53 protein-coding genes (1 of these 53 only partly in view) are annotated in these 57099 nt (G+C 67.7%); 26 read left to right on the forward strand and 27 right to left on the reverse strand.

The features are described from left to right. The first annotated feature begins 7 nt into the window (after nucleotides 1-7). The 10 genes from H0523_RS19580 to H0523_RS19625 all read left to right on the forward strand — a co-directional run bounded on the left by H0523_RS19580 (nucleotide 8) and on the right by H0523_RS19625 (nucleotide 9443). On the forward strand, nucleotides 8-1351 hold the full coding sequence (locus tag H0523_RS19580; RefSeq protein ID WP_257225160.1) for a THUMP domain-containing class I SAM-dependent RNA methyltransferase: 1344 nt from the start codon (nucleotides 8-10) through the stop codon (nucleotides 1349-1351). 263 nt (nucleotides 1352-1614) lie between these two features. Beyond that, nucleotides 1615-1803 carry a hypothetical protein gene (locus H0523_RS19585; protein ID WP_006393542.1) on the forward strand — a complete coding sequence of 63 codons (189 nt, stop codon included), beginning with the start codon at nucleotides 1615-1617 and terminating at the stop codon, nucleotides 1801-1803. 153 nt (nucleotides 1804-1956) lie between these two features. Further along, nucleotides 1957-2472, forward strand: a complete 516-nt coding sequence (locus H0523_RS19590; RefSeq protein ID WP_054429540.1) for an RDD family protein — start codon at nucleotides 1957-1959, stop codon at nucleotides 2470-2472. A 151-nt stretch (nucleotides 2473-2623) separates the two neighbouring features. After that, nucleotides 2624-3532, forward strand: coding sequence for a DUF2167 domain-containing protein (locus H0523_RS19595; protein ID WP_054429541.1), 909 nt, complete (start codon nucleotides 2624-2626; stop codon nucleotides 3530-3532). 3 nt (nucleotides 3533-3535) lie between these two features. Next, a complete protein-coding gene (locus H0523_RS19600; RefSeq protein ID WP_054429542.1) occupies nucleotides 3536-4261 on the forward strand; it encodes a site-2 protease family protein in 726 nt (241 codons plus the stop codon). A gap of 106 nt (nucleotides 4262-4367) precedes the next feature. After that, on the forward strand, nucleotides 4368-5240 hold the full coding sequence (locus H0523_RS19605) for a UDP-2,3-diacylglucosamine diphosphatase (protein ID WP_116522752.1): 873 nt from the start codon (nucleotides 4368-4370) through the stop codon (nucleotides 5238-5240). Between the two features lie 128 nt (nucleotides 5241-5368). Beyond that, the gene (locus H0523_RS19610; RefSeq protein ID WP_054429543.1) at nucleotides 5369-7036 is read left to right on the forward strand and encodes an acetate--CoA ligase; all 1668 of its coding nucleotides are present in this window, start codon (nucleotides 5369-5371) and stop codon (nucleotides 7034-7036) included. Nucleotides 7037-7082: 46 nt separating this feature from the next. Continuing rightward, on the forward strand, nucleotides 7083-7604 hold the full coding sequence (locus H0523_RS19615) for a gamma carbonic anhydrase family protein (protein ID WP_054429544.1): 522 nt from the start codon (nucleotides 7083-7085) through the stop codon (nucleotides 7602-7604). An 86-nt stretch (nucleotides 7605-7690) separates the two neighbouring features. Continuing rightward, entirely contained in the window at nucleotides 7691-8620 is a 930-nt protein-coding gene (hslO, locus tag H0523_RS19620; RefSeq protein WP_054429545.1) for an Hsp33 family molecular chaperone HslO, read from the forward strand. Nucleotides 8621-8693: 73 nt separating this feature from the next. Then, complete coding sequence (locus H0523_RS19625; RefSeq protein WP_054429699.1) at nucleotides 8694-9443, forward strand: TadE/TadG family type IV pilus assembly protein; 750 nt, start codon at nucleotides 8694-8696, stop codon at nucleotides 9441-9443. 81 nt (nucleotides 9444-9524) lie between these two features. On the opposite strand, the gene ftsB is transcribed toward H0523_RS19625, so the two are convergent. The 4 genes from ftsB to pyrG all read right to left on the reverse strand — a co-directional run bounded on the left by ftsB (nucleotide 9525) and on the right by pyrG (nucleotide 13491). Continuing rightward, nucleotides 9525-9971: a cell division protein FtsB gene (gene ftsB / locus H0523_RS19630; RefSeq protein ID WP_006393535.1), complete on the reverse strand. Its 447-nt coding sequence runs from the start codon at nucleotides 9969-9971 to the stop codon at nucleotides 9525-9527. A 64-nt stretch (nucleotides 9972-10035) separates the two neighbouring features. Continuing rightward, nucleotides 10036-11322, reverse strand: coding sequence for a phosphopyruvate hydratase (gene eno / locus H0523_RS19635; protein ID WP_054429546.1), 1287 nt, complete (start codon nucleotides 11320-11322; stop codon nucleotides 10036-10038). 4 nt (nucleotides 11323-11326) lie between these two features. Then, entirely contained in the window at nucleotides 11327-11611 is a 285-nt protein-coding gene (locus H0523_RS19640) for a DUF1330 domain-containing protein (protein ID WP_054429547.1), read from the reverse strand. Between the two features lie 227 nt (nucleotides 11612-11838). Further along, nucleotides 11839-13491 (reverse strand): CTP synthase, encoded by a 1653-nt coding sequence (gene pyrG, locus H0523_RS19645; RefSeq protein WP_054429548.1) that lies wholly within the window; start codon nucleotides 13489-13491, stop codon nucleotides 11839-11841. Nucleotides 13492-13683: 192 nt separating this feature from the next. Between pyrG and H0523_RS19650 the strand changes: the two genes are divergently transcribed. Continuing rightward, on the forward strand, nucleotides 13684-14691 hold the full coding sequence (locus H0523_RS19650) for a hypothetical protein (protein ID WP_054429549.1): 1008 nt from the start codon (nucleotides 13684-13686) through the stop codon (nucleotides 14689-14691). A 77-nt stretch (nucleotides 14692-14768) separates the two neighbouring features. On the opposite strand, the gene H0523_RS19655 is transcribed toward H0523_RS19650, so the two are convergent. The 9 genes from H0523_RS19655 to H0523_RS19695 form a co-directional block, all read right to left on the reverse strand. Beyond that, nucleotides 14769-16559: an aminopeptidase P family protein gene (locus tag H0523_RS19655; RefSeq protein ID WP_054429550.1), complete on the reverse strand. Its 1791-nt coding sequence runs from the start codon at nucleotides 16557-16559 to the stop codon at nucleotides 14769-14771. 8 nt (nucleotides 16560-16567) lie between these two features. Continuing rightward, nucleotides 16568-17470, reverse strand: a complete 903-nt coding sequence (locus H0523_RS19660) for a M55 family metallopeptidase (protein ID WP_054429551.1) — start codon at nucleotides 17468-17470, stop codon at nucleotides 16568-16570. 20 nt (nucleotides 17471-17490) lie between these two features. Next, on the reverse strand, nucleotides 17491-18585 hold the full coding sequence (locus tag H0523_RS19665; RefSeq protein ID WP_082385488.1) for a DmpA family aminopeptidase: 1095 nt from the start codon (nucleotides 18583-18585) through the stop codon (nucleotides 17491-17493). Nucleotides 18586-18754: 169 nt separating this feature from the next. Further along, a complete protein-coding gene (gsiD, locus tag H0523_RS19670) occupies nucleotides 18755-19657 on the reverse strand; it encodes a glutathione ABC transporter permease GsiD (protein ID WP_054429553.1) in 903 nt (300 codons plus the stop codon). Between the two features lie 7 nt (nucleotides 19658-19664). Beyond that, complete coding sequence (gsiC, locus tag H0523_RS19675; RefSeq protein WP_049072229.1) at nucleotides 19665-20585, reverse strand: glutathione ABC transporter permease GsiC; 921 nt, start codon at nucleotides 20583-20585, stop codon at nucleotides 19665-19667. An 88-nt stretch (nucleotides 20586-20673) separates the two neighbouring features. Then, nucleotides 20674-22227 carry a glutathione ABC transporter substrate-binding protein GsiB gene (gsiB, locus tag H0523_RS19680; protein ID WP_054429554.1) on the reverse strand — a complete coding sequence of 518 codons (1554 nt, stop codon included), beginning with the start codon at nucleotides 22225-22227 and terminating at the stop codon, nucleotides 20674-20676. 65 nt (nucleotides 22228-22292) lie between these two features. After that, entirely contained in the window at nucleotides 22293-24179 is a 1887-nt protein-coding gene (locus H0523_RS19685; protein WP_054429555.1) for a dipeptide ABC transporter ATP-binding protein, read from the reverse strand. Nucleotides 24180-24225: 46 nt separating this feature from the next. After that, nucleotides 24226-25206 carry an isoaspartyl peptidase/L-asparaginase family protein gene (locus tag H0523_RS19690; RefSeq protein WP_054429556.1) on the reverse strand — a complete coding sequence of 327 codons (981 nt, stop codon included), beginning with the start codon at nucleotides 25204-25206 and terminating at the stop codon, nucleotides 24226-24228. After that, a complete protein-coding gene (locus H0523_RS19695) occupies nucleotides 25203-26078 on the reverse strand; it encodes a MurR/RpiR family transcriptional regulator (protein ID WP_054429557.1) in 876 nt (291 codons plus the stop codon). The genes H0523_RS19690 and H0523_RS19695 overlap by 4 nt, the downstream gene beginning before the upstream one ends. Before the next feature lie 187 nt (nucleotides 26079-26265). On the opposite strand from H0523_RS19695, the gene H0523_RS19700 reads away from it, so the two are divergent. After that, nucleotides 26266-26724, forward strand: coding sequence for a GNAT family N-acetyltransferase (locus H0523_RS19700; RefSeq protein WP_054429558.1), 459 nt, complete (start codon nucleotides 26266-26268; stop codon nucleotides 26722-26724). Nucleotides 26725-26867: 143 nt separating this feature from the next. Here the strand turns inward: H0523_RS19700 and H0523_RS19705 are convergent, their stop codons facing one another. The 3 genes from H0523_RS19705 to H0523_RS19715 form a co-directional block, all read right to left on the reverse strand. After that, nucleotides 26868-27521: a CoA transferase subunit B gene (locus tag H0523_RS19705; protein ID WP_054429559.1), complete on the reverse strand. Its 654-nt coding sequence runs from the start codon at nucleotides 27519-27521 to the stop codon at nucleotides 26868-26870. 12 nt (nucleotides 27522-27533) lie between these two features. Then, nucleotides 27534-28232, reverse strand: a complete 699-nt coding sequence (locus tag H0523_RS19710; RefSeq protein WP_006393519.1) for a CoA transferase subunit A — start codon at nucleotides 28230-28232, stop codon at nucleotides 27534-27536. 299 nt (nucleotides 28233-28531) lie between these two features. Next, a complete protein-coding gene (locus tag H0523_RS19715) occupies nucleotides 28532-28981 on the reverse strand; it encodes an acyl-CoA thioesterase (protein WP_035361297.1) in 450 nt (149 codons plus the stop codon). A gap of 112 nt (nucleotides 28982-29093) precedes the next feature. Here H0523_RS19715 and H0523_RS19720 point away from each other — a divergent pair, with 112 nt between their 5' ends. From H0523_RS19720 to aptA, 6 genes are all read left to right on the forward strand, one after another. After that, nucleotides 29094-30740 carry an electron transfer flavoprotein-ubiquinone oxidoreductase gene (locus H0523_RS19720; RefSeq protein ID WP_054429560.1) on the forward strand — a complete coding sequence of 549 codons (1647 nt, stop codon included), beginning with the start codon at nucleotides 29094-29096 and terminating at the stop codon, nucleotides 30738-30740. A gap of 14 nt (nucleotides 30741-30754) precedes the next feature. Then, a complete protein-coding gene (locus H0523_RS19725) occupies nucleotides 30755-31603 on the forward strand; it encodes an NAD(P)H-binding protein (protein ID WP_054429561.1) in 849 nt (282 codons plus the stop codon). Nucleotides 31604-31674: 71 nt separating this feature from the next. Further along, entirely contained in the window at nucleotides 31675-32808 is a 1134-nt protein-coding gene (locus tag H0523_RS19730; protein ID WP_054429562.1) for a cytochrome P450 family protein, read from the forward strand. After that, a complete protein-coding gene (locus tag H0523_RS19735; protein ID WP_054429563.1) occupies nucleotides 32805-33149 on the forward strand; it encodes an antibiotic biosynthesis monooxygenase family protein in 345 nt (114 codons plus the stop codon). The genes H0523_RS19730 and H0523_RS19735 overlap by 4 nt, the downstream gene beginning before the upstream one ends. Before the next feature lie 128 nt (nucleotides 33150-33277). Then, on the forward strand, nucleotides 33278-34159 hold the full coding sequence (locus H0523_RS19740; protein ID WP_054429564.1) for a GntR family transcriptional regulator: 882 nt from the start codon (nucleotides 33278-33280) through the stop codon (nucleotides 34157-34159). Nucleotides 34160-34326: 167 nt separating this feature from the next. Next, on the forward strand, nucleotides 34327-35655 hold the full coding sequence (aptA, locus tag H0523_RS19745; RefSeq protein WP_054429565.1) for an omega-aminotransferase AptA: 1329 nt from the start codon (nucleotides 34327-34329) through the stop codon (nucleotides 35653-35655). A gap of 63 nt (nucleotides 35656-35718) precedes the next feature. Here the strand turns inward: aptA and ltaE are convergent, their stop codons facing one another. The 6 genes from ltaE to H0523_RS19775 form a co-directional block, all read right to left on the reverse strand. Then, entirely contained in the window at nucleotides 35719-36729 is a 1011-nt protein-coding gene (ltaE, locus tag H0523_RS19750) for a low-specificity L-threonine aldolase (RefSeq protein WP_054429566.1), read from the reverse strand. Between the two features lie 42 nt (nucleotides 36730-36771). Continuing rightward, the gene (locus tag H0523_RS19755) at nucleotides 36772-37659 is read right to left on the reverse strand and encodes a DMT family transporter (protein WP_156333218.1); all 888 of its coding nucleotides are present in this window, start codon (nucleotides 37657-37659) and stop codon (nucleotides 36772-36774) included. A gap of 137 nt (nucleotides 37660-37796) precedes the next feature. Further along, nucleotides 37797-39776, reverse strand: a complete 1980-nt coding sequence (acs, locus tag H0523_RS19760; protein ID WP_054460638.1) for an acetate--CoA ligase — start codon at nucleotides 39774-39776, stop codon at nucleotides 37797-37799. 264 nt (nucleotides 39777-40040) lie between these two features. Beyond that, a complete protein-coding gene (locus H0523_RS19765) occupies nucleotides 40041-41381 on the reverse strand; it encodes an MFS transporter (protein ID WP_054429569.1) in 1341 nt (446 codons plus the stop codon). After that, nucleotides 41378-41785: a heme-binding protein gene (locus H0523_RS19770; RefSeq protein WP_006393507.1), complete on the reverse strand. Its 408-nt coding sequence runs from the start codon at nucleotides 41783-41785 to the stop codon at nucleotides 41378-41380. Before H0523_RS19770 ends, H0523_RS19765 begins: the two co-directional genes overlap by 4 nt. Then, nucleotides 41782-43671 (reverse strand): propionate--CoA ligase, encoded by a 1890-nt coding sequence (locus H0523_RS19775; RefSeq protein ID WP_054429570.1) that lies wholly within the window; start codon nucleotides 43669-43671, stop codon nucleotides 41782-41784. Before H0523_RS19775 ends, H0523_RS19770 begins: the two co-directional genes overlap by 4 nt. Before the next feature lie 313 nt (nucleotides 43672-43984). Between H0523_RS19775 and H0523_RS19780 the strand changes: the two genes are divergently transcribed. Next, on the forward strand, nucleotides 43985-44644 hold the full coding sequence (locus H0523_RS19780) for a C40 family peptidase (RefSeq protein ID WP_054429571.1): 660 nt from the start codon (nucleotides 43985-43987) through the stop codon (nucleotides 44642-44644). 200 nt (nucleotides 44645-44844) lie between these two features. Here H0523_RS19780 and H0523_RS19785 read toward each other — a convergent pair whose 3' ends face one another. From H0523_RS19785 to H0523_RS19800, 4 genes are all read right to left on the reverse strand, one after another. Next, nucleotides 44845-45168, reverse strand: coding sequence for a DUF2325 domain-containing protein (locus H0523_RS19785; protein WP_035361296.1), 324 nt, complete (start codon nucleotides 45166-45168; stop codon nucleotides 44845-44847). Between the two features lie 232 nt (nucleotides 45169-45400). Then, complete coding sequence (locus H0523_RS19790; protein WP_006389315.1) at nucleotides 45401-46345, reverse strand: CysB family HTH-type transcriptional regulator; 945 nt, start codon at nucleotides 46343-46345, stop codon at nucleotides 45401-45403. A 93-nt stretch (nucleotides 46346-46438) separates the two neighbouring features. Further along, complete coding sequence (locus H0523_RS19795; protein ID WP_054429572.1) at nucleotides 46439-47932, reverse strand: CoA-acylating methylmalonate-semialdehyde dehydrogenase; 1494 nt, start codon at nucleotides 47930-47932, stop codon at nucleotides 46439-46441. Nucleotides 47933-48028: 96 nt separating this feature from the next. Beyond that, nucleotides 48029-49246 (reverse strand): ABC transporter substrate-binding protein, encoded by a 1218-nt coding sequence (locus tag H0523_RS19800; protein WP_054429573.1) that lies wholly within the window; start codon nucleotides 49244-49246, stop codon nucleotides 48029-48031. Nucleotides 49247-49417: 171 nt separating this feature from the next. On the opposite strand from H0523_RS19800, the gene H0523_RS19805 reads away from it, so the two are divergent. Further along, nucleotides 49418-50338, forward strand: coding sequence for a LysR family transcriptional regulator (locus tag H0523_RS19805; protein WP_054429574.1), 921 nt, complete (start codon nucleotides 49418-49420; stop codon nucleotides 50336-50338). A 105-nt stretch (nucleotides 50339-50443) separates the two neighbouring features. Here H0523_RS19805 and lptF read toward each other — a convergent pair whose 3' ends face one another. After that, entirely contained in the window at nucleotides 50444-51544 is a 1101-nt protein-coding gene (gene lptF / locus H0523_RS19810; protein ID WP_054429575.1) for an LPS export ABC transporter permease LptF, read from the reverse strand. Between the two features lie 55 nt (nucleotides 51545-51599). Between lptF and H0523_RS19815 the strand changes: the two genes are divergently transcribed. The 6 genes from H0523_RS19815 to H0523_RS19840 all read left to right on the forward strand — a co-directional run. Next, complete coding sequence (locus tag H0523_RS19815) at nucleotides 51600-53105, forward strand: leucyl aminopeptidase (RefSeq protein ID WP_054429576.1); 1506 nt, start codon at nucleotides 51600-51602, stop codon at nucleotides 53103-53105. 22 nt (nucleotides 53106-53127) lie between these two features. Beyond that, nucleotides 53128-53583: a DNA polymerase III subunit chi gene (locus H0523_RS19820; protein WP_054429577.1), complete on the forward strand. Its 456-nt coding sequence runs from the start codon at nucleotides 53128-53130 to the stop codon at nucleotides 53581-53583. A 60-nt stretch (nucleotides 53584-53643) separates the two neighbouring features. After that, nucleotides 53644-54264 carry a hypothetical protein gene (locus H0523_RS19825; RefSeq protein WP_238924896.1) on the forward strand — a complete coding sequence of 207 codons (621 nt, stop codon included), beginning with the start codon at nucleotides 53644-53646 and terminating at the stop codon, nucleotides 54262-54264. A gap of 150 nt (nucleotides 54265-54414) precedes the next feature. Then, on the forward strand, nucleotides 54415-55125 hold the full coding sequence (locus H0523_RS19830; protein ID WP_006393496.1) for a Bax inhibitor-1/YccA family protein: 711 nt from the start codon (nucleotides 54415-54417) through the stop codon (nucleotides 55123-55125). A gap of 67 nt (nucleotides 55126-55192) precedes the next feature. Next, entirely contained in the window at nucleotides 55193-56110 is a 918-nt protein-coding gene (locus tag H0523_RS19835; protein ID WP_054429579.1) for an aldo/keto reductase, read from the forward strand. A 4-nt stretch (nucleotides 56111-56114) separates the two neighbouring features. Beyond that, nucleotides 56115-57099, forward strand: partial view of an NTP/NDP exchange transporter gene (locus H0523_RS19840; protein WP_054429580.1) — the 5' portion only. The gene runs 302 nt beyond the window's last position; the window shows 985 of its 1287 coding nt (coding positions 1-985); the start codon lies at nucleotides 56115-56117; the stop codon falls past the right edge of the window.

Here is a 57099-nt window from a genome sequence, read left to right on the forward strand (position 1 = left end):
CCAGTACATCGCCCCGGCCACGCCCGCCGGCCGCTTCTACGATCCGTTCGAGGACGACGGCCCCGCGCCCGAATTCGCGCCGGAACCCGATTACGACGACGACGCGCCGATCGACGCCGGCGCGGCCCGCGACGCCGACGCGCCGCGCGACCACGCGCCCGCCGTCGAGATCCGCGAACGCCGCCCGCGCGAGCCGCGCCAGGCCGAGCGTTTCAAGGTCTTCGCCCCCTGCCCGCAGGGCCTGGAGGAAGCCCTGACCGCCGAAATGCAGGCCCTGGGCTACGACGACGCCGAAGCCGGCCGCGCCGGCTGCTCCTTCACCGCCGACTGGGCCGGCGTGCAGCGCGCCAACCTGTATTCGCGCCTGGCCACCCGCATCCTGGTGCAGGTCGCCCACGCCGAGATCTCGCACGAAGACGACATCCTCGACCTGGCCCGCGACACGCCCTGGGAACGCTGGTTCGGCGCCGAGCAGACGCTGCGCGTCGACACCTCGGCGATCAAGAGCCCGGTGCAGAGCCTGCAGTACTGCAACCTGCGCGCCAAGGACGGCATCTGCGACCGCCTGCGCGAGCTGGAAGGCGAACGCCCCAGCATCGACACGGTCCGCCCCGACGCGCGCGTGCACCTGTTCCTGACCGGCCACACCGCCACGCTGTACCTGGACACCTCGGGTGAATCGCTGTTCAAGCGCGGCTGGCGCCTGGACAAGGGCGACGCGCCGCTGCGCGAGAACCTGGCCGCCGGCATGCTGGCGCTGGCGGGCTGGGACCCGGCCGCGCCGCTGCTGGACCCGTTCTGCGGTTCGGGCACCATCCTGATCGAGGCCGCCTGGATCGCGCTGGGCGTGCCTCCCGGCATCTCGCGTCCGTTCGGCTTCGAGCGCCTGCGCGGCCACGACGCCTACCGCTGGCGCGACCTGAAGGACGACGCCCGCTTACGCATCCTGCCGCAGCTGGACGCGCCGCTGGTTGGCTACGACCTGGACCCGCAGGCGGTCGAATTCGCCCGCAACAACGCCGAGCGCGCCTGGCTCACCGCCGACTCCATCCGTTTCGAGGTGGGCGACGCCCGCGAAGTGCAGGCGCCGGCCGACCATGGCTGGATCGTCACCAACCCGCCCTACGGCGAGCGCATGGCGACCGAGCAGGACGCCGACCTGTGGCGCGACTGGGCCGCCTGCCTGAAGCGCAATTTCGCCGGCTGGCAGCTGCATATCATCACCAGCGACCTGACTTTGCCCAACCAGATGCGCCTCAAGCCCAAGCGCCGTGTGCCCCTGCACAACGGCGCCCTGGACTGCCGCCTGTTCGGCTTCGAACTGGTCGCCGCCGGCTACCGCGACGCCTGACGCCCTGCCACCCGCGCCCGGGGCGGTTCTCCCCCGGGCGCCTCCCTCTTTTCACCCTGCTTCCCCGCTGCCCGCGCGTTGTAAAAGCGCCGCAACATCGCGCCCGTATCTTTGCTTATGGTGCCCCGCAGCGCCGATTTGGGGCATCATCAGCACCAAGGTGTTGCCGATACGCACCAGGTGCTTGCACAGTTTCAGGGTTAACCCTATAATTCGGGTTATCCCTAGTAGCTAAACAACAGTGCAAGCCCGTGGAGGCTATTGTGATCAACCCGAACAACACCATCCGCCTGACCGACGAACTCGAGCGTCAACTGATGCTCCAGGCCATTGAAGAACAGTTCCGCCCGCACCCGATGCGTGCGTTGGCCGCGGGCCTGCGTAAGCTGGCCCACGGCGTCCGTGCCCTGGCTGGCAAGACGAGCGCCAAGAACGCGCACTCCGCCGCCTGAAGCAGGACCCAGGCCTTCGGGCCTGAACGATTTCCCCTTGGGGGCTGCATAGCCCCTTTTATAGACCCGCCCTTACCGGCGGGTTTTTTTTATGGTCGGCACCGGGAAAGCGTCAACCCAACGGGCGGCGGCTTTGTCGGATAATACCGGCCCATGACCGACGCCTCCCTCGACCAGACCCCCAACCGGCTGCGCCGGTTCGCCTGCATGATGTACGAAGCCGTGCTGCTGTTCGGCGTGGTTTTCCTGGCGGGCTACCTGATGGACACCCTGACCCAGAGCCGCAACGCGCTGGAACTGCGGCCGCTGCGCCAGGCCTGGCTGTTCGTGGCGATCGGCGCCTATTTCGTGCTGTGCTGGCGCCGCCGCGGCCAGACGCTGCCGATGAAGACCTGGAACATCCGCCTGGTCGACCGCGATGGCCAGACGCCGTCCACGCCCCGCCTGATCCTGCGTTACGTGCTGGCCTGGCCCCTGGTGCTGGCCGGCGCCGCCCTGGTGTGGGCCGGCGCCATCGCCACCGGCTGGCCGTCGATGGACATGTTCATCGTCGCCGCGCCCTTCGCGATCTTCCTCTGGTCATGGGTCGACCCGGACGGCCAGTTCCTGCACGACCGCCTGCTCGGCACCCGCCTGCGCAATGCGCCGCAGCGCAAGAAGGCGCGTTGAACCGGGCAGTGGCGCACGGCTGACCGCGCGCTGAACATACCTGCTTACAACTGGCAAAATCGTGCGGCGAATTTGGTGCAGGCTTTCAGAAAGTTGAAAGTCGCGCGCAAAGACAATGGGGCCCCTTTCATAGACGCTCCAATAACTAATCATGCGCGCACTCCTTTCCCGCCTGTCGCTGGCCGCCGCCAGCGCCCTCCTGTTCCTGCCGTTCGGCGCCTCGGCCCAGAACGCCGCCGCGCAACAGGAGATCGAAGCCGCGATGAAAGCGGCCTACGCGGCCGCCCAGGAAGGCCCGGCCGACGTGAAGCTGGGCGACCAGGCCGTGGTGCACCTGCCCGAATCGATGTTCTTCGTGCCGCGCATCCAGGCCGACCGCCTGATGGCCGCCTACGGCAACGGCAAGGACCCGTCGCTGCTGGGCGTGGTCATGCCCAAGGGCGACGATGACGACTGGGTCATCACCGTCAACTTCGACAAGGCCGGCTACATCAAGGACGACGACGCCAAGAACTGGAACGTCAACGAACTGCTGGACAGCCTGCGCGACGGCACCGAAGAGTCCAACGTCGAGCGCAAGAAGCGCGGCTTCCCCGAACTGGTCATGGACGGCTGGGTCGAGGCGCCCAAGTACGACAGCAACACCCAGCGCCTGGTCTGGTCGGTCGCCGTCAAGCACAAGGGCGAAGCGGCCAACGACAACCCCACAGTCAACTACAACACCTACGCGCTGGGCCGCGACGGCTACATCACGCTGGACCTGATCACGCAGAAGAACCTGGTGCCGAAGGACAAGACCGCGGTGCTGACCCTGCTGGACAACCTGAAGTACGTCGAGGGCAAGCGCTACGCCGACTTCAACTCGTCCACCGACAAGGTCGCCGAATACGGCCTGGCCGCGCTGGTCGCGGGCGTCGCCGCCAAGAAGCTGGGCCTGTTCGCCGTGATCGCCGCGTTCCTGGCCAAGTTCGCCAAGGTCGGCATCCTGGCCGCCGCGGCGCTGGGCGGCGGGCTGTGGAAGCGCTTTCGCGGCAAGAAGGCCGAACAGCAACAGCCCTGAGCGATGAAGCTGCTGCTACTGCTGTTCTCAGGGCTGAAATACCTGAAGTTCGGCAAGCTGTTCGCCACCGGCGGCACCATGCTGCTGTCGGTGGCGGTCTATGCCTTCGTCTTCGGCTGGCGCTACGCGGCCGGCTTCGTGCTGTTGCTGCTGGTGCATGAGCTGGGCCACTACGTGGCCGCGCGCCAGCGCGGCCTGGATGTGGGCGCGCCGGTCTTCATCCCGTTCGTCGGCGCCTGGATCCAGCTCAAGGACATGCCGCACGACGCCGACACCGAGGCCTACGTGGGCCTGGGCGGCCCGCTGGCGGGCACGGTGGCGTCGCTGGCCTGCTATTTCGCGGCGCGCAGCACCGGCAGCGACCTGCTGCTGGCGCTGTCCTACGCGGGCTTCTTCATCAACCTGTTCAACCTGATCCCGCTGTCGCCCTTCGACGGCGGCCGCATCACCGCGGTGCTGTCGCCGCGCATCTGGCTGGTGGGCGTGCCGGTGCTGGTGGCCCTGTTCTTTTGGCGTCCCAGCCCGATCCTGATCCTGGTGGCCGTGCTGGCCTTTCCCAACGTGCTGCGGGCCTTCAAGTACGACCCGTCGCTGCCCGAGAACCAGGCCTATTACGGCACCACGCTGGAAAGCAAGCTGACCTATACCTGCGCCTACCTGGGCCTGGTCTGCGTGCTGGCGATCATGGCGCACGACGTGCACGACATGCTGGGGCACCTGCGCGGCTGAACCTCCCCTGTTTGACGGCCGCCAGCGCCGAAGCGGGCGCGGCCGTCACAACAGCGTCACTTTTTTTTCATGTCACGGTCATCGCGGGATGGTTTCATTCCCAGGCATGACGACAGCCCCCATGGATAGCACCGTGAACGAAATCCGCCCCACGCACTGGCGCGCTCTCTGGATTTCCGACATTCACCTGGGCACCGCCGGGTGCAAGGCGGAGTTCCTGCTGGATTTCCTCGAGCACAACGATTCCGACACCCTGTACCTGGTCGGCGACATCGTCGACGGCTGGCAACTGCGCAAGCACTGGCACTGGCCGCGGGCCCACAACGACGTGATCCAGCGCATCCTGCGCAAGGCCCGCAACGGTACCCGGGTGGTGTTCATCCCCGGCAACCATGACGAATTCGCGCGCGAGTTCGCCGGCTACGCCTTCGGCGACATCGAGATCCTGGACGAAGACGTGCACGTCACCGCCAAGGGCCTGCGCCTGCTGGTGCTGCACGGCGACCAGTTCGACGGCGTGATCCAGCACAGCCGCTGGCTGGCGCACCTGGGCGATGGCCTCTATCAGCTGGCGCTGTGGATCAACCACCATTTCAACCGCCTGCGCCACCGCATGGGGCTGCATTACTGGTCGCTGTCGCAGTACCTCAAGCACAAGGTCAAGAACGCGGTGTCGTTCATCACCGACTTCGAGGAAGCGCTGGCCGGCGAGGCTCGCCGCCGCGGCCTGGACGGGGTGGTCTGCGGCCACATCCACAAGGCCGAGCTGCGCGACGTCGGCGGCATCCTGTACTGCAACGACGGCGACTGGGTGGAAAGCCTGTCGGCCCTGGCCGAGACCCATGACGGCCAGCTGCAGTTGCTGGACTGGGCCGCGATCCAGGCCGAGCGCCAGGCCGACCCGGCGCAGCGCAAACCCCGCTCGCTGTCCCTGCCGGCGCTGCCGTCGGCGCTACGCCGCCAGGGCAAACACCCGTGATAACCCTTATACGTCCCCGTTACGCAACGGGGATATTGCAGTTCACGGCCCTCTAGGTCATGCTTGCAATTGGGGCAACGGGCAAAAACTGACCCGTTCACGCTGCAACATGCTTACAACATAGGGCCATGAACGACCAATATCAGGTGCTCTACCAAACATTCCGCTGGCTGGTTCCCACCCAGTTCAACATAGCGGAAGCGTGCTGCCACCGCTGGGCATCCAGTAGTCCGGATGCGCGGCGCATCGCCATCTACTACGAAGATGAAGCCGGCAACCGCGAGGTCTGGACCTATGCGCGGCTGGCCGAGGCCGCCAATCAGCTGGCCAATGGCCTGGTGAAGATGGGCGTGGGCCGGGGCGACCGGGTCGGTGTGGTTTTGGGGCAACGCCCGGAGACCGTGGTCGCCCACATGGCCATCTACAGCGTGGGCGCGGTGGTGTTGCCGCTGTCGGCGCTGTTCGGCCCCGAAGCCCTGCAGAGCCGCCTGTGCGATTCGGAAACCCGCGTCGCCATCGTCGATCATGCCTCCAGCGCCAACCTGCTGGCCGTCAGCGACCACTGCCCCAACCTGCAACAGATCATCGGCATCGGCTTCGCCGACGAGCGCGTCCTGCCCTGGCGCAGCCTGCTGGCGCGCCAACCCAGCGAATTCAAGCCGGTGCCGACGCGTTCGTCGGACCCCGCCATCCTGCTCTATACCTCCGGCACCACCGGCGCGCCCAAGGGCGCCCTGCTGCCGCACAGCGCGCTGATCGGCAACCTGCCGGGCTTCGTGGCCTCGCAGGACTGGTTCCCGCGGCCCGCCGACGTGTTCTGGTCGCCCGCCGACTGGGCCTGGACCGGCGGCATGATGGACGCGCTGCTGCCGACGCTGTATTTCGGCCACCCCATCGTCGGCACCCGCGGCCGCTTCTCGGTCGAGCGCGCCTTCGAGCTGATGGAGCGTTACCAGGTCACCAACACCTTCCTGTTCCCGACCGCGCTGAAGATGATGATGAAGGCCGTGCCCGAGCCTCGCAATCAGTACCAGCTGGCCCTGCGGTCGATCATGAGCGCCGGCGAAAGCGTCGGCGAGACCGTCTTCGAATGGTGCCGCTCGGCGCTGGGCGTGACGCCCAACGAGATGTTCGGCCAGACCGAGATGAACTACGTGGTCGGCAACAGCCAGAAGCGCTGGCCGGCCAAGGCGGGCAGCATGGGCCGGCCCTACCCCGGCCATCGCGTGGCGGTGCTGGACGACGCCGGCCAGCCGGTGGCGGCCGGAGAAACCGGCGAGATAGCCGTGAATCGCTATGACATCCACGGATTTCCCGACCCGATCCTGTTCCTGGGCTACTGGCGCAACGACGCCGCCACCCAGACCAAGTTCAAGGGCGACTGGTGCCTGACGGGCGACCTGGCCCGGATCGACGCCGACGGCTACCTCTGGTACGCCGGCCGCGCCGACGACGTATTCAAGTCGTCGGGCTACCGCATCGGCCCCGGCGAGATCGAAAGCTGCCTGATCGGACACCCGGCCGTGGCCAATGCCGCGGTGGTGCCCAAGCCGGACGCCGAGCGCGGCGCGGTGGTCAAGGCGTATGTCGTGCTGACGCCCGAATTCGCCCAGCGCGACCGCAGCGACATCATCGAGAACCTGCAGGAACACGTGCGCGAGCGCCTGGCGCCCTATGAGTACCCGAAGGAAATCGAATTCGTCGACGAATTGCCCATGACCACCACCGGTAAAATCCAGCGTCGCATCCTGCGCCAGCGCGAAGAAGAACGCGCCCAGGCGTCCAGGCCCCAATGACGCGGGCGGGTCCGCAGAGACCCGCCGCCGTACCCGGAGACAGGGCATGCCCATTTACCAGCTCGACGACCTCATTCCCCGCATCGATCCCGCCGCCTACGTGGCCGACAGCGCCGACATCATCGGCAACGTCACGCTGGAGGCCGGCGTCAGCATCTGGTCGCACGTCTCGATCCGCGGCGACAACGACGCCATCCTGATTCGCCACGGCTCCAATATCCAGGAAGGCAGCGTGCTGCACGTGGATACCGGCTGTCCCATGACCATCGGCCCGAACGTCACCGTGGGCCACCAGGCCATGCTGCATGGCTGCACCATCCACGAAGGCGCGCTGGTGGGCATGCAGGCGATCGTGCTGAACAACGCCGTGATCGGCCGCAACTGCCTGATCGGCGCTGGCGCCATCATCCCGGAAGACCGGGTGATTCCGGACAATTCCCTGGTCATCGGCATCGGCAAGATCGTGCGCGAGCTGTCGGCCGAGGAAATCGCCAATCTGCACAAGAACACCGCCCATTACGTGGCGCGCGGCCAACACTACAAGACGGCCCTGAAACGGCTGGCCTGAGCCTGCCGCCGGGGACACCCCGGCAACCGCCTACACCCCTGCCGCCGGCAGGGGGAATCGGCCGCCCGATCGGCTAACATTCCGCCATGACCGATCAGCTCAAGAAATACCTCCTCGAAGACCGCAGCGTCCGCGTCCAAGCGGTGCGCCTCACGGATACCTGGAAGGCCGTCCAGGCCAACCACGACTACCCGCCCGCCATCACCCACCTGCTGGGCGAACTGGTGGCGGCCTCCACCCTGCTGGCCGCCAACATCAAGTTCGACGGCTCGCTGGTGCTGCAGATCCAGGGCGACGGCCCGATCGCCCTGCTGGTGGTGGAATGCCGTTCCGACCTCAGCCTGCGCGCCACCGTCAAGGTGCGCGAGGGCCACGACGTGCCGGCCGATGGCGACATGCAGAGCCTGCTGAACCCCGGCGGCAACGGCCGTTTCATCGTGGTACTGGATCCCCAGCACAAGGTGCCCGGCCAGCAGGCCTACCAGGGCATCGTGCCGCTGGAAGGCGAAACCGTCGCCGAGGCCCTGCAGCACTACATGAAGGCCTCCGAACAGCTCGACACCCGCCTGTGGCTGGGCGCCGACGCCGACCATGCCGCCGGCATGCTGATCCAGCGCCTGCCCCACCACGGCGGCTCGGATGCGACGACGCTCAGTGAGCAGGCCGCCACCGAGACCTGGGACCGCGCCACGGCGCTGGCCACCACGCTCAAGCGCGATGAACTGCTGACCACCGAGATCGACACCCTGATCCACCGCCTGTTCTGGGAAGAAACGCTGGTGGCGTTCGATCCGCTGCCGGTGCGCTGGCACTGTCCGTGCACCCGCGAGCGCGTGGCCAACATGCTGCGCTCGCTGGGCCAGGTCGAGGTCGACGACATCCTGGCCGAACGCGGCCAAGTCGACGTGGCCTGCGACTTCTGCGGCAAGCCCTACGTCTTCGACGCGGTCGATTGCGCCGCGCTGTTCACCGCCAGCCAGCCGGCCAACGACGACGCGCCGCCTACCGTCCATTGAACCCGCGCCGGGGGCCCGCCCCTCGGCTTGTACGAATCGACAGGCGGTCATGCCCGCGCCAGACTGGCCGGCCATGACCGCCTTTTTTGTCGCCTCGCGCTTTTCCGCCACGCGCCCGTCCCAGCGCGGCGCCGCCGCCCTCGAATTCACCCTGGCCGCCGTCCTGGTGCTGCTGCTGGCGCTGGGCACGGTCGAGGCCGTCCGCTGGCAGCTGACCCGCCAGATCGTCCACCTGGCCCTGTTGCAGGCGGCCCGCGCTGGCGCCACCGCCCACGCCGATCCGGTCCGCATCCGCGCGGCGTTCCAGCAGGCCCTGCTGCCGCTGCACGCAGGCGGCGGCGGCCAAGCCGGCGCCCGCCGCCGCCAGGCCAACGCCCAGGCGCGCATCGCCGCGCGGGTGGGCGCGCCCGCCTGGCGCATCGAGATCCTGCGGCCCGACGCCCAGGCCTTCCGCGATCATGCGCGGCCGGGGCTGCGCACCGACGCGCCCGCCGGCCTGCCGGCCATCGACAACGCCTACCAGGCGCTGCAATACGCGCGCCGGCCCGATCTGCCGGACAGCCGCAGCATCTTCCTGGCCAATACGCTCAGGCTGCGGCTGACCTATCTGTACCGTCCCCTGTTGCCGCCGCTGCGCGCGCTGCTGGCGGGGCTGGCCGGCGCCGACGGCAGCTACGCGAACGCAGCCAGGGCGAGCGGCCTGGCGCCGATCGGCATGGAACTCGACATGGAAATGCACAGCCATCCCGTGGACTGGCGCGGCGGCCAACCGTATCCGCCCGGCATGGTGGCCGGGGCGTGCCGCGGCCTCCACTGCCCGTGAACGGACGAGGTGGCGCGGACATCAGCGCTGGAATATGACGGGACCGTTGGCGGGTCCGGGCATGGCCCGGACGCGTGGCGATCAGCGTTGGGGCGTGGCGGCGCCGTTGGCGGGCCGGGCATTGGCCGGCCGCGTGGCGGAAGTCGCGGCCGGAGCCGGCCTGGCGGGCGTGGCCGGCGCGCTGGCGCGCACCGGGGTGGCCGGACGGGTGGCGGCCTCGGTGGCCAGCGATGCGCCGCCCGCGGGCGGCTGGGTGTTCTGCGGCAGGATGTGCACGAAGACTTCGCCGTCGCGCATCATGCCCAGTTCGCCGCGGGCCCGTTCCTCGATGGCGCCGGAGCCGTTTTCCAGGTCGCGGACTTCGGCTTCCAGGGCCGCGTTGCGCGCGCGCAGGCCTTCGTTGGTCTCGCGCTGCGCCGCCACCTGGCGTTGCAGGTCCCAGACCTTGAACCAGCCACCCTTACCCAGCCAGAGCGGGTATTGGATCAGCCCTACCAGCACGAACAGCACCAGGAACAACAGGCGCATACGCAGGAACCCTCAGCAGTCGTGGCGCGAAGAAGGCCGCGGCGCGCGCCGCGGCCCGCTTACATTAACGCAAGTTGTAGAAGGCTTCCAGACCGGGGTACGACGCGACTTCGGCCAGCTCTTCCTCGATGCGCAGCAGCTGGTTGTACTTGGCCATGCGATCCGAACGCGACAGCGAGCCGGTCTTGATCTGCATGGCGTTGGTGGCCACGGCGATGTCGGCGATGGTCGAATCCTCGGTTTCGCCCGAACGGTGCGAGACGACGGCGGTGTAGCCGGCGCGCTTGGCCATTTCGATGGCGGCGAAGGTTTCGGTCAGGGTGCCGATCTGGTTGATCTTGATGAGGATCGAGTTGGCGACGCCCTTCTGGATGCCTTCGCGCAGGATCTTGGTGTTGGTGACGAACAGGTCGTCGCCCACCAGCTGCACCTTCTTGCCGAGCTGGTCGGTCAGCAGCTTCCAGCCTTCCCAGTCGTTTTCGGCCATGCCGTCTTCGATCGAGATGATCGGGTACTTGTCGCACCAGGTGGCCAGCAGATTGGTGAATTCCTGCGAGGACAGCGAGATGCCGCCTTCGCCGGCCAGGGTGTACTTGCCGTCGCGGTAGAACTCGGAGCTGGCGCAGTCCAGGCCCAGGGCGATCTGCGTGCCCGGCTCGTAGCCGGCTTCGGTGATGGCCTTCAGGATCAGCTGGATCGCGGCTTCGTGGCTGGGGACGTTGGGGGCGAAACCGCCTTCGTCGCCCACCGCGGTGGACATGCCCTGGCCGTGGATCAGCTTCTTGAGCATGTGGAAGACTTCGGCGCCCCAGCGCAGGGCTTCACGGAAGCTGCCCGCGCCCACCGGCAGGATCATCAGTTCCTGCAGGTCGAGGGTGTTGTTGGCGTGCGCGCCGCCGTTGATGACGTTCATCATCGGCACGGGCATGCTCATGGGGCCGCTGCCGCCGAAGTAGCGGTACAGCGACAGGCCGGATTCGTCGGCGGCGGCGCGGGCCACGGCCATCGAGGCGGCCAGGATGGCGTTGGCGCCCAGGCGTTCCTTGGACTCGGTGCCGTCCAGCTCGATCAGGGTGCGATCGACGAAGGTCTGCTCCTGGGCGTCCAGGCCCATCAGGGCTTCCGAGATCTCGGTATTGAGGTTCTCGACGGCGCGCAGCACGCCCTTGCCGAGGTAGCGGCCCTTGTCGCCGTCGCGCAGCTCGATGGCTTCGCGGGCGCCGGTGGACGCGCCCGACGGCACGGCCGCGCGGCCCATGGCGCCGGACTCCAGCAACACGTCACATTCGACGGTCGGGTTGCCGCGCGAATCCAGAATCTCGCGGCCGATGATATCGACGATTGCACTCATGACTTTACATTCCCTGAACGATAAACATATTCATCACGGCCGCGCCTTCGCGGGCATTGCGGGCGCGTCGGTACTGCCAGGAGTCGTAGAAGGCCTGGGCCGCGGCCAGGGAGGGAAACTCCATGACGACGGTGCGGCCGGGCTCACGCCCCTCGAGGTGCCGGGATTCGCCGCCGCGCACCAGGATCTTGGCATCGTACGCGCGCATGGCGAGCGTGGACAGACGCTTGTAATCCTCGTACTGCGCGGGCTTGGTCACTGTGACGTCGGCGATGAGGTAGGCACTCATGGGGTTCCTTCAGAGCAGTTGCGTTGATGGGGTCGCGGCGCCGGACCGCATGACTCGGGCAGTGTCTCGCAACACGGCCAGGCCGTGCCTGTCCGATGCTAAGTGGTTGTATCCGAAAGCAGCGCCGTGGCCCGGGGCCACGGCGCATTGTCCGCCAGGAGCGAAGGCGGGAACAAGACCGGCGGCCCGGGCGGCGCAAAAGCGCGGCTCGGTGCCGCCGACCCCCATTACGCCCCCTGGCCGCGGCGAGCCTTCTGCTCGATGGCGGCGCGGATGTAGCTGGAGAACAGCGGATGGCCGTCACGCGGGGTGGACGTGAACTCCGGGTGGAACTGGACGCCGACGAACCAGGGGTGGTCGGGCAGTTCCATCATTTCCGGCAGGTTCTCGGTCGGCGTGCGCGCGCTGATCACCATGCCAGCCTCTTCCAGGCGCGGCACGTAGACGTTGTTGACTTCGTAGCGGTGGCGATGGCGCTCGTTGACTTCGTCGCCGTAGATCGACTGGGCGCGGGTGCCGGACTTGATCGGCACGCGCTGCGCGCCCTTGCGCATGGTGCCGCCCAGGTCGGACGAGTTGTCGCGCTTCTCGACCTTGCCTTCGCGGTCCATCCATTCGGTGATCAGGGCCACCACGGGATGCGGCGCCGACGGATCGAACTCGGTGCTGTTGGCGCCGCCCAGGCCGGCCACGTGGCGCGCGAATTCGATCACGGCCAGTTGCATGCCCAGGCAGATGCCCAGGTACGGCACGCCGTTTTCACGGGCGTAGCGGATCGCGGCGATCTTGCCCTCGGTGCCGCGCTTGCCGAAGCCGCCCGGAACCAGGATGGCGTCCAGGTGCTTGAGCTGCTCGGTGCCGCGCGTTTCGATGTCTTCGGAATCGATGTACTCGATATTGATCTTCGAGCGCGTGTGGATGCCGGCGTGCACCAGGGCTTCGGTCAGCGACTTGTACGACTCGGTCAGGTCGACGTACTTGCCGACCATGCCGATGGTCAGCTGGTGCTCGGGGTGTTCGAGCGCGTAGACCAGGTTGTCCCACATGGACAGGTCGGCCGGCGGCGGGGTCAGGCCCAGCGCTTCGCAGACGATGTTGTCCACGCCCTGCTTGTGCAGCATGGCCGGGATCTTGTAGATCGAGTCGGCGTCCCACACCGAGATGACGGCATCCAGGGGGACGTTGGAGAACATCGAGATCTTGGCGCGCTCGTCGTCCGGGATGGGACGGTCGGCGCGGCACAGCAGCGCGTTCGGGTAGATGCCGATTTCGCGCAGCTTCTGCACCGAGTGCTGGGTCGGCTTGGTCTTGAGCTCGCCGGCGGACGCGATGAACGGCACCAGCGTCAGGTGCACGAAGGCGGCGTTGTTGCGGCCCATGCGCAGGCTCATCTGACGCGCGGCTTCCAGGAAGGGCAGCGATTCGATGTCGCCCACGGTGCCGCCGATCTCGACGATGGCGACGTCGGTGTTGCCGTTCCAGGCGGCGTCAGCGCCACGGGCGATGAAGTCCTGGATCTCGTTGGTGATGTGCGGAATGACCTGGACGGTCTTGCCCAGGTAGTCGCCCCGGCGCTCCTTGCGCAGCACCGATTCGTAGATCTGCCCGGTGGTGAAGTTGTTCACCTTGTGCATGCGGGCTGAGACGAAACGCTCGTAGTGGCCCAGGTCCAGGTCGGTTTCCGCGCCGTCTTCCGTGACGAACACTTCACCGTGCTGGAACGGGCTCATGGTGCCCGGATCGACGTTGATGTAGGGGTCGAGCTTGAGCATGGTGACTTGCAGACCACGCGACTCGAGGATGGCGGCAAGCGACGCAGCGGCGATGCCCTTGCCCAGGGAAGACACCACTCCGCCGGTGACAAATACGTATTTGGTCATCGTAATAAGCGCCCGGGACGAGCGGGCGCGTGCGGGAAATTTGGATTATAGCCGGGAGGCGGAACTTGTCTGGGTTTTCCCCTAGCGGCCAGGCGTAACATTTGGCTGCACTCGCGCGCAAGACCGAAATGCCGTGACGGCGGCCATCATGCTATGGTCGTCCCCGATTTTCTCGTCCCGAGGCCCCTGCCGATGAACCTTCCGACCGCACACCCGAACGCGCTGGCCAGGCGCCTGACCACCGCCGCCGTCGGCCTGCAGCTGCTGGGCGCCATCCTGGTTCAGCTCTACCTGGTAAGCGCCGGACCGCTGGCCGCGCTGACGCGCGAGGCGTTTGCCCGGCCCGACATGGTGGCGAGCACGGTAGTGAACATCGTCGCCGGCTGCATCCTGGTCGGCCTGACCACCTGGGGCGCCACGCAGCGCTGGCTGCGCCGGCACAACGCGGGCGACGTCGACCGCCCGGGCCGGATGGTGGCCGTGCTGCTGGCGGTCTCGCTGGTGCTGTTCGTGCTGATCTCGACCGGGCTGGCGTTGCTGCAGCACGGTTTCTACACGCTCATCTTCAAGCACAAGGAATGGGTGAACCAGGCCTTCGGCTATTACGGCGCCCGCCGCATGCTCCTGATGGCCCTGCCGCCCAAGCTGTGCGCCATCCTGCTCACCATCCTGGGCAGCTGGCTGGCGGTGCGCATCGCGGCCTGGAGCGTCACGCCCGTCGCCGCCGCGCAGGCGCCGTCCCTGCAGCGGCGCCACGCCGCGTGGATCGCCGCGCTGACGCTGCTGCTGTGGCAATTGCATGTCGCGCTGGTGATCGGCCTGTACTTCATGACCTATGCGGGATCGGCCGGCATGCTGGAACACGCGATCGGCTACTGGATCGTGCCCGCGTTGCTGCTGGCGCTGGCTGCATGGGTCTGCCTGCGCAGCCTGCCGCCAGTGCTGGGCGTAGCCGGCATGGGCCGCGCCATCGCCCACGGCACCTTCGCCTTCTGGCTGACCCAGGTGCTGGGAATCGGCCTGGCGCTTTTGATCATCTGGTCAATGACCTGGAGCCAGCTGATGCGCACGGCCGCGTCGTACACGACCTCGGTGGTGTCGGTGCTGATCTACAGCGTGCTGCTGGCGCTGAGCTGCTACCTCGGCGCCCGGCTGCTCTACCACCGTCGCGGGACGCCGCCGGAGAGCGCGTCGGCCTGAGCGTGAGCGCCGCGCGATGGCGCGCATGCCATGAAAAAAGGCCCCTCGGGGCCTTTTTTCATGGTCGGAAACGACGATCAGATGGCCGCCGTGCGACGCTCCAGCCAGGCCAGGGCCTCGCCTTCCACCAGCGGCGACAGGCGCTCGAACACGGTCTTGTGATAGTCGTTGAGCCACGCGGTTTCGTCGGCACGCAACAGCGACGGCTCGATGCAGCGCGTGTCGATCGGGCACAGCGTCAGCGTCTCGAAGCACAGGAACTCGCCCAGCTCGGACGTCAGCCAGGCGCGGTTGGCCACCAGGTTCTCGATGCGCACGCCCCAGCGGCCCGGGCGGTAGATGCCCGGTTCGTTGGAGGTGATCATGCCCGGCTCCATCGCCGTGTGCGGGCCGGGAGCCGCGCGATAGGAGATGACCTGCGGGCCTTCGTGCACGTTCAGGAAATAGCCGACGCCGTGGCCGGTGCCGTGGCCGTATTCCGCGCCGCCTTCCCAGATCGGGGCGCGCGCGATGGCGTCCAGCATCGGCGACGGCGTGCCGCGCGGGAACGAGGCGCGCGACAGCGCGATCATGCCCTTGAGCACCAGCGTGAAGTCGACCTTCTGGTCGGCGCTGGGCGTGCCCACCGCGACCACGCGGGTGATGTCGGTGGTGCCGCCCAGGTACTGGCCGCCGGAGTCGATCAGCAGCAGGCCGTCGCCTTCGATGGTGGCGTGCGACTCGGCCGTGGCGCGGTAGTGCGGCATGGCGCCGTTGGCGTTGAAGCCGGCGATGGTGGCGAAGGTGGGGCAGACGTAGTCCGGGCGGCGCGCGCGGGCGGCGGTGATCTGCTCGTCGATGGTCAGCTCGGTGATGCGCTCGTTGCCCAGCGCGCCTTCGAACCAGGCGAAGAACTCGCACAGGGCGGCGCCATCCTGCGCCATCGCGTGGCGCACGTTGGCCAGTTCGGCGTCGGTCTTGCGCGACTTGATCAGGGTGGACGGGTTGATCGCCTCGACGCGCGGCACGGCCGGATCCATCGCGTGGAACACGCCGCAGGTGACGCGGGCCGGATCGATCAGCAGCTTCTGGTCCAGTTCGAGCGAGGCCAGCGCGTCGGCGGCCTGGGCGTAATCGGCCACCTCGACGCCATCGGCGGCCAGCGTGTCGCGCAGGGCGGCGTCGATCTTGCCGTCGGCCACGAACAGGGTGGCGTGGTCCGGGCCGATCAGCGCATGGCCGACGAACACCGGGTTGTAGTCGACGTCGGCGCCGCGCAGGTTGAAGAGCCAGGCGATGTCGTCGAGCGTGCTGACGAAATGCACGTCGGCGCCGTGGGCGCGCATGGCGGCGCGCACCTGGGCCAGCTTGTCGGCGCGCGCGACACAGGCCTGCGGCGCCACGTGTTCGTAGATCGCGGCCTGCGGCAGGCCGGCGCGGTCGGTCCAGATATCGTCCAGCAGGTCGGCGCGGATCTCCAGCGTGGCGCCGGACGTGGCGGCGGCCACCGACAGCGCGCGGAACGCGGCCAGGCCCAGCACCTGTCCATCGACGCTGATGACGTCGCCGGCGCGGGTGTTGGCGGCCAGCCAGTCCACATGGCCCGGCGTGGTGGCGACGGCGATCTTCATCAGCTGCACGCCGGTGCCGGCCAGTTGCGCCTCGGCCTGCACCCAGTAGCGGCTGTCGACCCACAGGCCGGCGAAATCAGCGGTCACCACCAGCGTGCCCACCGAACCCGTGAAGCCCGACAGCCAGCGCCGGCCCTGCCAGCGCGCCGGCAGGTACTCGGACAGGTGCGGATCCGAGGACGGCACGATATAGGCGGACAGGCCGCGGCGGCGCATGGCCTGCCGCAGTTGGGCAATACGGGTGTCGGTGCTGGACATGGGTTTCCTTAGCGCAACATGAAGGACATCGCGGCCAGGCTGTTCAGGGTGCGAACGGCGGCCTGCATGCTGTCGGTGGTGAACCGCAGCGTCACGCCGTCCACGCGCTCCAGCGTGGGCCACATGCAGAACAGGTCGGCGAGCGCCGCGCTCTGGGTCTGCAACCGGCATTCTATAGGGGCGGGGATGCGGAAAGGAACCGCCTTTCCACCGCTGGGCCGCCCCGAGGTGGAAACGCCCCCCTGGGGGGCAGCAAGCCCGCCTTGCGGGCGCGGCGTGGGGGTCGTTCCCTTCAGGTTGCGCACGGCGGTCTCCGCGGCGGCGGCGATCGCGCGGCGCGAGGCCGCCGGCGACAGCGTCACGCCGCTGCCCTGGCCGTGGGCGACCTTGGTCTGCACCCACTGCGCGCCGGGGAACAGGTCGGTGGTCTCGGCGATGAACACGTCGTCGCCGGTGGCCAGGATGACGGGCACGCCCATTTCACCGGCCAGCGCGCCGTACAGGCCGGCCTCGCCCAGCTCCATGCCATTGATGAAGACGCGCGAGAAGGCGAAGCTGTTGATGGTGTGCGCGAGAATGCCGCGACCCTGCGAGCGCGAGTGATAGCCGATCATGAAGACCGCGTCGCAGCCCTCTTCCAGGCCGCCCATCATGCCCAGGTAGCGCGGCTTGCCCAGCACCAGGCGGGCGCGTTCGTCCAGGCCGTCCGGCAGCAGGTTGCGGAAACCGCCGTGCGAATCGTTGACCAGGATCTCTTCGGCGCCGCCGGCGATGGCGCCCTGCACGGCCGCGTTGGCCTCGGCGGTCATCCAGGCGCGGGCGCGTTCGTATTCGCCGTTGCCTGCGCGCACTTGTTCGGCGTGGAAGACGCCGGCGACGCCTTCGATATCGGTGGAAATCAGGATTTTCATGGGGTGTGCCTTGGTGGGATTCAGAATTCGGTGTCCGCCAGCCATTGGCGCCAGTCGGGAGCGGCGTCGCGGAGGGCGGCGCGGTGATGGCCATCGCGGCCCCGCACGCTTTCGGCCTGCCACAGCGCGGCGATGATGGCCTGCTCGCAGGCCTCGGCGGCCGCCTCGAACAGCGGATCGATGCGGGTTTCGTGCAGCATGGCCAGCGCCGGCATCGGCTGTTCGGCCTGTTGCGGCACGGTGTACGCGGTGGAGAACGCCAGCGCGATGTCGCCGCTGCCATGGCCGAACACCGAGCCGGTGCGGGCCAGGCCGGCGCCGGCGCGCAGCGACAGGCGGCGCAACTGGCGCGCGTCGAGCGGCGCGTCGGTCGCCACCAGCAGGATGATGGAGCCCTTCTCCGGCACGATGGCGGCGTTCTCGCCCGCCTGCGCCAGGCCGCGGTCCAGTTGATCCGCCAGCCGCCGGCCGAAGGGCCGGCCGGCCACGGTCAGATTGGGCAGGCGGCCGAAATTGGCCAGCACCAGCGCGCCGACGGTGTAGCGCAGGCCCGGCTGGATCGATGCCAGGCGCGAGGCCGAGCCGATGCCGCCCTTGAAGGAAAAGCACGACATGCCGCGGCCGGCGCCGACCGCGCCCTGCGCCATGCGCTTGTCCGCGGCGGCCAGCGCCTGGGCGTAGTGCGACTCCTGCACCGCCATGGCCTGGATGTCGTTCAGGTAGCCGTCGTTGCACTCGAACACCAGCGGATTGACCGTCGACATGCCGCGGCCGATCTCGGGCGTGGCCGCCACCGCCGAACGGATCTGGGCGTTGGCCACGGTGCCCACGCCGAAGGTGTTGGTCAGCGCGATCGGCGTTTCCAGCACGCCCAGTTCCTGCACCTGGACCAGGCCGGTGCTCTTGCCGAAGCCGTTCAGCACCGTGGCGGCCGCCGGCACCTTGTCCAGGAACAGATTGCCGCCGTGCGGCCGCACCACGGTCACGCCGGTCTGCCGCGCGCCGTCGTCCAGCGTGCAGTGGCCGACGCTGATGTCGCCCACGTCGCAGATCGAATCGAGCGGGCCGGCCTCCAGCTTGCCGATGCGGGGTTGGTCCAACGCTTGTTTGTCCATGCTTGTCGCTGCGTGTCGCCACGCTCCAGAATGCAAAATGCCGCCGTCCTGCGTGGCCGTGGCGCGCGCCGCGAGGCGGGCGCCCGGACGCGGGCGGCGGCAAGGGATCCGATGCCGCGCGCCGAGCCCCGAGGGGCGGCCGGCGCGGTGGCCATCATCCGCTTGGCGGTTACTTGCGATCGATCTTGGGATCGAGCGCGTCGCGCAGGCCGTCGCCCAGCAGGTTGAACGCCAGCACGGTCAGGAAGATCGCCAGCGCCGGGAAGATCGCCACGTGCGGGGCGATCACCATGTCGGCGCGCGCCTCGTTCAGCATCGCGCCCCACTCCGGCGTGGGGGGCGAGGCGCCCATGCCCAGGAACGACAGGCTGGCCGCGGTGATGATCGAGGTGCCGATACGCATCGTGCCGTACACCACGATCGGCGAGATCGTGCCGGGCAGGATGTGGCGCATGATGATGGTCCAGTCGGACGCGCCCACGCTCTTGACCGCCTCGACGTAGGTCATCTGCTTGATCGATAGCGTGTTGCCGCGCACCAGGCGGGCGAACGCCGGCACGCTGAACACGGCCACGGCCACGATCACGTTGACCATGCTCGAGCCCAGGATCGCGACCACGCCAATCGCCAGCAGCATGCCGGGGAACGCCAGCAGCACGTCGGAGACGCGCATCGTGATGCGCTCCCACCAGCCTTCGTAGTAGCCCGCCATCAGGCCCATGAAGGTGCCGACGACGGCGCCCATGGCGACGGACAGGAAGCCGGCGGCCAGCGAGATGCGCGCGCCCATGATGATGCGGCTGAAGATGTCGCGGCCCAGCGAGTCCACGCCCAGCCAGTGCGTCCACGAGGGACCGGCATTGAGGGCGTCGTAGTCGAAGAAGTTCTCCGGGTCGAACGGCACGATCCAGGGGGCCAGGATCGCCACCACGACCAGCAGCAGGACGAAGAGGCCGGCGCCCACGGCCAGCTTCTGCTTCTTGAACTTGCGCCAGAACTCGGTGGCGGGCGTGCGCACGTCGTTCTTGGGCACGGCGGTGGCGACGGTTGCGGCGGGTGTCGTATTGCTCATGGCCGCCTCACTTGTAACGGATGCTGGGATTGATGACGCCGTAGAGCACGTCGACAATCAGGTTGATCAGGATGAATTCGAACGAGAACAGCAGCACCAGGCCCTGGATCACCGGGTAGTCGCGCTGGGTCACGGCATCGACCAGCAGGCGGCCGAGGCCGGGCCAGTTGAACACCGTCTCGACCACGATCGAGCCGCCCAGCAGGAAGCCGAACTGCAGGCCCATCATGGTGACGACCGGAATCAGCGCGTTGCGCAGCGCGTGCTTGATGACCACGCGGCGCTCGCTCAGGCCCTTGGCGCGGGCGGTGCGCACGAAGTCTTCCTGCACCACTTCGACGAAGGAAGCGCGGGTGAAGCGCGCCATCACCGCGGCCACGGCCGCGCCCAGCGTGATGGACGGAAGTATGTAGTGTTTCCAGCTGGAGGCGCCCACGGTCGGCAGCCAGCCCAGGTTCACGGAGAAGATCTGCATCAGCATCATGCCCAGCGCGAACGCGGGGAACGAGATGCCGGACACCGCCAGCGTCATGCCCAGGCGATCGGGCCAGCGGTTGCGCCAGACGGCGGACACGATCCCGATGATCATGCCGAAGGTGACGGACCAGGCCATACTGGCGATCGTCAGCCACATGGTGGGCATGAAGCGATCGGCGATTTCGGTCGAGACGGGACGCTTGGTACGCAGCGAGGTACCCAGGTCGCCTTGCAGCATGTGGCTGAAGTAGCGCACGAACTGCTGCGGCAGGGGCAGATCCAGGCCCAGTTCCTTGCGCACCAGTTCGACGGTCTGCTGGTCGGCCTCCTGGCCCGCGGCCAGTCGCGCCGGGTCGCCCGGAAGCATGTGCACAAACAGGAACACGACCACGGCCACCAGCAGCAGCGTGGGGATCATGCCCAAAAGACGTTTGACGATGTAGGTCAGCATTGAAATTCCTGCAACATCGGCGGGGACACCGCGTCCCCGCCGTATGTGGCCTTGCAAGGGCCTTGCGGCCCCGAGAGTTACCGCCGGATTACTGCTTCAGTTCGATGTCGCCGAACCAGAACGAGGTGTCCGGTTCCACGTACACGCCCGACAGGTTCTTCGACTTGACGTACAGGTTGTTCTGGGTCACCAGGAAGGCCCACGGGGCGTCCTTCCAGATGGTTTCCTGAACGGTCTTGTAGATCTCGGTCTTCTTGGCGCGGTCGGTCGTCGCCAGGGCTTGCTGGATGCCGTCGTCAACCGACTTGTTCGAGTAGTACGACACGTTGTTGAGCACCGGCGGGAACGCGGCGGTGGTCAGCAGCGGACGCAGGCCCCAGTCGGCTTCGCCGGTCGAGGACGACCAGCCGGCGTAGTACATGCGGACCTTGGCGTCTTCAGGCTTCTGCACCTGTTGCACGCGCTGCACGCGCTGGCCCGATTCCAGCACTTCGACCGACACCTTGATGCCGACTTGCGCCAGTTGCTGCTGCAGGAACTGCACCACCTTCACCGAGGTGCCGTCGTTGTAGGCGGACCAGAGCTGGCTTTCGAAGCCATTGGGGTAGCCGGCTTCGGCCAGCAGGGCCTTGGCCTTCTTGATGTCGTACGGCCACGGGCCGGTCTTGTGGGCGAAGTCCACGCCGGTCGGCACGACGCCGTCGACGACGGTGGCGTAGCCCGAGAAAGCGACCTTGGCCAGGGCTTCCTTGTTGATGGCGTAGTTGATGGCTTCACGCACCTTGACGTTGTCGAACGGCTTTTGCTGCACGTTCATCGACAGGTAGCGGGCCATGATCGAGTTCTTGTGGTCGACCACGTCCAGCTTGTCGTTCTTGGCCAGCACGGCGGCCTGCTCGAACGGCACCGGGAAAGCGAACTGCGCTTCGCCCGTCTGCACCACGGCGGCGCGGGTGTTGTTGTCGGTGACGGTGCGGAACGTCAGGGTGTCGACCTTGGGGTAGCCCTTCTTCCAGTAGCCGTCGAACTTCTTGACCTTCAGGTATTCGGCCGGTTTCCATTCGACGAATTCGAACGGGCCGGTGCCGACCGGGTGGAAGCCGATTTCCTTGCCGTACTTGGCCAGGGCGGCCGGCGAGATCATCATGGCGGCCGGGTGGGCCAGCGCGTTGATGAAGGCCGAGAACGGCTTCTTCAGCGTGATCTTGACGGTCAGCGGGTCGATCACTTCGATCTTCTCGATGACGCTGAACTGGATGTAGCGCGACAGGCGGTTTTCCGGGTTGGCCGGACGGTCGAAGTTGATCTTGACGGCTTCGGCGTTGAACGGGGTGCCGTCATGGAACTTGACGCCATCGCGCAGCTTGAAGGTGTACACCAGGCCGTCTTCGCTGACGGTGTAGTCGGTGGCCAGCACCTTCTGGACCTTCAGGTCCTTGTCGAACTCGAACAGGCCTTCGTAGTAGGCCTTGCCGGCCGCCTGGTTCAGCGTGCTGTTGGTGTTGTACGGATCGAGCGTTTCCAGCGCGATGGAGACGGCAAACGTCACGTCCTTGGCAGCATGCGCCAGCGGCGAGGTGAGCACGCCGAAGGCCACCGCGGCGGCGGCCATCAGCTTGGTGGGGCGCAGAACTTTCATCATTGCAACTCCTGGTTCCGTGAGGAATTAGGGGGTTTGGTGGAAGAAAAACAAGTACGACAACTGACTCAATACGCTCCGCCGACCGCATGGCGGGCGACGAAGTGATCGGTTCCTACCTGCACCAGCGGTTGCACCACCGGCTCGTCGCCGAGCTTGCGGATCGGGCTGGGAATTTCATCGGACAGCAAGGTGCGCTTCATGTGGCGGCGCGCCGGATCGGCGATCGGCACGGCGGCCATGAGCTTCTTGGTATAGGGGTGCTGCGGGTTCTCGAAGATGGCCCGGCGCGGACCGATCTCGACAATCTGCCCCAGGTACATGACCGCCACGCGGTGGCTGACGCGCTCGACCACGGCCATGTCGTGCGAAATGAACAGGAACGAAATGCCCATGTCGCGCTGCAGGTCGATCAGCAGGTTGACGATCTGCGCCTGGATCGACACGTCCAGCGCCGACACCGATTCGTCCGCGATCACGACCTTCGGGTTGAGAGCCAGCGCGCGCGCGATACAGATGCGCTGGCGCTGGCCGCCGGAGAATTCATGCGGATAGCGCTGCGCCATTTCGGGCGGCAGGCCGACGCGTTCGAGCAGTTCGGCCACGCGCTGCTCGGCTTCCTTACCCTTGGCCACGCCGTGCACCAGCAGCGGCTCCATGATCGAGAAACCGACCGTGACGCGCGGATCGAGCGAGGCGAACGGATCCTGGAACACGAACTGGATGTCGCGGCGCAGGGCTTGCAGTTCGGAGGTCTTCAGACGCACGATGTCGCGCCCGCCGAAGCGGATCTCGCCGCCCTGGCTGTCCACCAGGCGCAGCAGCGAGCGGCCGGTGGTGGACTTGCCGCAACCGGATTCGCCCACCAGCGACAGCGTCTCGCCGGGGTACAGGTCGAAGCTGACCTTTTCCACGGCATGCACGCGGCGCTGCACGCGGCTCATGATGCCGCCGCGCAGGTCGAAACGCGTTACCAGGTCGCGCACGCTCAGGATCGGCTCGCGGCGCGCGGCCGGCACTTCCTGGGTGCTGGTGGCGCCGGGTTCGGCCACCGGCTGAGCCTTGCCGTCCACCTGCAGCAGCGGGAAACGCGCCGGCAGGTCGGTGCCCTGCATCGCGCCCAGCTTCGGCACGGCCGACAGCAGCGCCTTGGTATAGGCATGCTGGGGCGTGGCGAACACCGACGCCGACGGGCCTTCCTCGACCTTGTCGCCGCGGTACATGACCAGCACGCGGTCGGCCACTTCGGCGACCACGCCCATGTCGTGGGTGATGAACACCACGCCCATGTGCATTTCTTCCTGCAGCTGGCGGATCAGTTGCAGGATCTGCGCCTGGATCGTGACGTCCAGCGCGGTGGTGGGTTCGTCGGCGATCAGCAGCGCCGGCTTGCAGGCCAGCGCCATGGCGATCATGACGCGCTGGCGCATGCCGCCCGACAGCTGGTGCGGGTAGCGGTCCAGCACCGACTTGGCTTCGGGGATGCGCACCTGCTCCAGCATGCGCAGGGCTTCGGCGCGCGAGGCCGCGGCGTCCATGCCCTGGTGCTCGCGGATCGATTCGGCGATCTGGTCGCCGGCCGTGAACACCGGGTTCAGGGAGGTCATCGGCTCCTGGAAGATCATGGCCATGTCGGCGCCGCGCACATTGCGCATGGCGCGCTGGTTGGCATTGACCAGGTCGATCACGGAACCGTTGCGCCGGCGCAGGGCCATGCTGCCCTGGGCGATGCGGCCGCCGCCATGTTCCACCAGGCGCATCAGCGCCAGCGACGTCACCGACTTGCCCGAACCCGATTCGCCCACGATGGCCAGGGTCTCGCCCCGGTCCACATGGAACGACAAGTTGCGCACGGCTTCGACCGTGCGCTCCGAACCCACGAAGCGCACCGTCAGGTCGTCGACCTGGACCACGCGGTTATCCGGCAGCGCCAGGCTGTTTGCGCGATCAACCATATCTCTAGTAATCCCCAAAACTGACAAAAACGAAGCCCGCCGCCGCTCAGCGGTAGATGGCGGTGACCGGCTTCTCGCCGACGCGGGCGTAACCGCGGTACATGCCTTCCGTGTTGAACGGCAAGGCCACATTGCCCTGGGCGTCGACGGCCACCAGGCCGCCCTTGCCGCCGATGGTGGGCAGTTTTTCCATCACGACGCGGTCCGCCGCCGTTTCCAGCGAGGCGCCGCAATATTCCATCTGGGCCGCCACGTCATAGGCGGCGACCATGCGGATGAACATCTCGCCCGTGCCCGTGGTGGACACGGCGCAGGTCTTGTTGCTGGCGTAGGTGCCGGCGCCGATCAGCGGCGCGTCGCCGACGCGGCCGACCTGCTTGTTGGTGATGCCGCCGGTGGAGGTGGCCGCGGCCAGGTTGCCCTGCGCGTCCACGGCCACGGCGCCCACGGTGCCGAACTTCTTGTCCGAATCCAGCGGATCGGCCGGCGCCGGCTGGCCGCGCGCGACCATGGCCTGGCCGTCGTGGTCCAGCACCGCCGCTTCCGGCGTTTCGCGCTGCACGCGCAGCAGCTGCTCGCGGCGCGCTTCGGTCGAGAAGTACGACGGGTCGACCAGTTCCAGGCCGGCGTCCTTGGCGAAGGCTTCGGCGCCCTCGCCCACGAAGAACACGTGCTTGCTGGTTTCCATGACCTTGCGCGCGGCGAACACCGGGTTGCGCACGCAGTTGACGTTGGCGATGGCGCCCGAACGCAGCGTGGCGCCGTCCATGATGGCGGCGTCCAGCTCATGGGTGCCGGCGCTGGTGAACACGGCGCCATGGCCGGCGTTGAACAGCGGGCAGTCTTCCAGCAGGCGCACGGCCTCGGTGACGGCGTCCAGCGCGCTGCCGCCACGGGCCAGCACGGCCTGGCCGGCGGTCAGGATGGATTCGAGCGCGCTCAGGTATTCCTGCTCTTTCTCGGGCGACATGGCCGCGCGGGACATCGCGCCGGCGCCACCGTGAATCGCGATCACGGGTTGAATCATCGTTTACCTACTCCATGGATGAGCCACGGCATCACGGACTGGGTCACCCCAGCGGCGGCCGCGACGGAATTCTTGGCCCGATAGGCCACCGCCGCCGACAAGGCCTCGATCAGGCCGAGCGCGGCGGTTTCGGAATTGGGGATCAGCTGGCGCGTGGACACGGCGTACAGCACCACCGACGCGGTCGGCGCCAGCGGCGAGGTGGGCTTGTCGGTCAGCACCAGCACCGGTACGCCGGCCTGCTTGGCGGCGCCCGCCAGGGTCACGGTGTCGGCCAGGTAGCGCGGAAAGCCGATCGCGATCACCAGATCCTTGCTGGTCATGCGCGACATCTGGCGCGCCGCGTGCGACACCCCGCCCGGGCCGGCCAGCGATTCGACCGAATGCAGGTGCATGCACAGGCCGCGCTGCAGCATGCCGGCCAGGAAGCCGCTGGCGCCGAAGCCGATGATGAACACGCGGTCGGCGGCCAGGATGGCGTCGACCGCCTGCTCACAGGCGGCGGCATCCAGGGTCTGCAGGTTGCGCTGGGCGTTGCGGATGTCTTCTTCGAGGGTCGCGGCGAAGATCTGCACCGCGCTGGCCGAATGCGCCAGCTCGGTGCGCAGCTTTTCGACCGGCTCCAGCGCCGCCTCGAAGCCGCGCGCCAGCTCGGCGCGGAACTGCGGATAGCCCGGCAGGTCCAGGGCGCGCGCGAAGCGGTTGGCGGTCGCGACCGACACCCCCGCCGCCGTCGCGAATTCGTCGATGGTCATCGTGGCCACGCGGAACTGGTGCGCCAGGACGTATTCGGCCATCTTGTGCTGCGTGCGGCTCAGCGCGGGCTGGGCCCGGGCGATCCGATCAGCGATCGTGAGTGCGGCCTTGTTCATCGAAAAAAGGGGGGAGACGTAGCGGAGGTTTGTGTAAATCTGTTTACACATAAATTTTAGATAAGAAAATTCATTTTCATACTAAGGGTATACCCGTGAATTTATGTAACAGTGCTTCAAAAGAAACGGGGCCGGTTTGAGGTACGCTAAATGCCCCTTCCCGTTTCCCGTTTTCCGGAACCTTCGAATGCCCGCCTGGACCTGCAAACCCCACGCCGAACTGACCCTGGCCGAGCTCTACGCCATCCTGCGCCTGCGCTCGGAAGTCTTCGTGGTGGAACAGAACTGTGTCTTCCTGGACATGGACGACAAAGACCTGCTGGGACAGACCGAACACCTGATGGCCTGGGACAACGGCGCGCTGCTGGCCTATTGCCGCCTGCTGGAACCGGCGCTGAACGACGGCCAGGCGGTCATCGGCCGCGTCATCACGGCGCCGGCGGCGCGCGGCACGGGCCTGGGCCACGACCTGATGCGCCGCGCCAAGGACGAAGTGGCGCGGCTGTGGCCGGGCCAGCCGGTCTACCTGGGCGCGCAGGCCCGGCTGCGCGGCTATTACGGCGGCCACGGCTTCGTGCCGGTGACCGAGGAGTACATCGAGGACGGCATCCCGCACGTCGGCATGCTGCTGCGCGAAGCGGCCTGAACGCCACGGCGGCGGGCAGCGCTGCCCCAGGCGCGTTGCCGCCGCCCCAATGAAAACGCCCCTTTGCGGGGCGTTTTGTGTTTTGCCGACGGCATGAAAAACGCCCCGCAAAGGGGCGTTTTTCGTTCCAGCGTCGATCGAGGTTACTTGACCGCCGACACGTCCAGCTTGGCGGCCGTCTTGGACTGGATCTCGTCCACCGTCACGCCCGGCGCCGTTTCCAGCAGCTTCAGGCCGTTGTCGGTGACTTCCATCACGCCCAGATCGGTGATGATCAGGTCGACCACGCCCACGCCGGTCAGCGGCAGGTTGCATTCGGGCAGCAGCTTGACGTCCTCGGTGCCGTCCTTCTTCTTGGCCACGTGTTCCATCAGCACGACCACGCGGCCGACACCGGCCACCAGGTCCATCGCGCCGCCCATGCCCTTGACCATCTTGCCCGGAATCATCCAGTTGGCCAGGTCGCCCTTTTCGGACACCTGCATCGCGCCCAGGATGGCCAGGTTGATCTTGCCGCCGCGGATCATCGCGAACGAGTCGGCCGACGAGAAGATCGACGAGCCGGGCAGCGTCGTGACCGTCTGCTTGCCGGCGTTGATCAGGTCGGCGTCGACCTCGGCGTCGGTCGGGAACGGGCCGATGCCCAACAGGCCGTTTTCGGATTGCAGCCAGACTTCGACGCCCTTGGGCACGTGGTTGGCCACCAGGGTCGGCAGGCCGATACCCAGGTTCACGTAAAAACCGTCTTGCAGCTCGCGCGCGGCGCGCGCCGCCATTTCATCGCGGGACCATGCCATGTTGTGTTCTCCTTAGGCCGGGCGAGTGGTGCGTTGTTCGATGCGCTTTTCCGGATTGGCGTTCAGCACGATCCGGTGCACATAGATGCCGGGCAGGTGGATCTGGTCGGGGTCCAGGCTGCCGGTGTCGACGATCTGCTCGACCTCGACCACCGTGAACTTGCCGGCCATGGCCACGTTCGGGTTGAAGTTGCGCGCCGTCTTGCGGAACACCAGGTTGCCGCTGCGGTCGGCGATGTGCGCCTTGACCAGCGACACGTCCGGCACCAGCGAACGCTCCATCACGTATTGCTGGCCGTCGAATTCGCGGATTTCCTTGCCGTCGGCGACGATGGTGCCCACGCCGGTGCGGGTGAAGAACGCCGGGATGCCGGCGCCGCCGGCGCGCAGCTTCTCGGCCAGCGTGCCCTGCGGCGTGAATTCGAGCTCGAGTTCGCCCGACAGGTACTGGCGTTCGAATTCCTTGTTCTCGCCCACGTACGAGGCGATCATCTTGCGGACCTGGCGCGTGTTCAGCAGCTGGCCCAGGCCGAAGCCGTCGACGCCCGCGTTATTGCTGATGCACGTGAGATCCTTGACGCCCGAATCGCGCAGCGCGGCGATCAGGGCCTCGGGAATGCCGCAAAGGCCGAAACCGCCGACGGCGATCATCTGGCCGTCCTTGACGATGCCTGCCAGCGCCTCCTGGGCGCTTGCAAAAACCTTGTCCATCGCTCCAACTCCTAGTTAAGGTCGAACTGAAGAGGATCCGCCCGCCCTGCCGGACCGCATGCCCCGCGAAGGAGGCCGGCGATCCTGGATGGACCCTGTTTGTACTTGGGGCGCGGCTGCCGGTTTCGCGGCCCGGCGGCATCGCGGCGTGGCCCGATGCCTGCTGGTTCGCGGCGCCGAGGGTGGCGCGCCCTGTCATTCGTATTGTGGTTCTGTCCTGGATTTTAACGGCATGGCCGGCAAATGCGGGCGCCGTTTCAAACGCCGCATTGAAGTCGGACCGCCCGCCGCCGGCGCGCCTAGGCCGCCGGCTGGAACTGCGTGGCCATTTTCGCCAGCACTTCGGGCGGCCACGGGGCGGACGTATTGGCCACGTAATCCATCCACACCAGCACGTTGCGGCCGCGGGCGTAAGGGCCGGCGTCGTCGCCCACCTTCTCGAGCAACAATTCGAACTCGGCGCTCGAACGGCCGATGCGCGTGACCTTGTGCGTGACCCGCACGGTCGCCGGATAGGTCAGCGGTCGCAGGAAATCGCAGGACGCGTGCGCGAGGATGGCGCCGTCGTCGGCCGGCAGTTCGAAGCCCGCGTCGTAGAGGATCTGCATCCGCGCCTCTTCCATGAGGCGGAAATACAGCGTGTTATTGAGATGGTTCAAGGCGTCGGAATCGCCCCAACGCAAAGGCAAATCCACATGATGGGTATCCCCCACCGTCAGAATCCGCGCAGACAGAGTGTCCGGGTTCACCAATTGCTCCTGATAGCTGATGGAAATGCGAAGACGTGCAAGGTCTCCGCCTGCAATACAATCGCCGATAATACTTCCAGCCATATATGGAATACATACGGGGAGCTTTGCAATGTCTGAACGCGAGTCGATGGAATATGACGTGGTCGTGGTTGGCGGGGGTCCCGCCGGCTTGGCCACCGCTATCCGTCTGAAGCAACTGGCCGCTGAGAAGAACCAGGAAATCGGCGTCTGCGTCCTGGAAAAAGGCGCGGAGCTGGGCGCGCACATCCTGTCCGGCGCCGTCATGGACCCGCTGGCCCTGACCGAGCTGATCCCCGACTGGAAGGAAAAGGGCGCGCCGCTGAACGTGCCCGTGACGCAGGACAAGTTCCTGTTCCTGTCCGAAAACGGCGCGCGCGCCACGCCGAACTGGCTGCTGCCGCCCTGTTTCCACAATGAAGGCAACTACATCGTCCGCCTGGGCGACGTCGTCAAGTGGCTGGGCGAACAGGCCGAGGCGCTGGGCGTCGAGATCTTCCCGGGCTTTGCCGCGGTCGAAGTGCTGTACGACGAGAACGGCGCGGTGCGCGGCGTGGCCACCGGCGACATGGGCGTGGCCCGCGACGGCAGCCACACCGACCACTACCAGCCCGGCATGGAACTGCATGCGCGCTATACGGTGTTCGCCGAAGGCGCGCGCGGCCAGCTCGGCCGCCAGCTGATCGAGCGCTACAAGCTCGACGACGGCCGCGATCCGCAGGCCTACGGCATCGGCATCAAGGAAATGTGGGAAGTCGACCCGGCCCAGTCCAAGCCCGGCCTGGTGATCCACACCGCCGGCTGGCCGCTGGATTCGGACACCTACGGCGGTTCGTTCCTCTACCACCTGGACAACAACCTGGTGGCCGTCGGCATGATCGTCGGGCTGGACTACGCCAACCCGTGGCTGTCGCCGTTCGATGAATTCCAGCGCTACAAGACCCACCCCGCGATCCGCGGCACTTTCGAAGGCGGCAAGCGCATCGCCTACGGCGCCCGCGCCATCACCGCCGGCGGCCTGCTGTCTCTGCCCAAGCTGACATTCCCGGGCGGCGTGCTGGTCGGCTGTGAGGCCGGCTTCCTGAACGCCTCGCGCATCAAGGGCAGCCACGCCGCCATCAAGTCCGGCAAGCTGGCCGCCGAGGCCGCGTTCGACGCGCTGGTGGCCGACCGCCGCCAGGACGAACTGGCCGCCTACCCGGAAGCCTTCAAGAATTCGTGGCTGCATGCCGAGCTGAACAAGGCGCGCAACTTCAAGCAGTGGTTCAAGAAGGGCCGCACCGTGGCCACGCTGATGACCGGCATCGAGCAGCTGGTGTTCAAGGGCAAGATGCCCTGGACCCTGCGCCACAGCAAGCCCGACCACGCCTGCCTGCAGCCGGCCTCGCAGTGCGCCCGCATCGACTATCCCAAGCCCGATGGCAAGCTGACCTTCGACAAGCTCAGCTCGGTGTTCATCTCCAACACCAACCACGACGAGAACGAACCCATCCACCTGACGCTGAAGGATGCGTCGGTGCCGGTGAAGGTCAACCTGGCCAAGTACGGCGGTCCGGAATCGCGCTACTGTCCGGCCGGAGTGTATGAGTTCGTCAAGGACGACCACGGCGAGGACCGCCTGCAGATCAACGCGCAGAACTGCGTGCACTGCAAGACCTGCGACATCAAGGACCCGACCCAGAACATCGTCTGGGTGGCGCCGCAGGGCGGCGAGGGCCCGGTCTACAGCGGCATGTAGCAGGCTCGCGGGCAATGGCTGAACGGGTGCTCTTCATCGGCTGCGGCGATCTCGGCCAGCGCGCCGCGCGCCTTTTCCTGGCCCGCGGCGACGAGGTCCACGCGCTGCGCCGCCATCCGCCCGCCGGCGACGCCAGCGGCATCCGCTGGCTGCAAGGCGACATCACCCGGCCCGACGGCCTGCCCGCCCTGCCGGCCGGCGTCACCCGTGTCGTCCACGTCGCCACCGCCGGCGCGCGCGATCCCGCGGCCTACCGCGGCGTCTTCGTCGACGGCCTGAAACACGCGCTGGACGCGCTCGACACGTCCCGCGTCGAACGCATCGTGTTCGTCTCCTCCAGCGCGGTGTATGGCGAGCATCATGGCGACTGGGTCACCGAAGACACCCCCACCGCGCCGCAAGGCTTCAATGGCCGCATCCTGCTGGAAGCCGAAGCGCTGCTGGCCGCGCAGGCGCTGCCCCACACCACCCTGCGTTTCGCCGGCCTGTATGGCCCCGGCCGCCTGCAACTGATCGAACGGCTGCGCGCCGGCGACGCGCGCGCGCCGAGCCAGCCGCCGCACTGGGCCAACCGCATCCACATCGACGACGCCGCCGCCGCCATCGCGCACGTGGCGTTGCTGCCCGAGGCGCAGCCGGTCTACATCGGCTGCGACGACACCCCGCTGCCGCTGCATGAACTGTATGCGGACCTGGCGCGCCTGATCGGCGCGCCGGCCCCGGCCGAAGGCCCCGCGCCTGCCGGCATCGGCAGCAAGAAGCTCAGCAACGCCCGGCTGCGCGCCAGCGGACTGACGCTGCAATGGCCCGACTCGCGCGCCGGCTACGCCGCGCTGCTGGCGGACGCGGCCTCGCCGGCATAGTTCGACCCACACCGAATCGTCGACGGCGTGACGCGGCGATACTGGCTTGTCCAGACCCGTCCCGCGCCGCCATGTCCATCCCTGCCCCGCTCGATCCGCTCCAGGCGGTGACGCACGCCAATCCCTACCCCTATTACGCCGCGCTGGCCAGGGAGCGTCCGCTGTATCACGACACGCGGCTGGGCCTGTGGGTCGCCAGCGGGCCGCAGGCGATCCTGGCGCTCATGCGCCATCCCGCCGCCCGCGTGCGCCCCGTCGCCGAGCCGGTGCCGCAAGGCATCGCGGCGGGTCCGGCCGGCCAGTTGTTCGGCCGCTTCCTGCGGATGCGCGACGGGCCTTCGCAAGCCCTGCTCAAACCCTTGCTGAGCGACTTCCTCGCGCAACAGGCGCGGCACGCGCGCGATCCGGCGTGGCCGCGGCTGGATGCGGGGCAGGATACGAAGCGCGGCCCCGACGCGGCCGCCATCGACCGCTTCCTGTCCGCCGCGCCGGTGCTGGCGCAGGCCTGTTTCATCGGCCTGCCCGATACCCTCGCGGCTGACTGCGCGCGCGATATCGGCGACCTCCTGGCGGCGTTGCCGCCCGCCGCGCCAGGCGACCGGATCGCGGCCGGGCACGCGGCCGCCGAACGGCTGGCCGCGCGGCTGCGCGCCCACCAGGACGATCCCGACGCCGCCCCGGCGCTGCGCGAATTGCGGCGCCAGGGCATCGACGCGGGCCTGGATCCCGCGCTGCTGGCCGCCAACCTGGCGGGGCTGCTGTTCCAGTCCTGTGACGCTGGCGCCGGGCTGCTCGGCAACGCGCTGCTGCGAGCCGGCCGCCATGCCATCGCGACGGACCTGGCTTTCGCGGATGCGCTGGCGCTGGTTGACGCGACGCTGCGCGACGATCCGCCCATCCACAACACCCGCCGCTTCCTGGCCGAGGCCATCGACGTCGACGGCCAACACCTCGAGGCTGGCGCCACGGTGCTGCTAGTGCTGGCCGCCGCGGCCACGGCGCAACCCGACGCGCACTGGACCTTCGGCGCCCTGGGCCACGCCTGCCCCGGTCGGGAGCTGGCGCGGCGGCACGCGGCGGGCGCGCTGGTCCACCTGCTGCGCGCCGGCGTCGATGGCCGCGCCCTGGCGGCGCGCCCGCGCTATCGCCCGCTGCCCAACGCCCGCATTCCCCAATTTGATTTCACCGAGGAGCCCACCCCATGATCGCCGTGATATTCGAAGTCGAGCCCACCGACGGCAACCCCGCGCCCTATCTGCACATCGCCGCGGGGCTGATCGACGAACTCAAGACCATCGACGGCTTCATCTCCGTCGAACGCTTCCAGAGCCTGAGCACGCCGGACAAGCTGCTGTCCTTGTCGTTCTGGCGCGACGAGGACGCGGTGCGGCGCTGGCGCACGCTGGATTCGCACCGCCGCGCCCAGGAGGCGGGACGGGGAGGCGTGTTCGCCAACTACCGCCTGCGCGTCGCCCAGGTGCTGCGCGACTACGGCATGCAGGCGCGCGACGAGGCGCCGCAAGACAGCCGCGCGCGCCACGGCTGAGCGGGCGCCGGTCCCGCCCGGACCGGTCTCGCGGCGACCGCGGGCAGGCGCGCCGCGTTACAGTTGGGCCGATTACGGCGGCCCGGCTGTCCGTTACCATTGCTCCACCGCCGCTTTCGCGCCCATTCATGCCCACCGCCGCCCACGCCCGCCCCACCCCGCTGCAAGTCGATCTGGCGCGCCTGATTGCGCAGGACATCGTGGCCCGGCGCTACGCCCCCGGCGCCCACCTGTCCGAGGAAGCGCTGGCCGCGGGCTACGAGGTCTCGCGCACGCCGGTGCGAGGCGCCCTGCGGCTGCTGGCGACGCAGGGCCTGATTACGCATCGGCCCAACAGCGGCTACACCGTGGCCGAGAACGCCGCCCTGGCCACGCCGGCCATCGCCGGCGCCGGGCCGACCCAGAACGAACTCTATCGGCGCCTGATCGACGACCGCGCCACGCGCGCGCTGCCCGACCAGTTCACCGAGCGCGAACTGCTGCAACGCTATCCCGCGCCGCGCAGCGTGCTGGCCAAGACCCTGCTGCAACTGTCGGCCGACGGCCTGATCGAGAAGCGCAAGGGCCACGGCTGGCAGTTCGCGCCGTCGCTGGAGAACCGCGAGGCGCTCAACGAGAGCTACCGGTTCCGCATGACGATCGAGTGCGCCGGCCTGCTGGAGCCCTCCTTCAAGCTCGACCGCGACGCCCTGGCGCGCATGCGCGCCGCGCATGAAACGCTGATCCAGCGCGACGACGCCGACATCTCCGCCACCGAGTTCTTCAGCCTGAACGCCTCGTTCCATGAAATGCTGGCGCGATTCTCGGGCAACCGCTACATCCTGCAGGCGGTGCAGCAGCAGAACCAGTTGCGCCGCCTGGAAGAACACGCCGCGTTCTACCGCGATGCCCGCTTCGTCAATTCCAGCAACGAGCACCTGCGGATCATCGAGGCCCTTGAAGCCGGCGACCAGGAATGGGCCTCGCAGCTCATGCGCCGCCACCTGAAGACCTCGCAGCAGCAATCCTGATCCGCGCCGCCGCCACGCGGCGACTTTCCCTGCCTTTGCCTCGGCATGCCCGTTGATTGGGGTCGCTTTCACGCGCCCATCGGTCTGGGCGGGTTTCGCCTCAAATTGTATTTTTCTTTTTATTAATACAAAATAGGCAAACCCCAACTCCTCCCGACAGGACGCCCATGACTTCGCCCGCCCCCGCCACGCCGATCAACGCCGATGCCTTCTGGATGCCGTTCACCGCCAACCGGCGCTACAAGCGCGACCCGGTGCTGTTCAGCGCGGCCGAGGGCATGCACTACATCCGCCCGGACGGCCGCCGCGTGCTCGATGGCATCGCCGGCCTGTGGTGCGTCAACGCCGGCCATCGCCGGCCCGAAATCGTCGAGGCCATCGCGCGCACCGCCTACGAGCTGGACTACGCGCCGTCGTTCCAGATGAGCCATCCGCTGGCGTTCGAGCTGGCCGAAAAGCTGTGTGAGGAGGCGCCCGCCGGGTTTTCCAATGTATTTTTCTCCAACTCCGGATCCGAGGCCGTCGATACCGCCCTCAAGATCGCATTGGGTTATCACCGCGCGCGCGGCGAGGGCCAGCGCGTGCGCCTGATCGGCCGCGAGCGTTCGTATCATGGCGTGGGGTTCGGCGGCCTGTCGGTCTCGGGCATCGGCGGCCACCGCAAGCCGTTCGGCAACCTGCTGCCCTATGTCGACCACCTGCCGCATACCTATGACCGCGAGCAGATGGCCTACACCCGCGGCCAACCCGACTGGGGCGCGCACCTGGCCGACGTGCTCGAACGCATCGTCGCGCTGCACGACGCCTCCACCATCGCCGCCGTCATCGTCGAACCGGTGGCCGGCTCGACCGGCCTGCTGGTGCCGCCGCGCGGCTACCTGCAGAAGCTGCGGCAGATCTGCGATGCGCACGGCATCCTGCTGATCTTCGACGAAGTGATCTGCGCCTTCGGCCGCATCGACGGCGCCTTCGCCTCGGCGCATTTCGGCGTCACGCCCGATCTCATCACCAGCGCCAAGGGGCTGACCAACGGCGCCATCCCGATGGGCGCGACGCTGGTGCGCCAGCACGTCTACGATGCCTTCATGCAGGGCCCGGACAGCGCCATCGAACTGGCGCACGGCTACACCTACTCGGGCCACCCGGTGGCCTGCGCGGCCGGGCTGGCGATGCTGGACATCTGCCGCCGCGACGGCCTGTTCCAGCGCAGCCGCGACCTGTGGCGCTATTGGGAAGACGCGGCCCACGGCCTCAAGGGCCTGCCGCACGTGGTGGACATCCGCAACATCGGCCTGCTGGCCGCGATCGAACTGGCGCCGCTGGCGGGCAAGCCGGGGCAGCGCGGCTATGCCGTGCACCAGGCCTGCCTGGAACGCGGCTGCCTGATCCGTTCGGCGGGCGACACCATGCTGCTGTCGCCCCCGCTCATCATCGAACCCGCGCAGATCGACGAACTGTTCGCCGTGCTGGCGCAGGTGCTGCGCGCCGGCGACTGACGCGGCGCTGCGGGGTCAGGGCGGCATGGGCTGCCCCTTGCGGACCCGCGGCCCCGCTGCCGGTCAACCCAGGTGGCGCGCCACGGCCTCGACCACCCGGCGCACGTCGGCCGCCGACACGTCCAGGTGCGTCACCAGGCGCGTCGGACCGCCGTAGACCGCGCGCATCAGGATGCCGTCGGCCGCCAGCGCGGCGGTCAGGGCCTCGCACCGCGCCGGCTCGAATTCCGCGAACACCATGTTGGTGTCCTGGCTCAGGACCCGCACGCCGGCGATGCCGCGCAGGCCGTCGGCCAGCAGGCGCGCGTTGGCGTGATCTTCCGCCAGGCGCTCGACGTTATGTTCCAGCGCGTACAGGCAGGCCGCGGCCAGCACGCCCGACTGACGCAGGCCGCCACCCAGCACCTTGCGCCAGCGGCGCGCGCGGGCGATCAGCTCGGCGCTGCCCACCAGCACGGAACCGACCGGCGCGCCCAGGCCCTTGGAAAAGCAGATCGACACCGAATCGAACGGCGCGCACATCTCGGCCAGCGGCTTGCCGCTGGCGACGGCGGCGTTGAACACGCGCGCGCCGTCCAGGTGCGTGGCCAGGCCATGGCCGCGGGCCCAGTCAGTCGCCGCGCGCACGTAATCCGCCGGAATCAGTTTGCCGTGGAAGGTGTTCTCCAGCGCCAGCAAACGGGTGCGGGCGAAGTGCGGGTCGCCTTCGGGCTTGAGCGCCGCCGCCAGCTTGTCCAGCGGCAGCGAGCCATCCTCGGCGTGTTCGATGGGCTGGGGCTGGATGCTGGCCAACACCGCGGCGCCGCCGCCCTCGTATTTATAGGTGTGGGCCTGCTGGCCCACCAGGTACTCGTCGCCGCGTTCGCAATGGGCCATCAAGCCGGCCAGATTGCTCTGCGTGCCAGACGGGAAGAACAGGCCCGCGGCCTTGCCCGCGCGCTCGGCAACCGCCTGCTGCAGCTGGATGACGGTGGGGTCGTCGCCCATCACGTCATCGCCCAGCGGCGCGCTGACCATGGCCTGCAACATGGCCGGGGACGGCCGGGTGACGGTATCACTGCGCAAATCGATCATGAAGCTTCCTTGAAGGAAAACGGAATCCGGTAAACGGGCCGGTCAGCCCGCGCGCGCGGTGGGCGCCGCGCGGCTCACGACAAAAATGCCGGCGAGGATCAGGGCCATGCCGCCCAGCTCGACCGGCGACGGACGTTCGGACAGCACCGCCCAGGCCATCAGCATCGCCACCACCGGCACGCCCAGGCTCGACAGGCCCGCGATGGAGGCCGGCACGCGCCGCACCACCTGCAGCCACAGCAGCCAGCCGGCGGCGGTGGCGATCAGCACGATGTAGGTCATGCCGGTCCACAGCTGCCAGCCCCATTGCGGCGCGATCTGCGGCACCAGCCAGGCCACCGGCGTCATCACCAGCCCGCCGAACAGCATCTGCCAGGCGGTGAACGTCATCACGTCGGGCGCGTGGCGCTCGAACATGCGCTTGGACAGCACCGTGCCCACGCCCCAGCACAGGCCGCTGCCCAGCCCCAGCAGCACCGGCCGCATTTCGCCCACGCCATGCCAGGGTTCGATGAACAGCACCAGGCCGATCGCGGCCAGGCCGATGCCGATGCCATGGCGCGCCGTCGGCCGCTCGCCCAGCAGGCCCCAGGCGAACAGCACCACCCAGAACGGCATGGTGTAGGCCATCAATGACACCTTGCCGACGCCGCCCGACACCAGCGCCGTCTGCACGAAGCCCTGGAAACCCGCGGTCTGGGTCAGGCCGATCAGCAGGGTCAGCTTCCAGGGCGGCAGGGCCAGCGGCCGCCGGGTCGCGGCCGCCAGCGCGAACAGCACCAGCGCGCCGGTCACGTAGCGCAGCGCCACGAAATCGAAGGGGCCGATGTAGGGCACGATCAGCTTCATCGCGATCCAGCTGCCCGCCCACACGAGGATGGTGCTGAACATCAGGGCTAGCCCTGCGCGATCGAAACTGCTGCGGCTCACGGCGGCGTCTCCAGTGGAAGTGGGAAAGAAAAAACGACGATGCCCATGCCGGCAAACCGGCATGGGCATCTCGCATTATGCTCCCGTCGGGCCGGGAACCGTCCACGCCGTCCGCATGACGGACGGCGCGCGCCGCATTACAACGGCTTGGACAGTTGTTCCAGGATGGCGGGGTTTTCCAGCGTCGACACGTCCTGCGTCACTTCCTCGCCCTTGGCGACCACGCGCAACAGACGGCGCATGATCTTGCCGGAACGCGTCTTGGGCAGGTTGTCGCCGAAGCGGATGTCCTTGGGCTTGGCGATCGGACCGATTTCCTTGGCGACCCAGTCGCGCAGCGTCTTGGCGATGGCCTGCGCCTCGGCGCCTTCGGGACGGGCGCTCTTGAGCACCACGAAGGCCACCACGGCCTCGCCGGTAGTGTCGTCGGGACGGCCGACCACGGCGGCCTCGGCCACCAGCTCGTGCGCGACCAGCGCCGATTCCACTTCCATCGTGCCCAGGCGGTGGCCCGACACGTTCAGCACGTCGTCGATGCGACCCATGATCCAGAAGTAGCCATCGGCATCGCGCTGCGCGCCGTCGCCGGCCAGGTAGTAACCGCGCAGCTCGGGCGGGAAGTAGCTCTTCTTGAAGCGTTCCGGATCGCCCCAGATGTTGCGGATCATCGCCGGCCACGGACGCTTGATCACCAGGAAACCGCCGTTGCCCTGGTCGACGTCGCCGCCGGTCTCATCGACGATGGCAGCGGCGATGCCCGGCAGCGGCAGCGTGCACGAGCCAGGCTTGGTCGGCGTGGCGCCCGGCAGCGGCGTGATCATGTGGCCGCCGGTCTCGGTCTGCCACCAGGTGTCGACGATCGGGCAGCGCTCGCGGCCGATGTTCTTGTGATACCAGATCCAGGCCTCGGGGTTGATGGGCTCGCCCACCGTGCCGATGATGCGCAGGCTGTCCAGGTCGTACTTGGACGGATGGGTCTCGGGCGCCGCTTCGGCGGCCTTGATCAGCGAGCGGATCGCGGTCGGCGCGGTGTAGAAGGTGGTGACCTTGTGGCGCGCGATCATGTCCCAGAAGCGGCCGGCGTTGGGGAACGTCGGCACGCCCTCGAACACCACCTGCGTCAGGCCCGCAGCCAGCGGGCCGTAGGTGATGTAGGTGTGGCCGGTGACCCAGCCCACGTCGGCCGTGCACCAGTAGACGTCGTCCTTGCGCGCATCGAAGGTCCACTTGACGGTCAGCAGCGCCCACAGCAGGTAGCCGGCGGACGAATGCTGCACGCCCTTGGGCTTGCCGGTGGAACCGGAGGTGTACAGGATGAACAGCGGATGCTCGGCATTGACCGGCACCGGTTCGCAGCTGTCGGCCTGGCCGGACTCGACGTCGTGCATCCAGAGGTCGCGGCTTTCGTTCCAGGCGATCTTGCCGCCGGTGCGACGATAGACGATGACGCGCTTGACGGCTTCGCAGCCGCCCATGGCGATGGCTTCTTCCACCGCCGGCTTGAGCGGGATGGTCTTGCCGCCGCGCACCTGCTCGTCGGCGGTGATGACCAGCGAGGCGCCGACGTCGACGATGCGCTCCTGCAGGCTCTTGGCCGAGAAGCCGCCGAACACCACCGAGTGCGTCACGCCCAGGCGCGCGCAGGCCTGCATGGCCACCACGGCTTCGATCGACATGGGCATGTAGATGATGGCGCGGTCGCCCTTCTTGTAGCCCAGCTTGGCGATGCCGTTGGCGAAGCGGCACACGCGCGCCAGCAGTTCGCGGTAGGTGACCTTGTTGACCTTGCCGTCGTCGGTCTCGAAGATGATGGCGGTCTTGTCGGCGTTGCCGTTGGTCAGGTGCACGTCCAGGCAGTTGGCCGAGACGTTCAGCTCGCCATCGCCGAACCAGCGGTAGAACGGCGCGTTGGATTCATCCAGCACCTCGGTGAACGGCTTGGTCCACTGCAGGTTGTCGCGGGCCTGGCCGGCCCAGAAGCCGTCGAAATCCTTTTCGACCTGCGCGCACAGCGCGTTGTACGCGTCCATGCTGGGAATCGCGGCGCCCTGCGCCGCGCGCTCGGGCGGCGGGAAGACCCGGGTTTCCACCAGTACGGACTCAATAGCATTCGACATGATCTTGTCTCCAATCTGTGATTCTGTTGTTGATGCCGCTTTATCTGACTGCCACTCGCAACCGTATCGCCACGCTCTTACGGGCACCTTACGCAAAATACGGGCCACAGGCCCGTATCACCGCAACAGCGCGCACCGGCCACGGCGGGCAACGGCACCGACAACCTGACAGCGCAATACGCAAACGGCCCGACGCCGCGCTCCGCCTGGCGGCGCGGCGGCGTCCGGGACTTCATAAGAATATCAGTTGGCACGACGGCCCCGCTACGCCGTGCGGCGCGCCAGGCCGCGCGCCATGTCCACGCGCGACAGCAGGATCAGGCCGCCGACGAAGAACAGCCCGGTCACCAGGATCGCCAGGCGATGGTTGCCATGCGTGGCCCAGGTCACCAGGCCGTAGGTCAGCGGGCCGATGACCGCCGCCAGTTGCACCGCGAAGGTCCAGAGCGAAAAGAATTCCGCCAGGCGTCCGGCCGGCGCCAGCGCGCCGGTCATGGCGCGGCCCGCGCTCTGGGTCGTGCCCATGCACAGTCCGGCCAGCGTCGCGGCCACCCAGAACACCGGCGCGGTCACGGCCGCATAGGCCACCAGCACCATCAGGATCCAGCCGCACAGCGTGATTGTCAGCGCCGGCTTGTGGCCGATGCGGTCCTGCACGTAGCCGAACGAGAACGCGCCCGCCGCCGCGCCGATGTTCACGGTGAACACCAGCAGCATGATCTGCGGCGTGGTGAAGCCCATGACCTCGGAGGCGTACACCGCCGCCAGCGTGATCACGACCGAGATGCCCGCCTGGTAGCAGGCGATGCACATCAGCAGCCGGCGGAACTCGGGGAAATGCTGGCCGGTCTCGCGCCAGGCGTAGGCCAGCCGCTTGAGCATGGCCAGCGTTTCCTGCCCCTGGCCGGAAGGCCGGGCGCGCTCGCGCAGCAGGAAGAACGACGGCAGCGCCGCCAGCGCGAACACCGCGCAGGTCACCAGGATGACGCGCGGCACGAAATGCTCGGCATCGAGCCCGTCGGCCTCGGCCAGCTTCACCACCACCAGCGACAGGCCCAACGTCAGCATGCCGCCGCAATAACCGAAGCTCCAGCCCCAGCCCGACACCCGGCCCAGCGCCGCCGGCTTGGCCAGTTCGGGCAGGAACGCCGCCACCACGGACTCGCCGACGCAATAGCAATAGTTGGACACGACGATGGCGGCCAGCGCCAGCCACACGTCGCCCGGCCCGGCCTGGGTCAGGACCAGGGTGGCGGCCACGCAGCCGGTGGTGCTGGCGTAGAGCAGCCGCCGCTTGCCGGCGCGGGCGTCGGCGCGCGCGCCCAGCGTGGGCATCGTCAACATGATGAGCAGATAGGACAGCGACAGCGCCGCGGTCCAGGCCAGCGTGGCCCAGGGCGCGCGGCCGCCGACCACGCCGACGAAATAGGTGCTGAACACCGCCGTGAGGATCACGGTGGTGTAGCCGGAATTGGCGAAGTCGTACATGGCCCAGGCCCAGACTTCGCGCTTGGCCACGCCGGGGTTCAGCGGACTCCTGTCCGCCTCCCCGCCGGCGGACGCGGCGGCGCCGGCAGGCGCCTGCCGCGGCGTTTCCTGGCTCACAGGCCCAGCGCGGCGATGCCAGCCTGGGCGATCTGGGCGTCCTCGGTGGACTTCACGCCCGACACGCCGACCGCGCCGACCACCTGGCCGTTGACCGTGATCGGCACGCCGCCTTCCAGCATGCCTTCGATCAGCGGCGCCGACAGGAAGGAATAGCGGCCGTTGTTGATGATTTCCTCGTAGACGCGCGATTCACGGCGGCCCAGGGCCGCGGTCTTGGCCTTGGCCGGCGCGATGTGCGAGGAAATGGGCGCCGCGTCGTCCAGGCGCAGCATGCCCAGCAGGTGGCCGCCATCGTCCGACACGGCGATGGTCACGGCCCACTTGTTCTGCAGGGCGTGTGCTTCGGCCGCGGCCAGGATTTTCTTGACGTCTTCGGCGTTCAGCACGGGTTTGGTGTTCATTGCAGCGACTCCTTGATCTGTTCCAGGGCGATGGGGTCTTCGATGGTGGTCAGGTCGCCGGGATCACGGCCTTCGCATACCGCGACAATGGCGCGGCGCAACACCTTGCCCGATCGGGTCTTGGGCAGCGCGCCCACGAACCGGATCCGGGCCGGTCGCGCCACCGCGCCCAGCTGATCTTCCACCAGCCGCATGATATCCGCTTCCAGCTGCTTTGCGCCCTCCGCCGTTTCGGCCGCCGCCGGATTCTTCAGCACCGCGAAGGCCATCGCCACCTGGCCCTTGAGCGCATCGGCCACGCCCACCACCGCGCACTCGGCGATGCCGCTGTGGCTGTTGACGGATTCCTCGATCTCGCGCGTGCCCAGGCGGTGGCCGGCGACGTTGATGACGTCGTCGGTGCGCCCCAGGATGAACCAGTACCCGTCCGCGTCGACCAGCCCCCAGTCGAAGGTGGAATACACCTGGCGGCCGGGAATCGAGGTGAAGTAGGTCTGCACGAAGCGCTCGTCGTCGCCCCAGATGGTGGACATGGCGCCCGGCGGCAGCGGCGGCACGATGGCCACCACGCCCTTCTGGTCCGGCCCCAGATCCTCGCCGCTGGACTCGCTGACGATGCGCGCGTCAAAACCGTAGACCGGGAACGACGGACTGCCGAAACGGGTCGGCACGTTTTCGACGCCAGGCTGGGCCGACAGGATCGGCCAGCCGGACTCGGTCTGCCAGTAGTTGTCGATGATGGGCTTGCCCAGCCCTTCCGAGATCCAGTGCGCGGTCGGCTCGTCCAGCGGCTCGCCGGCCAGATACACCGCCCGCAGCGTGGACAGATCATGCTTCCTGAGCAGGGCCGGATCCTGGCGCTTGAGCACCCGCACCGCCGTCGGCGCCGAAAACAGCGTGTTGACGCCGAACTGCTCCACCAGCTTCCACAGGATGGCGCCGTCCGGGCGCACCGGCGTGCCCTCGTACAGCACCGTGGCCTGCCCGCCGATCAGCGGGCCATACACAATATAGGAGTGCCCCACCACCCAGCCGATGTCGCTGGTGCAGAAGAACGTGTCGCCGGCCTTGCCGTTGAACAGGTATTCCATCGACGAGGCCAGCGCCACCGCGTAGCCGCCGGTGTCGCGCTGCACGCCCTTGGGCTTGCCGGTGGTGCCGGACGTGTACAGGATGTAGCTGGGCTCGGACGACTCCAGCCACGTCACCGGCACGTGGACGCCGCGCTGCGCCGCGCGCAGGGTGGCGTAGTCCAGGTCGCGGCCGGCCACCGGCTCGAAGGGCGCCAGGCCGCGGTCGAACACCACCACCGAGGCCGGCGGCGTCTTGCACAGCGCCAGCGCCCGGTCCAGCAGCGGCTTGTAGGGCACCACCTTGCCGCCACGCGAACCGCCGTCGGTGCACACCACCACCTTGGGCGCGGCATCGTCGATGCGCTGCGCCAGGTTGACCGAGGCGAAGCCGCCGAACACCACCGAATGCACCGCGCCGATGCGGGCGCAGGCCAGCATGGTGAAGACCGCCTCGGGCACCATCGGCATGTACAGCAGCACCCGGTCACCGCGCCCCACACCCAGGTCCTGCAGCATGGCGGCGGCCGCGTTCACCTCGTCATAGACGTCCTGGCGGGTGTAGACGCGTTCGCGTTCGACTTCGGTCGATACCCAGATCAGGGCCGGCTTGTCGGCCTGGGTCGGCAACCAGCGGTCCACGGCGTTGTAACAGAGGTTGGTCCTGCCGCCCACGAACCACTTGGCGAAGGGCGGCCGGGAAAAATCCAGGACCGATTCGAACGGCGTCTCCCAGTGCACCCGGCCGGCCTGCTCGCGCCAGAAGGCATCGCGGTCATGCACCGAGCGGTAATGGAAATCCCTGGTTTTTTGCATTTTTGTCTCCTGTTATTGTGCATACGCCTTAAGGCTGATTGCTTTCTTTTTGAATCCTTCGGTCATTCTGGTGGGCAAACCTTGCACGAGGCTTGCCGCAGGTCAAAAAATTCTGCCACGCGTCTACGCCGCACGGGCGCCGGGCTGGTTACAGTAACGAACCAGTCTTAAAAGTTTGGTAGAATCCCCGCGAAGTTGTAGACAACATATCTGTTGGTTCGCTGCTTGATTTCCGCTATTCAGGTGTTTTTTAGCGTTTTTGACGCTTTATTACGCCAAATGCGCGAAACAGGACGCAACCATCCCCAGGCGAATGCATCGACACTCCAAAAGCGCGCGACTGAATTCATCCTCTGGCCAGGCAAACCGCGGTCTGCGTTTGCTGGCGCTGGCGGCGTGCGTCGCGGGTCTGGCGGGTTGTGCCAACACCTCTCAAAAGTCCACCGCCTATACGTCCGAGATCGATCCCTACGAGACGGAATGGGTCGCCACCGCCGATGATCCCATCGGCATGCTGGTGGTGCAGAAATTCAAGCGCGAACGCCAGCGCAACCACAGCGAAGTCAGCAGCGACAACGCCATGGTCAGCGAAGCCCTGAACTACCTGGGCATCCGCTACCGCTTCGGCGGCAACTCCCCCGACACCGGTTTCGATTGCAGCGGCCTGGTGGCCTACACCGCCGAACGTTCGCTGGGCCTGAAGCTGCCCCGTAACGCCGCCGAAATCGCGCAGCAAGGCATTTCCGTCGCCAAGAACGAACTCAAGGCCGGCGACCTGGTCTTCTTCAACACCCTGGGCCGCCGCTATTCCCACGTCGGCATCTACCTGGGCGACGACCGCTTCGTGCACTCGCCCAGCGCCGGCGGCGTGGTGCGCGTCGAAAACATGACCATGGCCTACTGGAGCAAGCGCTACAACGGCGCCCGCCGCCTGGACAACGGCCTGGTGGCCAGCGCCCGCGCGGCCAACTGATACCTCGCAGTGTGACGCGCCGGCCGCGGCGCGGCCATCCTCCAAACGGCGCGACAGGCGCGCGCCATTCGGCACAGACAGCAAAACGCCGCCGGACTTTCCAGTCCGGCGGCGTTTTTCATTCCTCTTCGCGGCCTTGGGCCGCAGGCCTTTTCGGCCTCCCCAGTTGTCAGTGTTGGTGGCGGCGTGGCACGGCGGTGTCAGTGGACCGCGGCGCCCCGGCTGCACAGGCCGCATTGCTGCAGGGCCTGCTGCATGCTGCACACCGAACGGCGACAAGCCACGACACGGATGCCACCGCGCTGCGCCGCGTTGCGGAAGGTCTTCATGACGTTGTGGCCCAGGAAATCGGTCAGCAGGATGACCAGCTGGGTGCCCGAGGGCAGTTGCAACGTCTTCTTCTGATGCGAGGGATCGCGGCCACTGATGTGGTGCGTGATCGAAATGTTGTGTCCTTTAAGCAGATCCGGAATGTTGCCGAGCCTGTCGGCGCCCACTACCACTGCACTCAATCCTGCCGTCATGTTTAACCTCACTGGGTCGTTGAGACTGGATGTAATGATAATGATTCCTATTTTTTAGTCAACTCAAATGAGATCAGTTCTTATTTAATATTTTTTATGAGCTTATGGAAAGGGATAGCGAGACCCGCTGTCCACGCCCTTCCCCGCCCCCGCGCTTTCCAAAAAAAAGCGGCTCCCCGCCAGGGGAACCGCTACTTTTCATCCGACTTGGGCGGCGCTCATCATGGCCGGCCTACTTCGGCGTTCCCTGCACGGCCTCGGTCACGACCGCGCGCGTCAGGGACGGCGCCAGCATTTCCAGGAACGTGTAGACATAGTCGCGCAGGAACACCCCGGCCTTCACGCCGACGCGGGTGGTGTGCGTGCCGAACAGGTGTCCCACCGGCAGGCCCACCAGGCTCGAATCGCGCCGCGGGTCATAGGCCACGCCGGCGATGATGCCGATGCCCAGGCCGACGTCGACGTAGGTCTTGATCACGTCGGCGTCGATGGCTTCCAGGACGATGTCCGGATGGATGCCCTGGTTGGCGAAGACCTCGTCGATCGTGCTGCGGCCGGTGAAGGCGCGGTCATAGGTGACGATAGGGTATTCCGCCAATTGCGCCAGCGACAGGCGCTTGGCGGCGCTGGAGGTCAGCTCGGCCAGAGGATGATCGGGCCGCACCACCACGGTGTGTTCCCAGGCATACACGGGCAGCGTCGCCAGGCCAGGCGTCAGGGCCAGCGACTCGGTCGCCAGCGCCAGGTCGGCCTGCTCGTGCAGCACCATTTCGGCCAGCTGCGCGGGGCTGCCTTCGGCCAGCGACAGGTGCACCTTGGGGAATTGCTTGCGGAACGCCGGAATCACGCGCGGCAGCAGGTAGCGCGCCTGGGTGTGGGTGCAAGCGATCACCAGGCCGCCTTCGTCGCGGCGGGCGAATTCGTCGCTGACCTTCTTGAGGTTGTCGACTTCGCGCATGATGCGGTCGATCACCTGCGACACGGCCAGGCCGGGCTTGGTCAGGCCCTTGATGCGTTTGCCATGGCGTTCGAAGATCTTGATCCCGAGTTCGTCCTCGAACTCGATGATGGCCTTGGACACGCCCGGCTGGGAGGTATAGAGCATCCGGGCGGCTTCGGTCAGGTTGAAGTCGCGCCGGATGGTTTCGCGCACGAAACGAAATTGCTGCAGGTTCATGAATTGGCCCCTGATAGACGGGCCAATTATAAGTAATAAGGACGCCTTGTTATATGACTTATTTGTATAAGCTTAGGACAAGGCGTCCCTCTTTCAGCGCATCGAGATCGTGGTGTTCACGGTCTTGGCATGGGCCGACCAGCGCGCCGTGACGGTCTTGGTCTGCGTCCAGAACTGCACCGCCTGCTTGCCGTTGGGGCCCAGGTCGCCCAGCTTGGAGCCGCGCGAACCGGTGAAGCTGAACCACGCCACCGGCACCGGGATCGGCACGTTGATGCCGACCTGGCCGACGTCGATGTTGTTCTGGAAGTAGCGCGCCGCGCCGCCGTCCTGCGTGAACAGGGCGACGCCGTTGCCGTTGGGGTTGCGATTGATGAACGCCACCGCCTCTTCCAGCGTTTCCGCGCCCACCACGCACAGCACCGGGCCGAAGATTTCCTCGGTGTAGATGGTCATGTTCTCGGTCACGCCGTCGAACACGGTCGGGCCGACGAAGTTGCCCTGCTCGAAGCCGGAGACCTTCAGGTTGCGGCCGTCCAGCAGCAGCTTGGCGCCTTCGTCCACGCCCTTCTGGATCAGGCTTTCGACGCGCTTCTTGGCGTTCGGCGAGACCAGCGGGCCCAGGTCGGCGGCGCGGTCCATGCCCGAGTTGACCTTGAGCTTCTTGGCGCGCTCGACGAAGTCGGGCAGCCAGTTGCGGGCCTCGCCCACCAGCACGGCCACCGACGAGGCCATGCAGCGCTGGCCGGCGGCGCCAAAGGCGGCGCCCAGCAGCTGGTTCAGCGCGACTTCCGGATCGGCATCCGGCAGGATCACGCAGTGGTTCTTGGCGCCCATCATCGACTGGCAGCGCTTGCCGGCGGCCGAAGCGCGGTTGTAGATCTCGGTGCCGACGCGGGTCGAACCGATGAACGACACCGCCTTGATGTCGGGATGCTCGCACAGGCCATTGGCCGTGTCCGGGCCGCCATGCACCACGTTCAGCACGCCCGGCGGCAGGCCGGCTTCCAGCGCCAGCTGGGCCAGGAACAGCGACGAGGTCGGATCCTGCTCGGACGGCTTGAGCACGAAGGTATTGCCGCAGGCCACCGCGATCGGGAACATGAAGCACGGCAGCATCACCGGGAAGTTGAACGCGGTGATGCCCGCGCACACGCCCAGCGGCTGGATCAGGGTGTAGACGTCGATGCCGGAGGCGGCGTTCTCGGCGTATTCGCCCAGCTGCAGGTTGGCGATCGAGCAGGCGTGCTCGACCACTTCCAGGCCGCGGCCGACTTCGCCCTCGGCATCCGGCAGGGTCTTGCCATGCTCGCGGGTGATCATCTCGGCCAGCTTGCCGGTGTTGGCGCGCAGCAGTTCCTGGAACTTCAGCATGACGCGCATGCGCGCGCCCTGGCCGCTGTTGCGCCAGGTCTTGAAGGCTTCCTTGGAATTGGCGATGGCCTCGTCCAGTTCGTCGCGCGTGGCGAACGGCACCTTGGCCACGACCTCCTGGGTGGCGGGGTTGATCACGTCGCGCCATTCGGTGGTCTTGGACTGCACGAGCTTGCCGCCGATCAATAGCGGAACGCGGGGGACTTCACTCATTTGATGCTCCTCACACTGCATAGTCGATGCGGATGGAATCCGCGTTCTTGGATCTCGCGCGCACGCCGCCGGACTGGCCCGGCGGCGCGCCGCGCCTTACTTCTGCACCAGCGGGCAGGCCGAATCGGCCAGCGGCTGGAAGGCCTCGGCCGCCGGGATGGTGGCCACCAGCTTGGAATAGTCCCAGCCGCCCTTGGACTCGGCCGGCTTCTTCACTTCGTACAGGTACATGTCGTGGATCACGCGGCCATCGGGCCGGATCGAGGCGTTGCGCATGATCGGATCCTTGATCGGCAGCGCGCGCATCTTGTCGGCCACCACCTTGCCGTCGGTGCTGCCCGAGGCCGCCACCGAGCGCAGGTAGTGCAGCACGCTCGAATACACGCCGGCCTGCGTCATGGTCGGTTTCAGGCCGCGGAAGGCCTTCTCGAAGCGCGTCGACCACTGGCGCGTGGCGTCGTCGTAATCCCAGTAGAAGCCGTCCACGTACGACAGGCCCTGGGCGCTTTCCAGCCCCAGCGCGCGCAGGTCGGACAGGAAGATCAGCAGCGACACCAGGCGCTGGCCGCCGGCCACGATGCCGAACTCGCGCGCCTGCTTGACCGCATTGACCGTGTCCTGGCCGCCGTTGGCCAGCGCCACCACCTGGGCCTTGGAGCTTTGCGCCTGCAGCAGGTACGAGGCGAAGTCCGGCGCGTTGAGCGGATGACGCACGCTGCCGGCGACGGTGCCGCCCAGCGCCTTGACCGCCTTGGCCGTGTCGGCCTCGAGCGAGTGGCCGAAGGCGTAGTCGACGGTGATGAAGTACCAGGACTTGCCGCCCGCCTTGACCGTGGCCTTGGCGCCGCCGGCGGACTGCGAATAGGTGTCGAACATCCAGTGGAAGCCAACTGGCGAGCATTCCTTGTTGGTCAGCGCCGTGGTGGCCGGGCCCGAGAACATCACGACCTTGTTCTTTTCGCGCGCGATGCCCTGCACCGCCAGCGCCACCGCGGAATTGGTCAGGTCGGCGATGGCGGTGACGCCGTCGCGGTCGAACCATTCGCGCGCCTTGGCCGCGCCCACGTCGGCCTTGTTCTGGTTGTCGGCCGACACCAGCTCGATCTTCATGCCCTTGCACTCGGCCGCCAGGCAATCGTCGATGGCCAATTGCGCCGCCGCCACCGAACCGGGTCCGCCCATGCCGGCATAGGTGCCCGACATGTCCGTCAGGATGCCGATCTTCACTGGCGGTTTATCCGCCGCGTACGCCTGACCCAACAGTGCTGCGCCCAGACACAAGCCTGCGGCCAGCCCGCGTGCGTGCAATTCCATGGATTTGTCTCCTGAGTGTTATGCGTTATGGCGCCGTCTTCGCGGCCCGCGGCTCCCGGAGCATTCCCCCCAGGGCTGCCGACCCAGTGTAGATGTGTGAAAATCAACAAGCAACACCAGAAATGCACATTCCTTGTGCATCAATGCACAAGCCTGTCAGGAGCGAAAAACGTGCTGGATTGGGACAGTCTGCGGTATTTCCTGGAGGTCGCGCGGACCCAGCGGGTCAGCGCCGCGGCGCGCAAGCTCGGGGTCGAGCACACCACCGTGTCGCGCCGCATCCGCGCGCTGGAAAGCGAGCTGGACACCCTGCTGTTCGAGAAATCGCGCAGCGCCGGCTTCGTCCTGACCGAAGACGGCCAGCGCCTGTTCGTGCACGCGGAGCAGATGGAGAGCACGGTGCACAGCGCCCGCGAGACGCTGTCCGGGATCGGCCAGGCCCTGTCCGGCCACCTGCGCATCGGCGCCACCGAGGGCTTCGGCAGCTACGTGCTGACGCCGCTGGCGGCCGACTTCCAGCGGCGCTATCCGCACATCACGCTGGACATCCTGCCGGTGCCGCGCTTCGTCAGCCTGTCCAAGCGCGAGGCCGATCTGGCCATCACGATCGAACGCCCCCAGCGCGGGCCCTACGTGTGCAGCAAGCTGTGCGACTACACGCTGCGCCTGTACGGCACGCCCGAGTACCTGGCGCGCCATCCGCCGATCCGCGGCCGCGCCGACCTGGCCGGCCACAGCTTCATCGGCTATGTCGACGAATTGCTGTTCAGCGAGCGCCTGCGCTACCTGGAAGACCTGCTGCCGGCCAGCCGGGTGGTGTTGCGCAGCACCAGCGTGGTGGCGCAATACCATGCCGCGCTGCAGGGCCAGTCGCTGGCCATCCTGCCCTGCTTCATCGCGGCGCAGGACCCTCGGCTCAAGCCGGTGCTGGAAAAGGAAGTGGAGATCACGCGCTCGTTCTGGATGTATTGCCACGAGGACCTGCGCAAGCTCAAGCGCGTGACGGTGCTGTGGGAGTTCATCCGCAAGTCGGTGCTGAAGAATGCCGACCTGCTGGCCGGCAAGCGCGGGACGATGAAATACCTGCCCTGAAGCCGGCGGCGGCGGCGCGGATCAGGCGCGCCGACTGCCGCGCCCCGCAGCGGGCGCCGGGGCTGGCGCCCGCCCGGCATGCCGCCGCGCCCCCGGGTCGGGGCGCTAGCTGTTCTTGGGCGCCTTGACGCGCAAGCGGCGCATCAACAGGAAGGCCGTGAAGGCGGCCACCACGAGGTGGATCGCCACGGTGCCCACGCCGAAACTGAGCTTGCCGTTGGAAATCCAGGCGCGCGACAGGTTGATCAGGTTCATGTACAGCAGGCCCACCAGGCCGGCGATCAGCAGGTCGCCGGAACGGCCCAGGCGCGGGTTCACGGCGCCCAGCGGGATCGCCAGCAACGCCAGGTTCAGCGCGGCCAGCGGCAGCGAAATGCGCCACATCACCTGCGACCAGCTGCTGGTGGTGTTGTCGGCCATCAGCTGCGGCGTGGTGCGCGCCTTGGCCGAGCGTTCGGCGGCGGCGCGCGCGGAGGCGACCGGGTCGTCGCCGCCCTTGCTTTCCAGGCGCAGGCCGTATTTCTCGAAGTGCACCAGGCGGATCTCGGGCGTGCCCGGCTTCAGGTCGTAGCGATGGCCCTCGCCCAGCACCAGGAAGCGGTCGCCGTTGGGCAGGGTTTCGCTGTGGGCGCTGCTGGCGGTCAGGACGCTGAGCCATTCCGGGCCGGTTTCGCGCGCGAACACGTTGCCCAGTTCATCGGTCGGCTTGGCCGGATCCTCGGCGAAGAACACGCGGTTGCCGCCCGCCGATTCCGCGAACTGGCCCGCCGTGACCTTGGACAGGTCCGAGCGCTGCTCGAAGCGTTCGTGGTATTCGCCGATCTGGCGATAGGCCCAGGGCGCGGCCACCAGCGTCAGGCCGGCCACCGCGATGGCCACCGGAATGGCGACGCGCAGCACCGGCTTGAGCCAGTCCGCCAGCGACAGGCCGCTGGCGAACCAGACCACCATCTCGGATTCCCGGTAGTTGCGCGTGACCGTGGTGAGCACCGCGATGAAGACCGAGACGGCCAGGATGGTCGGCAGCGCCGTGATGGTGGACAGCGCGGCCAGCACGAGCACGACGTCCGCCCCGATGTTGCCGCCCGCCGCCTCACCGAGCAGGCGCACCAGCAGCACGCTGAGCCATACGATGAGCAACGTGGAAAAGACAACGCCAGCGTGACTGGTGATCTCGCTGACGACAGAGCGTTTGAATAGAGACATGGGAGAATATGCGGGATAATCGACCGCATCATACAGACGCACACGGGAAACCCTCATGGAATTTAGCACACAGACCACTGCTTCCCTGCACCAGATCAAGACCGCCGCCCTGGCGGTCGGGGTCTTCGCCGACGGCGTGTTGAGCCCCGCCGCCGACCTGATCGACCGCGCCGCCAACGGCGCCGTGCGCGCCGTCACCAAAACCGAATTCCGCGGCCGCGCCGGCAGCACCCTGGTGCTGCGCTCGCTGCCGGGCGTGTCGGCCCAGCGCGTGGTCCTGGTGGGCCTGGGCAAGCAGGACGAATACTCGGCCCGCGCCCACGCCTCGGCCGAACAGGCCTTCGCCGCCGCCTGCGTCTCGGCCCAGCTGACAGAAGGGGTCTCGACCCTGGCCGCCAACCCGATCGCCGACGTGGCCCTGATCGCCCGCGCCCGCAGCGCCGCCATCGCGGCCGGCAGCGCCACCTATCACTACGACGCCAGCTTCGGCAAACCCGACCGCGACGCCCGCCCCAAGCTCAAGAAGATCGTCCAGATCGTCGAGCGCGCCGACGCCGCCCAGGCCCAGAAAGGCCTGCGCGAAGGCGCCGCCATCGCCAACGGCATGGAACTGACCCGCACCCTGGGCAACCTGCCGGGCAACATCTGCACCCCGACCTACCTGGGCGACACCGCCAAGCGCCTGGCGCGCGAATATAAGTCGCTCAAGGTCGAAGTCATGGACCGCAAGCAGGTCGAGGCCCTCGGCATGGGCTCGTTCCTGTCGGTGGCGCGCGGCTCCGAGGAAGCGCTGCGCTTCATCGTCCTGCGCCATGCCGGCAAGCCCGCCAAGAAGGGCGCCAAGGCGTCCGACGGCCCCATCGTGCTGGTCGGCAAGGGCATCACCTTCGACGCCGGCGGCATCTCGCTCAAGCCCGCCGCCACCATGGACGAAATGAAGTACGACATGTGCGGCGCCGCCAGCGTGCTCGGTTCGTTCCGCGCCCTGGCCGAACTGGAACTGCCGCTGGACGTGATCGGCCTGATCCCGGCCTGCGAAAACCTGCCGAGCGGCAAGGCCAACAAGCCGGGCGACGTGGTCACCAGCATGGCCGGCCTGACCATCGAGATCCTCAACACCGACGCCGAAGGCCGCCTGGTGCTGTGCGACGCGCTGACCTACGCCGAACGCTTCAAGCCCTCCGCCGTCATCGACATCGCCACCCTGACCGGCGCCTGCGTGGTGGCCCTGGGCCACGTCAACACCGGCCTGTTCAGCAAGGACGACGCGCTCGCCGAGGCCCTGTCGGCCGCCGGCCGCCAGGCCCTGGACACCGCCTGGCGCATGCCGATGGACGACGCCTACCAGGACCAGCTCAAGTCCAACTTCGCCGACCTGGCCAACATCGGCGGCCCCCCGGCCGGCGCCGTCACGGCCGCCTGCTTCCTGTCGCGTTTCACCAAGTCGTACCGCTGGGCCCACCTGGACATCGCCGGCACCGCCTGGAAGAGCGGCAAGGACAAGGGCGCCACCGGCCGTCCCGTGCCGCTGCTGATGCAGTTCCTGCTGGACCAGGCTTGAGCGGCCGTCCACGGATCCCGGCATGACCCGCATCGACTTCGCCTTTGGCGCGCCCGACCGCTTGCGCATGGCCTGCCAGGTCGTGCGCAAGCGCTATCTGGCGGGCCAGCGGCTGGTGGTGTATTGCCGCGAGGGCTCGCGCCTGGCGCAGTTCGACCGCATGCTGTGGGCCTTCGACGACACCTCGTTCGTGCCGCATGTGCTGGCCAATGATCCGCTGGCGGCCGAGACGCCCGTCGTCCTGACCGCCGGCGATCCGCAGCAGGCGGCGCAAGCCGCCGGCGACGGCCCTTCGCCCTGGCTGCTCAATCTCGACGACGACTGCCCGCCGGGCTTCGAGGCCTTCGAGCGGCTGCTCGAGATCGTCTCGGACGATCCCGACGACAAGCAGGCCGCGCGCCAGCGCTGGCGCGTCTATCAGGGCGCCGGCCACACGCCGCAAAGCCACGACCTGAGCCAACGGCAGCCGGGCGCCTGACCGCCCTCCCCGCCTCCCGCGCCGCCCCAGGCGGCGCCATCTCGACCCTCGGGAGCCCCCATGCCCCACCGCCCCTCCGACCCCGGCATCCCCACCCTGACCCAGCGGGCCGAACCCACCCTGTCGCCGTCCACGCCGCCGCCGGACGCCCCGCTGCTGACCGAGGTGGCGCCCGAGCGCGCATCCGCCCATGACGGCGACGCCTTCCCGCTGCTGACCGACGTGGCCCGGCATGACGACGCCTTTCCGTTGCTGACGGATGTCGCCCGGGATGACGACGCCTTCCCGTTACTGACCGACGTCGCCCGGGATGACGATGCCCTCCCGCTGCTGACCGACGTCGCCCGGGATGACGATGCCCTCCCGCTGCTGACCGACGTCGCCCGGGATGACGATGCCTTCCCGTTGCTGACGGATGTCGCCCAGGACGGCGCCGACGCGTCGCGTTCGGCTGAAGCGGCCGATACGCCCGCCCTGCCGCCCCCCGCCGCGGTGGTCGCGCCCGCCGCCCCGGCCACGGCATCGCCAGAGGCCTCGGTGCTGGCCGCCCGCCTGCAGGCGGAAGTCGAACAGGTCATGCGCCAGGCCCTGGCCGACGCCATCGAACAGATCCAGGCCCGCATGGACGAGGAACTGCCGCGTATCGTGGCGCGGGTGATGCAGGACGTCAGGCCCGGTTGAAATCGGCATGACCATCCCCATAATGGGGTCATGCCTGCCCACCCTGCGCGCTAATTCTTCCGAAAACTGGATTCTTCAGGGAACTGTAAGGTATCCTTGGCATCTAAGCCTTCTAGGCAAATCAATTTCTGCCGTACACAGGAGTCCTCCATGAACGAATATCGTCCGTCCCCCTTTAACCGTTCCGGCACCCTCGCCGGCGCGCCGGGCGAGGTCGTGCGCAACAAAGTCCTGCGCAACACCTATTGGCTCCTGGCCCTCTCGCTGATCCCGACCGTGCTGGGCGCGGCCGTCGGCCTGTACACCGGCATCAACCGCGTCATGGGCGCCAGCCCGGGCCTGTCCGCCATCGTGTTCCTGGTGGGCGCCTTCGGCATGATGTTCGCCATCGAGAAGAACAAGAACAACTCGCTGGGCGTGGTCCTGCTGCTCGCCTTCACGTTCTTCATGGGCGTGATGCTGTCGCGCCTGCTCGGCTTCGTGATGGGCTTCAGCAACGGCTCGCAACTGGTCATGACGGCCTTCGGCGGCACGGCGATCGTGTTCGGCACCATGGCCACGCTGGCCACCACCATCAAGCGCGACCTGTCCGGCCTGCAGAAATTCCTGTTCATCGGCGCGGTCGTGATCCTGGTGGCGGCCCTGGCCAACATCTTCCTGCAGCTGCCCGCGCTGATGCTCACCATCTCGGTGCTGGCCATCGTGATCTTCTCGGCGTTCATGCTGGTCGACCTGCAGCGCGTCGTGAACGGCGGCGAGACCAACTACGTGTCCGCCACGCTGGCCATCTACCTGGACGTCTACAACGTCTTCTCGAACCTGCTGATGCTGCTGGGCATCTTCGGCGGCAACCGCGAGTAAACGCGCTGCCGTGACAGTCGCAAGGGCCTGCATGAACAATGCAGGCCCTTTTTCATTGGAGCGAGCCATGCCTGATCGCCGTCGATTCCTGCAGGCCGCCGCCTGCGCGCCGCTGCTGGCCCAGTCGTGGACGGCAAGCGCCCTGAGCCCCCGGCAGCCGATGCTGGCCCGCCCGATCGGGTCCACCGGCGACATGCTGCCGGTGATCGGCCTGGGCACCGCCGACACCTTCAATGTGTCGCCCTCGGACGCGGCCGCCATGGCACCGCTGGCGCAGGTCGTGGACGCCCTGCTGGAGGCGCGCGGCTCGCTCATCGACACCGCCCCCAGCTACGGACAGGCCGAGGCCGTCACCGGCGCGCTGCTGGCGCGCGAGCCGGACCGGCGTCCGCTGGTGTTCCTGGCCACCAAGATCAACACCCAGGGCCACGACGCGGCCCGGCGCCAGATCGAGAACTCGCTGCGCGCGCTGCGCACGCAGAAGCTCGATCTGATCCAGGTCCACAACCTGATCGACACCCGCAACCAGCTGGCGCTGCTGCGCGAACTCAAGCAGCAGGGCGTGACGCGCTACCTCGGCATCACGCACTACACCGACGCCGCCCATGACGAACTGACCGAGCTGGTCGAAAAGGAAAAGCCCGACTTCCTGCAGATCAATCTGTCGGTAGGCGCGCGCAATGCCGAAAAGCGCCTGCTGCCGGCCTGCCAGGCCAATGGCGTCGCGGTGCTGATCAACCGCCCGTTCCAGGACGGCGCGCTGTTCCGCCAGGTCCGGGACCGGCCGCTGCCGGACCTGGCCGGTGAAATCGGCTGCACCTCGTGGGCACAGTTGTTCCTGAAATTCATCATCGGCCATCCGGCCGTGACCGCCGTCATCCCCGCCACCTCCAAGCCGGCCAACATGGCGGACAACGCGCGGGCCGGCTTCGGGCCGCAACCGGACGCGGCGCTGCGCGAACGCATCGCGGCCCTGCTGGGCTGACGCCATGCGCGCCGCCGGCTCCTGGCGCCAGCGGGCGGCGCAAGCGCTGGGGATCCAGCCCGGCGAGGTGGCGGCGGGCGCCTGCGGCTTCGCCTTCTTCTTTTTCCTGTTCTGCGGCTATTTCATGCTGCGGCCGATCCGTGAGACCCTGGGCATCCAGGCCGGCGTCGACCAGCTGCAATGGCTGTTCACGGCCACCTTCCTGGCCATGCTGGCGGTGGTGCCGCTGTTCGGCTGGCTGTCGGCCCGGGTGCCGCGCGCCACGCTGGTGACCTGGGCCTACGCGGTGTTCGCCATCACCATGGCCGGCTACGCGGCGCTGTTCCACTGGCAACCCGATGGCGTCTGGGCCGCGCGCAGCTTCTACGTGTGGCTGTCGGTCTTCAACCTGTTCGTGGTCTCGCTCGGCTGGAGCCTGATGGCCGACGTCTTCCGCATGGAGTCGGCCAAGCGCCTGTTCGCCTTCATCGCCGCCGGCGCCAGCGCCGGGGGACTGTGCGGTCCCCTGCTGGGCGGCCTGCTGGCGGGCACGCTCGGCGCGGCGGGCCTGCTGCTGTTGTCGGCGCTGCTGCTGACGGCGACGCTGCCGCTCAAGCGCTGGCTGCTGCGCTGGCGCGCCGCGACCCGCCCCGAGGCCGAGACCGCCGAACTGGCGCGCCCGATCCCGGGCGCCATGCTGGCGGGACTGTCACGGGTGTTCCAGTCGCCCTACCTGCTGGGCATCGCCGTGCTGGTGCTGCTGCTGGCCACGCTCAGCACCTTCCTGTACATGGAGCAGGCGCGGCTGGTGGCCGAGACCTTCCCGGACAGGGCGCAGCGCATCCGCGTCTTCGCCACGCTGGACTTCATCGTGCAGGCCCTGGCGTTGCTGTCGCAGCTGTTCCTCACCGGCCGCGTCGCCGCCTGGCTGGGCGTGCGCTTCCTGATGGCGGCGGTGCCGCTGGCGATGGCGCTGGCGTTCCTGGCGCTGGCGGCCTACCCGGTGTTCG

This window comes from Achromobacter insuavis, from assembly GCF_902859645.1.
GTDB classification, from domain to species: domain Bacteria; phylum Pseudomonadota; class Gammaproteobacteria; order Burkholderiales; family Burkholderiaceae_B; genus Achromobacter; species Achromobacter insuavis.

Coding starts and splice junctions, on each gene's coding strand:
- H0523_RS19605 (WP_116522752.1), top strand. CDS start 4,368: ATGACGACAGCCCCCATGGATAGCACCGTGAACGAAATCCGCCCCACG.
- H0523_RS19710 (WP_006393519.1), bottom strand. CDS start 28,232: ATGGACAAGGTTTTTGCAAGCGCCCAGGAGGCGCTGGCAGGCATCGTC.
- H0523_RS19795 (WP_054429572.1), bottom strand. CDS start 47,932: ATGAGTGAAGTCCCCCGCGTTCCGCTATTGATCGGCGGCAAGCTCGTG.
- H0523_RS19770 (WP_006393507.1), bottom strand. CDS start 41,785: ATGAACACCAAACCCGTGCTGAACGCCGAAGACGTCAAGAAAATCCTG.
- H0523_RS19685 (WP_054429555.1), bottom strand. CDS start 24,179: ATGGTTGATCGCGCAAACAGCCTGGCGCTGCCGGATAACCGCGTGGTC.
- H0523_RS19735 (WP_054429563.1), top strand. CDS start 32,805: ATGATCGCCGTGATATTCGAAGTCGAGCCCACCGACGGCAACCCCGCG.
- H0523_RS19720 (WP_054429560.1), top strand. CDS start 29,094: ATGTCTGAACGCGAGTCGATGGAATATGACGTGGTCGTGGTTGGCGGG.
- eno (WP_054429546.1), bottom strand. CDS start 11,322: ATGAGTGCAATCGTCGATATCATCGGCCGCGAGATTCTGGATTCGCGC.
- H0523_RS19800 (WP_054429573.1), bottom strand. CDS start 49,246: ATGGAATTGCACGCACGCGGGCTGGCCGCAGGCTTGTGTCTGGGCGCA.
- H0523_RS19590 (WP_054429540.1), top strand. CDS start 1,957: ATGACCGACGCCTCCCTCGACCAGACCCCCAACCGGCTGCGCCGGTTC.
- gsiB (WP_054429554.1), bottom strand. CDS start 22,227: ATGATGAAAGTTCTGCGCCCCACCAAGCTGATGGCCGCCGCCGCGGTG.
- H0523_RS19625 (WP_054429699.1), top strand. CDS start 8,694: ATGACCGCCTTTTTTGTCGCCTCGCGCTTTTCCGCCACGCGCCCGTCC.
- H0523_RS19825 (WP_238924896.1), top strand. CDS start 53,644: ATGCCCCACCGCCCCTCCGACCCCGGCATCCCCACCCTGACCCAGCGG.
- aptA (WP_054429565.1), top strand. CDS start 34,327: ATGACTTCGCCCGCCCCCGCCACGCCGATCAACGCCGATGCCTTCTGG.
- H0523_RS19815 (WP_054429576.1), top strand. CDS start 51,600: ATGGAATTTAGCACACAGACCACTGCTTCCCTGCACCAGATCAAGACC.
- H0523_RS19780 (WP_054429571.1), top strand. CDS start 43,985: ATGCATCGACACTCCAAAAGCGCGCGACTGAATTCATCCTCTGGCCAG.
- ltaE (WP_054429566.1), bottom strand. CDS start 36,729: ATGATCGATTTGCGCAGTGATACCGTCACCCGGCCGTCCCCGGCCATG.
- H0523_RS19785 (WP_035361296.1), bottom strand. CDS start 45,168: ATGACGGCAGGATTGAGTGCAGTGGTAGTGGGCGCCGACAGGCTCGGC.
- gsiD (WP_054429553.1), bottom strand. CDS start 19,657: ATGAGCAATACGACACCCGCCGCAACCGTCGCCACCGCCGTGCCCAAG.
- H0523_RS19640 (WP_054429547.1), bottom strand. CDS start 11,611: ATGAGTGCCTACCTCATCGCCGACGTCACAGTGACCAAGCCCGCGCAG.
- gsiC (WP_049072229.1), bottom strand. CDS start 20,585: ATGCTGACCTACATCGTCAAACGTCTTTTGGGCATGATCCCCACGCTG.
- H0523_RS19705 (WP_054429559.1), bottom strand. CDS start 27,521: ATGGCATGGTCCCGCGATGAAATGGCGGCGCGCGCCGCGCGCGAGCTG.
- H0523_RS19725 (WP_054429561.1), top strand. CDS start 30,755: ATGGCTGAACGGGTGCTCTTCATCGGCTGCGGCGATCTCGGCCAGCGC.
- H0523_RS19595 (WP_054429541.1), top strand. CDS start 2,624: ATGCGCGCACTCCTTTCCCGCCTGTCGCTGGCCGCCGCCAGCGCCCTC.
- H0523_RS19740 (WP_054429564.1), top strand. CDS start 33,278: ATGCCCACCGCCGCCCACGCCCGCCCCACCCCGCTGCAAGTCGATCTG.
- hslO (WP_054429545.1), top strand. CDS start 7,691: ATGACCGATCAGCTCAAGAAATACCTCCTCGAAGACCGCAGCGTCCGC.
- H0523_RS19790 (WP_006389315.1), bottom strand. CDS start 46,345: ATGAACCTGCAGCAATTTCGTTTCGTGCGCGAAACCATCCGGCGCGAC.
- H0523_RS19695 (WP_054429557.1), bottom strand. CDS start 26,078: ATGAACAAGGCCGCACTCACGATCGCTGATCGGATCGCCCGGGCCCAG.
- H0523_RS19700 (WP_054429558.1), top strand. CDS start 26,266: ATGCCCGCCTGGACCTGCAAACCCCACGCCGAACTGACCCTGGCCGAG.
- H0523_RS19600 (WP_054429542.1), top strand. CDS start 3,536: ATGAAGCTGCTGCTACTGCTGTTCTCAGGGCTGAAATACCTGAAGTTC.
- lptF (WP_054429575.1), bottom strand. CDS start 51,544: ATGTCTCTATTCAAACGCTCTGTCGTCAGCGAGATCACCAGTCACGCT.
- H0523_RS19650 (WP_054429549.1), top strand. CDS start 13,684: ATGAACCTTCCGACCGCACACCCGAACGCGCTGGCCAGGCGCCTGACC.
- H0523_RS19830 (WP_006393496.1), top strand. CDS start 54,415: ATGAACGAATATCGTCCGTCCCCCTTTAACCGTTCCGGCACCCTCGCC.
- ftsB (WP_006393535.1), bottom strand. CDS start 9,971: ATGCGCCTGTTGTTCCTGGTGCTGTTCGTGCTGGTAGGGCTGATCCAA.
- H0523_RS19835 (WP_054429579.1), top strand. CDS start 55,193: ATGCCTGATCGCCGTCGATTCCTGCAGGCCGCCGCCTGCGCGCCGCTG.
- pyrG (WP_054429548.1), bottom strand. CDS start 13,491: ATGACCAAATACGTATTTGTCACCGGCGGAGTGGTGTCTTCCCTGGGC.
- H0523_RS19690 (WP_054429556.1), bottom strand. CDS start 25,206: ATGATTCAACCCGTGATCGCGATTCACGGTGGCGCCGGCGCGATGTCC.
- H0523_RS19665 (WP_082385488.1), bottom strand. CDS start 18,585: ATGGACAAACAAGCGTTGGACCAACCCCGCATCGGCAAGCTGGAGGCC.
- H0523_RS19615 (WP_054429544.1), top strand. CDS start 7,083: ATGCCCATTTACCAGCTCGACGACCTCATTCCCCGCATCGATCCCGCC.
- H0523_RS19660 (WP_054429551.1), bottom strand. CDS start 17,470: ATGAAAATCCTGATTTCCACCGATATCGAAGGCGTCGCCGGCGTCTTC.
- H0523_RS19730 (WP_054429562.1), top strand. CDS start 31,675: ATGTCCATCCCTGCCCCGCTCGATCCGCTCCAGGCGGTGACGCACGCC.
- H0523_RS19820 (WP_054429577.1), top strand. CDS start 53,128: ATGACCCGCATCGACTTCGCCTTTGGCGCGCCCGACCGCTTGCGCATG.
- H0523_RS19655 (WP_054429550.1), bottom strand. CDS start 16,559: ATGTCCAGCACCGACACCCGTATTGCCCAACTGCGGCAGGCCATGCGC.
- H0523_RS19775 (WP_054429570.1), bottom strand. CDS start 43,671: ATGCAAAAAACCAGGGATTTCCATTACCGCTCGGTGCATGACCGCGAT.
- acs (WP_054460638.1), bottom strand. CDS start 39,776: ATGTCGAATGCTATTGAGTCCGTACTGGTGGAAACCCGGGTCTTCCCG.
- H0523_RS19610 (WP_054429543.1), top strand. CDS start 5,369: ATGAACGACCAATATCAGGTGCTCTACCAAACATTCCGCTGGCTGGTT.